53 protein-coding genes, 1 tRNA gene and 2 riboswitches (1 of these 56 cut by a window edge) are annotated in these 56,707 nt (G+C 64.8%); of the genes, 28 read left to right on the forward strand and 26 right to left on the reverse strand.

All coding sequences use genetic code 11. From position 1 onward, the window contains the following. The first annotated feature begins 754 nt into the window (after window positions 1-754). The 3 genes from L0B83_RS15210 to L0B83_RS15220 all read left to right on the forward strand — a co-directional run bounded on the left by L0B83_RS15210 (window position 755) and on the right by L0B83_RS15220 (window position 5,282). Window positions 755-1,039 (forward strand): HU family DNA-binding protein, encoded by a 285-nt coding sequence (locus L0B83_RS15210; RefSeq protein ID WP_184739845.1) that lies wholly within the window; start codon window positions 755-757, stop codon window positions 1,037-1,039. A gap of 104 nt (window positions 1,040-1,143) precedes the next feature. Further along, a complete protein-coding gene (locus tag L0B83_RS15215; RefSeq protein ID WP_234759333.1) occupies window positions 1,144-3,309 on the forward strand; it encodes a bifunctional copper resistance protein CopD/cytochrome c oxidase assembly protein in 2,166 nt (721 codons plus the stop codon). Next, window positions 3,309-5,282, forward strand: coding sequence for an NHL domain-containing thioredoxin family protein (locus L0B83_RS15220; RefSeq protein WP_234759335.1), 1,974 nt, complete (start codon window positions 3,309-3,311; stop codon window positions 5,280-5,282). Before L0B83_RS15215 ends, L0B83_RS15220 begins: the two co-directional genes overlap by 1 nt. 50 nt (window positions 5,283-5,332) lie before the next feature. Here L0B83_RS15220 and L0B83_RS15225 read toward each other — a convergent pair whose 3' ends face one another. After that, window positions 5,333-6,325: a hypothetical protein gene (locus L0B83_RS15225; RefSeq protein WP_234759449.1), complete on the reverse strand. Its 993-nt coding sequence runs from the start codon at window positions 6,323-6,325 to the stop codon at window positions 5,333-5,335. Between the two features lie 38 nt (window positions 6,326-6,363). Next, window positions 6,364-6,921 (reverse strand): dihydrofolate reductase family protein, encoded by a 558-nt coding sequence (locus L0B83_RS15230; RefSeq protein ID WP_234759337.1) that lies wholly within the window; start codon window positions 6,919-6,921, stop codon window positions 6,364-6,366. A 45-nt stretch (window positions 6,922-6,966) separates the two neighbouring features. Between L0B83_RS15230 and L0B83_RS15235 the strand changes: the two genes are divergently transcribed. After that, entirely contained in the window at window positions 6,967-7,545 is a 579-nt protein-coding gene (locus L0B83_RS15235; protein WP_234759339.1) for a DinB family protein, read from the forward strand. A 2-nt stretch (window positions 7,546-7,547) separates the two neighbouring features. Here L0B83_RS15235 and L0B83_RS15240 read toward each other — a convergent pair whose 3' ends face one another. Next, window positions 7,548-8,069: a GNAT family N-acetyltransferase gene (locus L0B83_RS15240; RefSeq protein WP_234759341.1), complete on the reverse strand. Its 522-nt coding sequence runs from the start codon at window positions 8,067-8,069 to the stop codon at window positions 7,548-7,550. 1 nt (window position 8,070) lies between these two features. Further along, on the reverse strand, window positions 8,071-10,020 hold the full coding sequence (locus L0B83_RS15245; RefSeq protein ID WP_234759342.1) for an FAD/NAD(P)-binding protein: 1,950 nt from the start codon (window positions 10,018-10,020) through the stop codon (window positions 8,071-8,073). A 287-nt stretch (window positions 10,021-10,307) separates the two neighbouring features. Here L0B83_RS15245 and L0B83_RS15250 point away from each other — a divergent pair, with 287 nt between their 5' ends. From L0B83_RS15250 to L0B83_RS15270, 5 genes are all read left to right on the forward strand, one after another. Further along, window positions 10,308-11,336, forward strand: coding sequence for an amino acid ABC transporter permease (locus L0B83_RS15250; RefSeq protein ID WP_234759345.1), 1,029 nt, complete (start codon window positions 10,308-10,310; stop codon window positions 11,334-11,336). Continuing rightward, a complete protein-coding gene (locus L0B83_RS15255) occupies window positions 11,333-12,190 on the forward strand; it encodes an amino acid ABC transporter ATP-binding protein (protein ID WP_234759346.1) in 858 nt (285 codons plus the stop codon). The genes L0B83_RS15250 and L0B83_RS15255 overlap by 4 nt, the downstream gene beginning before the upstream one ends. 14 nt (window positions 12,191-12,204) lie before the next feature. Next, a complete protein-coding gene (locus tag L0B83_RS15260) occupies window positions 12,205-13,191 on the forward strand; it encodes an ABC transporter substrate-binding protein (protein WP_234759348.1) in 987 nt (328 codons plus the stop codon). Between the two features lie 67 nt (window positions 13,192-13,258). Beyond that, a complete protein-coding gene (locus L0B83_RS15265) occupies window positions 13,259-14,386 on the forward strand; it encodes an LLM class flavin-dependent oxidoreductase (RefSeq protein ID WP_234759350.1) in 1,128 nt (375 codons plus the stop codon). After that, window positions 14,383-15,714 carry an NtaA/DmoA family FMN-dependent monooxygenase gene (locus tag L0B83_RS15270; protein WP_234759352.1) on the forward strand — a complete coding sequence of 444 codons (1,332 nt, stop codon included), beginning with the start codon at window positions 14,383-14,385 and terminating at the stop codon, window positions 15,712-15,714. The genes L0B83_RS15265 and L0B83_RS15270 overlap by 4 nt, the downstream gene beginning before the upstream one ends. A gap of 96 nt (window positions 15,715-15,810) precedes the next feature. Here L0B83_RS15270 and L0B83_RS15275 read toward each other — a convergent pair whose 3' ends face one another. From L0B83_RS15275 to L0B83_RS15285, 3 genes are all read right to left on the reverse strand, one after another. Next, window positions 15,811-17,412 carry an ABC-F family ATP-binding cassette domain-containing protein gene (locus L0B83_RS15275; RefSeq protein WP_234759354.1) on the reverse strand — a complete coding sequence of 534 codons (1,602 nt, stop codon included), beginning with the start codon at window positions 17,410-17,412 and terminating at the stop codon, window positions 15,811-15,813. 329 nt (window positions 17,413-17,741) lie between these two features. Further along, window positions 17,742-18,716 (reverse strand): D-2-hydroxyacid dehydrogenase family protein, encoded by a 975-nt coding sequence (locus L0B83_RS15280; protein WP_234759356.1) that lies wholly within the window; start codon window positions 18,714-18,716, stop codon window positions 17,742-17,744. Between the two features lie 62 nt (window positions 18,717-18,778). Continuing rightward, window positions 18,779-19,765: an ABC transporter substrate-binding protein gene (locus tag L0B83_RS15285; RefSeq protein ID WP_234759359.1), complete on the reverse strand. Its 987-nt coding sequence runs from the start codon at window positions 19,763-19,765 to the stop codon at window positions 18,779-18,781. Window positions 19,766-19,954: 189 nt separating this feature from the next. On the opposite strand from L0B83_RS15285, the gene L0B83_RS15290 reads away from it, so the two are divergent. The 3 genes from L0B83_RS15290 (at window position 19,955) to L0B83_RS15300 (ending at window position 24,227) form a co-directional block, all read left to right on the forward strand. Next, complete coding sequence (locus tag L0B83_RS15290; protein ID WP_234759360.1) at window positions 19,955-20,383, forward strand: YybH family protein; 429 nt, start codon at window positions 19,955-19,957, stop codon at window positions 20,381-20,383. A 112-nt stretch (window positions 20,384-20,495) separates the two neighbouring features. Continuing rightward, window positions 20,496-21,485: an LLM class flavin-dependent oxidoreductase gene (locus tag L0B83_RS15295; RefSeq protein ID WP_234759361.1), complete on the forward strand. Its 990-nt coding sequence runs from the start codon at window positions 20,496-20,498 to the stop codon at window positions 21,483-21,485. Window positions 21,486-21,587: 102 nt separating this feature from the next. Further along, entirely contained in the window at window positions 21,588-24,227 is a 2,640-nt protein-coding gene (locus L0B83_RS15300; protein ID WP_234759363.1) for a trehalase-like domain-containing protein, read from the forward strand. A gap of 4 nt (window positions 24,228-24,231) precedes the next feature. Here the strand turns inward: L0B83_RS15300 and L0B83_RS15305 are convergent, their stop codons facing one another. From L0B83_RS15305 to L0B83_RS15315, 3 genes are all read right to left on the reverse strand, one after another. Next, window positions 24,232-25,158, reverse strand: a complete 927-nt coding sequence (locus L0B83_RS15305; protein WP_234759370.1) for an AEC family transporter — start codon at window positions 25,156-25,158, stop codon at window positions 24,232-24,234. A 142-nt stretch (window positions 25,159-25,300) separates the two neighbouring features. After that, on the reverse strand, window positions 25,301-25,729 hold the full coding sequence (gene panD, locus L0B83_RS15310) for an aspartate 1-decarboxylase (RefSeq protein WP_234759373.1): 429 nt from the start codon (window positions 25,727-25,729) through the stop codon (window positions 25,301-25,303). A 58-nt stretch (window positions 25,730-25,787) separates the two neighbouring features. Next, complete coding sequence (locus L0B83_RS15315) at window positions 25,788-26,111, reverse strand: putative antibiotic biosynthesis monooxygenase (RefSeq protein ID WP_234759376.1); 324 nt, start codon at window positions 26,109-26,111, stop codon at window positions 25,788-25,790. A gap of 99 nt (window positions 26,112-26,210) precedes the next feature. Between L0B83_RS15315 and L0B83_RS15320 the strand changes: the two genes are divergently transcribed. Beyond that, window positions 26,211-26,804, forward strand: coding sequence for a TetR/AcrR family transcriptional regulator (locus tag L0B83_RS15320; RefSeq protein ID WP_234759378.1), 594 nt, complete (start codon window positions 26,211-26,213; stop codon window positions 26,802-26,804). Here L0B83_RS15320 and L0B83_RS15325 read toward each other — a convergent pair. After that, window positions 26,788-27,642, reverse strand: coding sequence for a LysR substrate-binding domain-containing protein (locus tag L0B83_RS15325; RefSeq protein ID WP_234759380.1), 855 nt, complete (start codon window positions 27,640-27,642; stop codon window positions 26,788-26,790). The genes L0B83_RS15320 and L0B83_RS15325 overlap by 17 nt on opposite strands. Window positions 27,643-27,792: 150 nt before the next feature. Between L0B83_RS15325 and L0B83_RS15330 the strand changes: the two genes are divergently transcribed. Beyond that, window positions 27,793-29,190: an MFS transporter gene (locus tag L0B83_RS15330; protein WP_234759382.1), complete on the forward strand. Its 1,398-nt coding sequence runs from the start codon at window positions 27,793-27,795 to the stop codon at window positions 29,188-29,190. A gap of 10 nt (window positions 29,191-29,200) precedes the next feature. On the opposite strand, the gene L0B83_RS15335 is transcribed toward L0B83_RS15330, so the two are convergent. After that, window positions 29,201-29,274, reverse strand: a tRNA-Gly gene (locus L0B83_RS15335). A gap of 237 nt (window positions 29,275-29,511) precedes the next feature. Here L0B83_RS15335 and L0B83_RS15340 point away from each other — a divergent pair. Both L0B83_RS15340 and dcd read left to right on the forward strand, forming a co-directional pair. Next, a complete protein-coding gene (locus L0B83_RS15340; protein WP_234759384.1) occupies window positions 29,512-29,958 on the forward strand; it encodes an SRPBCC family protein in 447 nt (148 codons plus the stop codon). Between the two features lie 76 nt (window positions 29,959-30,034). Next, the gene (gene dcd / locus L0B83_RS15345; protein WP_234759450.1) at window positions 30,035-30,610 is read left to right on the forward strand and encodes a dCTP deaminase; all 576 of its coding nucleotides are present in this window, start codon (window positions 30,035-30,037) and stop codon (window positions 30,608-30,610) included. A gap of 294 nt (window positions 30,611-30,904) precedes the next feature. Here the strand turns inward: dcd and L0B83_RS15350 are convergent, their stop codons facing one another. The 5 genes from L0B83_RS15350 to L0B83_RS15370 form a co-directional block, all read right to left on the reverse strand. After that, a complete protein-coding gene (locus L0B83_RS15350; protein WP_234759386.1) occupies window positions 30,905-32,110 on the reverse strand; it encodes a cation:proton antiporter in 1,206 nt (401 codons plus the stop codon). Window positions 32,111-32,115: 5 nt separating this feature from the next. Next, on the reverse strand, window positions 32,116-32,598 hold the full coding sequence (locus L0B83_RS15355) for a cation:proton antiporter regulatory subunit (RefSeq protein WP_234759388.1): 483 nt from the start codon (window positions 32,596-32,598) through the stop codon (window positions 32,116-32,118). Between the two features lie 35 nt (window positions 32,599-32,633). Beyond that, complete coding sequence (locus tag L0B83_RS15360) at window positions 32,634-34,142, reverse strand: glycoside hydrolase family 3 protein (protein WP_234759390.1); 1,509 nt, start codon at window positions 34,140-34,142, stop codon at window positions 32,634-32,636. A gap of 64 nt (window positions 34,143-34,206) precedes the next feature. Further along, window positions 34,207-35,358, reverse strand: a complete 1,152-nt coding sequence (locus L0B83_RS15365; RefSeq protein WP_234759392.1) for an ROK family transcriptional regulator — start codon at window positions 35,356-35,358, stop codon at window positions 34,207-34,209. Window positions 35,359-35,554: 196 nt separating this feature from the next. Next, the gene (locus L0B83_RS15370; RefSeq protein ID WP_234759394.1) at window positions 35,555-36,958 is read right to left on the reverse strand and encodes an MFS transporter; all 1,404 of its coding nucleotides are present in this window, start codon (window positions 36,956-36,958) and stop codon (window positions 35,555-35,557) included. Between the two features lie 86 nt (window positions 36,959-37,044). Between L0B83_RS15370 and L0B83_RS15375 the strand changes: the two genes are divergently transcribed. Genes L0B83_RS15375 through mnhG form a run of 6 tightly spaced genes read left to right on the forward strand, consistent with a single transcriptional unit; the run spans window position 37,045 to window position 43,398 of the window. Next, the gene (locus L0B83_RS15375; RefSeq protein WP_234759405.1) at window positions 37,045-40,107 is read left to right on the forward strand and encodes a Na+/H+ antiporter subunit A; all 3,063 of its coding nucleotides are present in this window, start codon (window positions 37,045-37,047) and stop codon (window positions 40,105-40,107) included. Further along, window positions 40,104-40,559, forward strand: a complete 456-nt coding sequence (locus L0B83_RS15380; protein WP_234759407.1) for a Na(+)/H(+) antiporter subunit C — start codon at window positions 40,104-40,106, stop codon at window positions 40,557-40,559. Before L0B83_RS15375 ends, L0B83_RS15380 begins: the two co-directional genes overlap by 4 nt. Next, on the forward strand, window positions 40,556-42,127 hold the full coding sequence (locus L0B83_RS15385; protein WP_234759416.1) for a Na+/H+ antiporter subunit D: 1,572 nt from the start codon (window positions 40,556-40,558) through the stop codon (window positions 42,125-42,127). Before L0B83_RS15380 ends, L0B83_RS15385 begins: the two co-directional genes overlap by 4 nt. Further along, entirely contained in the window at window positions 42,124-42,690 is a 567-nt protein-coding gene (locus tag L0B83_RS15390) for a Na+/H+ antiporter subunit E (protein WP_234759418.1), read from the forward strand. The genes L0B83_RS15385 and L0B83_RS15390 overlap by 4 nt, the downstream gene beginning before the upstream one ends. Beyond that, window positions 42,687-42,965 (forward strand): MrpF/PhaF family protein, encoded by a 279-nt coding sequence (locus tag L0B83_RS15395; protein ID WP_234759419.1) that lies wholly within the window; start codon window positions 42,687-42,689, stop codon window positions 42,963-42,965. Before L0B83_RS15390 ends, L0B83_RS15395 begins: the two co-directional genes overlap by 4 nt. Then, on the forward strand, window positions 42,955-43,398 hold the full coding sequence (gene mnhG / locus L0B83_RS15400) for a monovalent cation/H(+) antiporter subunit G (protein ID WP_234759421.1): 444 nt from the start codon (window positions 42,955-42,957) through the stop codon (window positions 43,396-43,398). Before L0B83_RS15395 ends, mnhG begins: the two co-directional genes overlap by 11 nt. 37 nt (window positions 43,399-43,435) lie before the next feature. Here mnhG and L0B83_RS15405 read toward each other — a convergent pair whose 3' ends face one another. Continuing rightward, window positions 43,436-43,696, reverse strand: a complete 261-nt coding sequence (locus tag L0B83_RS15405) for a DUF4235 domain-containing protein (protein ID WP_234759422.1) — start codon at window positions 43,694-43,696, stop codon at window positions 43,436-43,438. Window positions 43,697-43,747: 51 nt separating this feature from the next. Further along, window positions 43,748-44,518, reverse strand: a complete 771-nt coding sequence (locus L0B83_RS15410) for an NUDIX hydrolase (protein ID WP_234759423.1) — start codon at window positions 44,516-44,518, stop codon at window positions 43,748-43,750. Between the two features lie 148 nt (window positions 44,519-44,666). Further along, a riboswitch (TPP riboswitch) is annotated at window positions 44,667-44,803 on the forward strand. Window positions 44,804-44,877: 74 nt separating this feature from the next. On the opposite strand from L0B83_RS15410, the gene L0B83_RS15415 reads away from it, so the two are divergent. The 4 genes from L0B83_RS15415 to L0B83_RS15430 all read left to right on the forward strand — a co-directional run bounded on the left by L0B83_RS15415 (window position 44,878) and on the right by L0B83_RS15430 (window position 49,524). Then, entirely contained in the window at window positions 44,878-45,507 is a 630-nt protein-coding gene (locus L0B83_RS15415; RefSeq protein WP_234759425.1) for an ECF transporter S component, read from the forward strand. Beyond that, complete coding sequence (locus tag L0B83_RS15420; RefSeq protein WP_234759426.1) at window positions 45,507-47,102, forward strand: ABC transporter ATP-binding protein; 1,596 nt, start codon at window positions 45,507-45,509, stop codon at window positions 47,100-47,102. Before L0B83_RS15415 ends, L0B83_RS15420 begins: the two co-directional genes overlap by 1 nt. Beyond that, on the forward strand, window positions 47,099-47,905 hold the full coding sequence (locus L0B83_RS15425; protein ID WP_234759428.1) for an energy-coupling factor transporter transmembrane component T family protein: 807 nt from the start codon (window positions 47,099-47,101) through the stop codon (window positions 47,903-47,905). Before L0B83_RS15420 ends, L0B83_RS15425 begins: the two co-directional genes overlap by 4 nt. 95 nt (window positions 47,906-48,000) lie before the next feature. Then, entirely contained in the window at window positions 48,001-49,524 is a 1,524-nt protein-coding gene (locus L0B83_RS15430; protein ID WP_234759430.1) for a UDP-N-acetylglucosamine 1-carboxyvinyltransferase, read from the forward strand. A 147-nt stretch (window positions 49,525-49,671) separates the two neighbouring features. Here L0B83_RS15430 and L0B83_RS15435 read toward each other — a convergent pair whose 3' ends face one another. Beyond that, complete coding sequence (locus L0B83_RS15435) at window positions 49,672-50,499, reverse strand: DUF559 domain-containing protein (RefSeq protein ID WP_234759431.1); 828 nt, start codon at window positions 50,497-50,499, stop codon at window positions 49,672-49,674. Between the two features lie 249 nt (window positions 50,500-50,748). Here L0B83_RS15435 and L0B83_RS15440 point away from each other — a divergent pair, with 249 nt between their 5' ends. Next, complete coding sequence (locus tag L0B83_RS15440; protein ID WP_234759432.1) at window positions 50,749-51,990, forward strand: glutamate--cysteine ligase 2; 1,242 nt, start codon at window positions 50,749-50,751, stop codon at window positions 51,988-51,990. An 11-nt stretch (window positions 51,991-52,001) separates the two neighbouring features. Here the strand turns inward: L0B83_RS15440 and L0B83_RS15445 are convergent, their stop codons facing one another. The 6 genes from L0B83_RS15445 to L0B83_RS15470 form a co-directional block, all read right to left on the reverse strand. Then, a complete protein-coding gene (locus L0B83_RS15445) occupies window positions 52,002-53,210 on the reverse strand; it encodes an O-succinylhomoserine sulfhydrylase (RefSeq protein ID WP_234759433.1) in 1,209 nt (402 codons plus the stop codon). After that, window positions 53,211-53,621, reverse strand: coding sequence for a rhodanese-like domain-containing protein (locus tag L0B83_RS15450; RefSeq protein WP_234759434.1), 411 nt, complete (start codon window positions 53,619-53,621; stop codon window positions 53,211-53,213). Then, window positions 53,618-53,875, reverse strand: a complete 258-nt coding sequence (locus L0B83_RS15455; RefSeq protein WP_234759435.1) for a DUF1737 domain-containing protein — start codon at window positions 53,873-53,875, stop codon at window positions 53,618-53,620. The genes L0B83_RS15450 and L0B83_RS15455 overlap by 4 nt, the downstream gene beginning before the upstream one ends. A 10-nt stretch (window positions 53,876-53,885) precedes the next feature. Further along, window positions 53,886-53,998, reverse strand: a riboswitch (SAM riboswitch). Window positions 53,999-54,063: 65 nt separating this feature from the next. Continuing rightward, window positions 54,064-54,423, reverse strand: a complete 360-nt coding sequence (locus tag L0B83_RS15460; protein WP_234759436.1) for a hypothetical protein — start codon at window positions 54,421-54,423, stop codon at window positions 54,064-54,066. Window positions 54,424-54,603: 180 nt separating this feature from the next. Further along, a complete protein-coding gene (locus tag L0B83_RS15465; RefSeq protein ID WP_234759437.1) occupies window positions 54,604-55,104 on the reverse strand; it encodes a PRC-barrel domain-containing protein in 501 nt (166 codons plus the stop codon). 85 nt (window positions 55,105-55,189) lie between these two features. Further along, complete coding sequence (locus L0B83_RS15470; RefSeq protein WP_234759438.1) at window positions 55,190-56,386, reverse strand: SLC13 family permease; 1,197 nt, start codon at window positions 56,384-56,386, stop codon at window positions 55,190-55,192. Window positions 56,387-56,468: 82 nt separating this feature from the next. Between L0B83_RS15470 and L0B83_RS15475 the strand changes: the two genes are divergently transcribed. Then, on the forward strand, window positions 56,469-56,707 hold the 5' portion of the coding sequence (locus tag L0B83_RS15475; RefSeq protein WP_234759439.1) for a DinB family protein. It continues 268 nt past the right edge of the window; the window shows 239 of its 507 coding nt (coding positions 1-239); the start codon lies at window positions 56,469-56,471; its stop codon lies off the right edge, out of view.

Genomic DNA, 56,707 nt, shown 5'->3' on the forward strand with positions numbered 1-56,707 from the left:
CCCGGACACACCACGTGTCCGGGGCCTGACCCATTTAAAACTCCACCACAACCACACGTGACCGGGCACCCGCCCAGAACCCGCCACAGGTGACCGGGCGTCCGCCAGGGAACCGCCATACGTGACCGGGCGTCCGGCAGGGAGTGACCGGATCTGACCGGGGGTCGGCCAAAAACCCGCCATACGTGACCGGGGGTCCGTCAAGGACCCTCGGTCACATATGAGCCTGTTTCCCCGGACCGTCGGTCAGATAAAGGCTTGTTTTCCTGGACCGTCGGTCACATAAGGGCCTGTTCCCCCGGACCCCGGCTCACCTATTACCGGTCCCGGCCCAACCCCCGGTCACGACCCAACGCCGGCGCACCCATGTGCCCCCGGCTGCCGCCNCCCCCGGACCCCGGCTCACCTATTACCGGTCCCGGCCCAACCCCCGGTCACGACCCAACGCCGGCGCACCCATGTGCCCCCGGCTGCCGCCCCGGATGTGGACGGGTGTTGGGTTGGGGGCGGCTGTATGTGACCGGGCGTCGGGCTGGGAGGCGGGATAGGTGACCGGGCGTCGGTCAGGTCCGGGAGTTCGCCCGCGGCGGAATTGACCCCCAAAACCGGCCGAAAATCGGTGAATTTGGTCAAAAAAGCGCGGAAACACGCGGAATTTGCTGGCCGCGTCCTCCCAAGCTGGTAAGTTTTCGAACAGTGGCTCATACGCATGCCGTGTGTGAGCTCCAAAATCGTAAAGTCCAGGAGGACACAAATGGCTAAGAACCGTAGCGAACTGGTTTCCGAGGTTGCTGGCAAGGCTGGCACCAGCCAGGCTGCAGTCAACTCCGTGCTCGATGCCCTGTTCGAAGTTTTCGAGACTTCCGTCGCCGCTGGCGAGAAGATCACCATCCCGGGCTGGCTCGCCATCGAGCGCACCGACCGCGCTGCCCGCACGGGCCGCAACCCGCAGACCGGCGAGACCATCCAGATCGCCGCTGGCCACAGCGTCAAGCTGACCGCCGGCTCCAAGCTGAAGGCAGCTGTCGCCAAGAAGTAAGTCACTTCGGCGAACGCCCAGAAAGGCGGCAACCTGCGGGTTGCCGCCTTTCTGCCTTAACCTGCCGATTCGCCGCGCCGCCGACGTTAGCGGACAATGGATAGGTGCCATCAGCCAAAACTCCCGCCACTGCCCCTTCTCCCGCTTCCAAGCCGGGAACGAAGGCAGGCGTTGCCGCGGAGGGGATCCCCCTGCCGTGGCAGCTTGCGGGCCTCGCTGCGCTGTTCCTAGCCCTCGCGGGCGCCCTGATCTTCTCCGGCGCCTCGGCCGCCCGCCAAGTCTCTGATCCAGGGGCCTTGGTCCGCTGGGGGCTGCCCGTCGCGAAAGCCGTTCAGAATGTGTCGTTGGCGACGGTGATCGGCGGCCTCATCTTCGCCGTCGCTATCCTTCCCAAGCACGTGTCCCGATCCAAGGGCGATGACGCCCCGGAACACCCCGCATTCTCCCGTGCGTTGGCCGTAGCCGCAGCAGCAGGCGCCGCCTGGACCCTTTCCGCCGTCGCGGTTCTGGTGCTCACCTACGCGGATGTAGCCGGGCAGAGCCTCTCCGGGGATGCGCAGTTCACTTCGTCGCTGGTCTACTTCATGACCGACATCCAGACGGGGCAAGCCTGGCTCGCGGTGACGATCATCGCCGCGATTGCAACTACGGCGCTGTTCGGTGTCCGCTCGTTGACGGGCTTGGCGCTGACGCTCGTCCTAGCGCTGGGCGGACTCATCCCGAGCGCGCTGATCGGCCACTCCGCGAGCTCCAGCGACCACGAGGGAGCCATCAACTCCCTCGGCCTGCACCTGGTAGGTGTCTCCACTTGGGTGGGCGGCATCATCATGCTTGCTGTCCTCTCGGGCCTCCTGCGGGGTTCGAAGGCAGCAGGCACCCAGGACATTACAGAGCAGACCCTCCGCCGGTTCTCTTCGTTGGCCGGCTTTGCCTTCGTGCTGGTTTTCGCTTCGGGCGTCGTCAACGCGAGCATCCGGGTCACCAGCTTTTCGGCTTTGGTCGGCACCCCGTATGGGCAGATCATCCTGGCGAAGGCGCTGGCCACTGTTGTACTCGGCTGCATCGGGTTCATGCACCGCCAGTGGGTGATCCCGCAGCTGGGCCGCAAGTCGATGACCACCCGCCGGGTGCTGTGGCAGCTCGTATTGATTGAACTTCTGGTGATGGGCGCGACGTCGGGACTCGCCGTCGCGCTGGCCAGCTCGGCACCGCCGCAGCCCGCCACCTACGCTCCTGACGCCTCGCCGGCCTTCATCCTGTCCGGTTACGAGCTGCCGCCTGAACTGACGCCCGCGCGCTGGTTGAGCGAGTGGCGCTTTGACTGGCTTTGGGTGGCCGTGGCCCTCTTCGGCGCCGCAAGCTACATCCTTGGCATGGTCAAGGTCCGGCGCCGCGGTGACTCTTGGTCCTGGTTCCGTGCGGCGAACTGGATGATCGGCCTGCTGGTCCTGACGTACATCACGTCCGGCCCGCCGTCGGTCTACGGGCGGGTCCTTTTCTCGGCGCACATGGTGGACCACATGGCGCTGACCATGGTAGCTCCGTTGTTCCTCGTCCTGGGTTCGCCGGTGACGCTGGCATTGCGCGCCCTGCCCAGCCGTGGCGAGGGATCGCGCGGGGACGGCTCCCGTGGCCTTCGCGAATGGCTCCTGGTATTCGTGCACTCGAAGTTCTCCCAGTTGGTGACCCACCCACTCTTCGCCGCGGCAAACTTTGCCGGTTCGATCGTGCTGTTCTACTTCTCGGACGCCTTCGGCTATGCGATGCGTGAGCACGTGGGCCATGAGCTCATGAACCTGCACTTCTTGCTGACCGGCTACATCTTTGTCCTCACCATGATCGGAACAGACCCGCTGCCCCGGCGCGCGCCCTACCCGATGCGTTTGCTTCTCCTGCTGGCCACCATGGCCTTCCACGCATTCTTCGGTGTGTCCATCATGGGCGGCACCGGGCTGCTCGCCGCCGATTACTTCGGCAACCTGGGCCGGACCTGGGGGGCCTCGGCCCTCGTGGACCAGCAGACAGGCGGTGCTGTGGCCTGGGGAATCGGCGAAGTTCCCACCTTGATCGTGGCGATCGGCGTCGCGGTCATGTGGTCGCGTTCGGACGAGCGCGAGACCAAACGCACCGACCGGGCGGCGGACAGGAATAACGACGCCGACCTCAATGCTTACAACGATATGTTTGCGCGGCTTGCAGACCGCGATGCCAAACTGGCGAATCGGGCCTCCAAGCAGCCCGAAAGCAAGACCAACCTGGAAGGACGCTGATGAGCGAAACCGTACGCACCCAACTGCGTGTCCGCGCCTCTGAACTGGTGGGCCGGGGCTGGCTCAACACCGGTGGCAAGACCCTGGACCTGGAGGCGCTGCGCGGAAAGATCGTTCTGCTGGACTTCTGGACGTTCTGCTGCATCAACTGCCTGCATGTCCTCGATGAGCTGCGCCCGCTTGAGGAAAAGTACTCCGACGTCCTGGTGACGGTGGGCGTGCACTCTCCCAAGTTCGAACACGAAGCCGATCCCGTGGCCCTCGCGTCCGCCGTGGAACGCTACGAAATCCACCACCCCGTCCTGGACGACCCCGAACTCGCCACCTGGAAGGCCTACACGGCCCGCGCCTGGCCCACCCTCGTGGTGGTGGACCCCGAGGGATACATCGTCGCCCACCTTTCGGGCGAGGGCCACGCTGACGGCCTGGCGGTGCTCCTCGAGGAGCTCGTTGCCGAGCACGAAGCCAAAGGGACCCTCCACCGCGGTGACGGCCCGTACGTAGCTCCCGTCCCGACGTCGGGCACTTTGCGTTTCCCGGGCAAGGCGACCCAGCTCAGCAACGGCAACTATCTCGTGGTCGATTCCGGCCACCACCGCCTCGTGGAACTGCGCCCGGACCTTGAGACGGTGGAGCGGATCATCGGTTCCGGCACCAAGGGCTACCTGGACGGCGCGGCGGAAATCGCCCAATTCAACGAGCCACAGGGCGTGGCAGTCCTTCCCTCGGACCTCGCGTGGAAGCTCGGCTACGACGCGGTGGTCGCGGACACCGTCAACCACCGGCTCCGCGGCGTCACGCTCAGCTCGGGGTACGTGCAGACCGTTGCCGGCAACGGAGTGCAGCGACTGCTCGACGCCGGCCCGGCCCGTGTGACGGAAAGCGGTGCCGGCGTTTGGGCTGAGCATCCCGACGGCGGTCCGGCCGACTTCGCGGCCGACGCAGTGGACGTCGGGGTACTGGGTGTCGGGACCGGGGTTTCCCTGTCCTCGCCATGGGACGTGGTGTGGAGCGAAAAGCTGCAGCGCGTCGTCATCGCCATGGCCGGCACGCACCAGATCTTTGCGTTCGAGCCCCTCAGCGGCGAGGTGTCCATCCTGGCCGGCTCTGGCCTTGAAGGCTTGCTTGACGGTGCCGCCGAGGAAGCCTGGTTCGCCCAGCCTTCGGGCCTCGCGGTGGACGCTGACCAGAACATCTGGGTGGCCGACTCCGAAACCTCGGCACTGCGCCGCTTGGTCCTCGGCGAAACGGGTGTGACAGTCGAGTCGGCCGTTGGCAAGGGCCTGTTCGATTTCGGATTCCGGGACGGCGAGGCGACCGAAGCCCGCCTGCAGCACCCCCTCGGGGTCACCGTGCTCCCCGATGGCTCCGTCGCTGTGGCGGACACCTACAACGGCGCCGTGCGGCGCTACGATCCCGCGGCCAAGGCAGTGTCCACCCTGGCGAGGGGCCTCGCCGAACCGAGCGACGTCGTCGTGGTCTACCCGGAAAGCGGGGAGCCGCTGCTGGTGGTGGTGGAGTCCAACAAGCACCAATTGGTCCTGGTTCCCATCCCCAAGGAAGCGCAGCAGGTGGACGAGGGAGCATCCCAGACCCAGCGGCCCAAGAGCCCTGTGGCGCCGGGAATGCTCGAACTCACCGTCCGCTTCAAGGCACCGACCGGACAGAAGCTCGACGACCGCTGGGGAGACCCCACGCAGTTGAAGATCTCATCCACTCCGCCCGAGCTGCTGCTTTCGGGCGGGGGAACCTCCGTGGGGCTGTTGCGGACCCTCGAGCTGTCCGCGGACGTGCCCGAGGGGGTCCTTCACATTACGGCACGCGCCGCTGCATGTGATGGCCCGGAAACCGAAGACGGCGAGATCCCGGACCACGCCGCGTGCCACCTCTACCAGCAAGACTGGGGCATCCCTGTGGTCCTGCAGGCCGACGGCGACACCGACTTGGTGCTCGACCTGCGCGGGATGGACTAAGCAGGTTGGACTAAGCAGTTTGTTCTAGGCCGGGCCTACGGAGGCCCGGCCTAGAAACTCACCAGGGGCGTGACTGTAATGGTGTCCGCGCCCACGTCCAACCGTGTGGTGAAGCTGAAGTCATGAACGGCGCTCAGGTCGCCGACCTGCCCGCTGAAAAGGTCGATTTCCCGGGCGGTCACCTTGGCCTTGCCGTTGAGGGGCGCCACGACCCACTGCCCGTTGAAAGGGTCGATACTGACCTTGGGGTACTCCGTGATCTGCCATTTGATGGTCCCGTCCACCACCCGGCTGTTGGTGACATGGTAGAACGGGCAGTCCGGCTGGAGCTTTTGCTGCTTGGTGGCGTCGGCTGCGCAGGTGTCCAGGAACTCCTTGACCTTGTCGCTCACCACCTTGACCATTGCGTCGGTCGGCTTGGTCAGGAGGTTGAGGGGCGCCTGGGGCAGGGCCCCGGTGGTCACGGACGTGCTGGCGGTCGGTGCCGAGAAGTATTTGCCGGTGAGGCTGGCTTCGTATTGGCCGGGGTAAAACACGGCAAAGCTGTTGCGGCCATTGGGCAAGCTCACCGGGACCCCGTTCAGGGTGGCCTCGTTGGCGTTCACCACGGTGACCTCGATGGTCGGCAAGGAGGACGGCACGAAGGACCACTTGCCGAAGAACAGCCACTCGGTGCCCGTCCGCTCCAGCAGGAAATCCGAATGCAGGGCCTTGCCGTCGATCTTGTAGTCCATGGGGACCGATACCCGGTTGCCGCCGCGGGACTCTGCGTTGCCGATCTTGATATCGGTCATCTTCGACGCCGCCGTCTGCAGGGCGGTACCGTCCAGCATCGCTGCATTGGCGTTGGGCACCGAGGCGTGCAGGAGCCCCAAGGCTTCGCCGCCGTGCCCCTGCTGAAGGGCTGCGAGGTAATCGCGCACTTGCTGCTGCGGGCTTGCTACGGAGCCGCTCACCAGGTTGACGGAAACGATCGCTGCGGCCACGGCAAGCATCAGACCGAGCAGCCACCCGGCCGCGGTCTTCACCAACGCTTGACTCAACTGCACGCCCTTTACGTTACCCGCCGCGCTGAGGTTCCTTATGCTCGGTTGGCGTACCGGAGGTAGACGACGCCGTTGCCAAAGCGGCGCTCGTCCAACAGCTCAAGGGTCAGGCCGACGCCGTCGGGCAGGAATTGTTTGCCGCCTCCCACCACCACCGGCGTGAGGAAAAGGCAGAACTCGTCCACTAGCCCGGCCCTGATGGCCTGGGCGGCGAGCACCGTGCCACCAATGGACATGTCCAGCTCTGCGGCCTCTTTCAGCCCGCGGATGGCGCCGGCGTCGAACTCCCGCTCAATGCGTGTCCTGGCGGTGGACGGACTGTCCAAGCTGGTGGAGTACACAATTTTGTCCGCGGTGCGCCAGATGTCTGCGTAGTCGCGCATGACCTGGGGCTCTCCTGAGAGGGGCATGTCCTCCCACGCGGCCATGACCTCGTACATCCGCCTGCCGTAGAGGTAGGTGCCAATGGGCCGCTCAAGGTCGTTGACGAAGGCGTGCACTTCTTCGTCCGGCATGCTCCAGTCAAACTTTCCGTCGGCGTCGGCGGTGTAGCCGTCAAGGGACATGATCCCCGCGTAGATCAGTTTCGCCATGCACAGACGGTACACACCTGCAGGGGCGACGGTATAGTGCCCGGCATGGATGACAAAGCGATTCTGCTCAAATACCTGCGCGCCCGTCGCGGCGACCTCCTCGCCAAGCTTGACGGACTCGACGAGTACGACGTCCGCCGGCCCATGACCCCCACAGGCACCAATCTCTTGGGACTGGTCAAGCACGTGGCGAGCGTGGAACTCGGCTATTTCGGGGAGGTGTTCGGCCGGCCAAGCGGCCGGGATTTGCCGTGGTTTGCCGATGATGCCGAGCCTGACGCGGACCTGTGGGTTCCGGCCGAGGAAAGCCGCGAAAGCATCATCGAACTCCACCGTTTTTCTGCGCAACACAGCGACGCAACCATCGAGTCGCTCCCGCTCGACGCTCCCGGAGAAGTGCCGTGGTGGCCGGAGGAACGCCGGCACGTGACTCTCCATCAGATCCTGGTGCACATGTGCGTCGAGACAGCCCAGCACTTGGGACACGCCGACATCCTTCGTGAACTCATCGACGGCTCGGCAGGGAAAGGCCCGGGGGACCCGAACTTGTCACAGCGAACCACCGAAGAATGGGCCGATCACCGTGCCCGGATCGAAGCCGCGGCGCGCCAGATTGCGGGCTAGGTTCAGTCCTGGGCGGCCGCCAGGTCCTTCGTGAACGCCAGGTGCTTGATGGCCTCGGGATCGGCGTCGAGGTCGAAGAGTGCCGTGTACCCGGTTGCAAGGTACAGGTTCTTCGCTTCGGGCTGCCGCGGACCGGTGGTCAGGTAGATCTTGAGATAGCCGCGGCGGGCCGCCTCGGCCTCGAGTTCGGCGAGGACCACCTTGGCCAGCCCACGACGCCGGTGCGCGGAATGCGTCCAGATCCGCTTGAGTTCCGCCGTGGTTGCGTCATAGCGCCGGAATGCGCCACCGGCCACGGTTTCGCCGTTCTCCTGCAAGATGAGCAGGGTCCCGTGGGGTGCGGCGAACTCCTCCGCGGGGTACCGTCGGAGCTCCTCCGCCGCGCCCCCGCTGCCAAAGAAGTCTCCATAGCGGGTGGTGTATTCGACGGCGAGTTCATCCAGGAGTGGTTTGACGCGCGGATCGTGCATGGCCAGGGTCAGGACGGAAAGGCCCAACGACGTCAGGGTCGGTGTTGTTGTCATGTCATGCCTTTCGTTGAAGGGGTACGCTTCGGTGGGTGTCGGACAATTCGGCCAGGATCCGGCGGGCCAAGGCGTCGTTCTCCCGGAACGGTGCCGCGTTGGTGCCGGGGCGGGCGAATGCCCCCGCACCCCACCCCGAGGTCCACGGTCCGATGGCGTACAGCCCCACGTGCGGTCCGCCGTCGGGAGCCAGGACTTCGTGCGAACCCGAGACCAACAACTTACCTGTAGAGTGCAGGCCGTCCGAGGTGAGGAGCAACTGCTCGGTCCCCCGGCCGGCGTCGTGCAGGTCCGCCAACGCGGGGTTCGCAGACCGCGCCACTGACGGCGAAGGCAGCCGGGCCTCAATGTACGCGGCAGCGTCGATGAGCACGGGCGACTGGAAGGACCCGGCCACGAACCGGCCACTCGCTTCATCCGGCCGCACCCACATTCCCGGGCCGAGGAAGTGCAGGTATCCGGCCCGGTGCAGGGCGAGCATCTCGCGAAGGCGGTGCGGCGGCGGGCCGGAGTCCACGAAGCTGAAGAAGCCGTGCCACCAACCGTGCACCGCCTGCAGTGAGCGCGAATTGAGCCGGTCCTGGGGAACCAACCGGCCGAGTTCCATGTAGACCTTGAGCAGGGCCGTGAACAGGGCCAACGTCTCCGAATGGTCCGGACTCGTGCGGAGGTGAAGGTCACGCTCGATGTAGCGCACCACGGACCGTTCCACGTCGGCATGGTCCGCGAACGCGCAGCCGCTGAATGGTTGGTCCAAAGCCTCGAGATCCAGGCGGAGGGTTGCGTCCGGAATGGCCGCGGCAACGAGGTCTTCACGTTCACGGCTGTACCAATCCAGGGCGTCGAAGTGAGCGGAAAACTCGTCCCAGCCACCGTTGACGCGGCCGGGATAGCCGGTGAAGAGCTCGCGATAATAGGCGTATCCGGCGTCCTTGGCGATGAGCGGCCACAGTTGGGTCCGGAAATCCAACTCCCCGTGGGCTGTGAGCAGCGCTTCCACGGCATCCGCCGTGAAGTACCGCGGGGCGCCGACCGGCCCACCCCGCAGGGTGGAAGAAATTTTGGAGTGGTAGGGCACTCCGCGGCGCGAGCCGGCCCAGAGCCGCGGTTCGGCTCCCGACGGCACATAGTCCAGACGGCCGTCGGGCCCCTCTTCGAAGCGGCCGCCGCGGCCTTCGAACAGCAACACCAGCAGGTCCACGAAGGCCAGCCCCATGCCTGAAACGAGCACGTCCTGGCCGGGACCGATGGCCGAATAGTCGACATCGGTGGTGTACGACGGCGCCGCGTGGAATCCGCCGTGACGTGCCGCGAATTCGCCGAGCCGTGCCGACTCGGGCTCGGCGCGGGAGTCGGTGTGGCCCAGCGAGTAGACCACGAGGTCGGTTTCGAGCACCCCTCCGGAGGCGAGCCGCACGAGGTGCCGCGTGGTGACGTCGGGCAGGGCCGGATCTTCGGGAGAGCAGCGTTCGACGGCGGTTGCCGTGTCCCGGTGGACCGTCACCGCGACGTCCGGGCCGAGTGCCGCAACCGCCCGGCGGAAGAACCACTCGAGGTACTTCCCTTGGAGCTGGCGGCTGGGAAAGGACGCTGGTGTGAGCGTCCGCAGCTGGTCGAGGAGGTGGCCTTCCAACGGCGGGACGTCGCGGATGGAGCCATCCAACACGCCGGAAGCCCAGGTAGTGAGGCCGGGCCCGTCAATAGCGGGACCGTCGCACGCCACCGAATCGTCGGTGAACATCGTGATGTCCGTGGACATGGAGTTGAGGAGGAGTCCCGGGCTCTGGTCATAGCGCCAGATCCTCCCGGAACCCGGTGCGTGCGGCTCCACCACGTGGATGGAGAGGGGGCCCTCGAAGAGGCCGGGCCTGTTGGCCGCGAGTCTTTCGAGGATGCCGGCTGCGCGCGGACCACCGCCGATGAACACGATGGTTGGTGCATAAGGCAGCATGGCAACTCCTGTTGGCGGTGGTTGGTGGTAACCGAGCCTAGGGACGTCACGGGCCTTCGGTCGAGGCGCTGGTAACGGCCGTTCACCCCGCGACATGGCACGTCAAAAGACGCAACGAGCCGACCAATATGGCGCGATGTGAAGCCCGAATGAAGCAACGGGTAGCCCGGTGAACCCCTGTGAAGACCCGTGAAGAAGTGCAAATATCCGCCTTGCAGCCGTTTCGAAACCGCCCCTAGATTGGCAGCCATCCGAAAGCCAACAACCGATAAGAAGCGAGGTGGCGCATGAGTTCAGCAGCAACCACAGTGGCGCAGTCCGCACAGCGATCTGCACCGGGACCGGCCACCCGCGCGGAAGCGGAAAACCTGGCCGATACCGGGTCCGCGGCCGCCCTCCCGGCGGACTACTCCGATTACAAGCTGGTCCCGGCCCGGCATCCATGGCGCTGGGTGGGCACAGTAGTGGTGGCGCTCGGCATCGCGGCTGTGGCCTGGTCCCTGGCAACGAATCCGCGCTGGGAATGGGGCGTCGTCGCGCAATGGTTCACGGCGCAATCCGTGGTGACCGGCCTTGTGGAGACCCTCAAGCTGACGGCCATCTCCGGAGCGCTTGGCTTCATCCTCGGCTTCATCCTTGCGCTGATGAGGCTCTCCGCCTCTCCGCTGTTGGTCTCGGTGTCCTGGACGTTCTCCTGGATCTTCCGCTCCACGCCGCTGTTGGTGCAGGTGCTGCTTTGGTACAACCTTGGCTACCTGTACGAGAAGGTCAGCCTGGGAATCCCGTTCACGGATGTCCGATTCTTCGAAGCCCAGACCACCACGCTCATCAGCCAGTTCGCCGCGGCGGTCCTGGGCCTGACCCTCAACCAGGCAGCGTACTCGGCGGAGATCATCCGCGGCGGGATCCTCTCCGTGGACCAAGGCCAGCTCGAGGCAGCGGCAGCCCTGGGAATTCCGGCCTGGCGACGTTCCACCCGGATCATCCTGCCACAGGCTATGCGGGCCATCCTGCCCACTGCCTTCAACGAGATCATCGGCCTGGTCAAGGGCACCTCGATTGTCTACGTCCTGGCCTACTCGGAGCTCTTCTACACAGTGCAGGTCATCTACAACCGCACGCAGCAGGTCCTCCCGCTGCTCCTTGTGGCGACGCTCTGGTACGTGGTCATCACCTCGGTGCTGAGCGTCCTGCAGTACTACATCGAGCGGCATTTTTCGAAGGGCGCCGTCCGCAACCTGCCGCTGACTCCGCTGCAGAAAGTCCGGCGCTTCCTCTCCACCCACGCCGCCACGAACGTCAGGAGCCCTCGATGAGCACCACTGTTGTCACCACTGAGGCTCCGACGACGGCGGCACCGGCCGCCGCTGCAACCCGCGGCCAAGTGGAAATCACCAACGTCCGCAAGTCTTTTGGCGGCACGGAAGTCCTCAAGGGCGTTTCCCTCACGGTTCCGTCAGGTGGCGTAGCGGTGATCGTGGGACCCTCGGGCTCCGGGAAATCCACACTGCTGCGCACCATCAACCACCTGGAAAAGGTTGACGGCGGGTACATCACCATCGACGGCCAGTTGGTGGGCTACCAGGTCCGCGGGAACAAGCTGCATGAACTGCGCGAGAAGGACATCCTCAAGCAGCGCACGGACATCGGCATGGTGTTCCAGAACTTCAACCTGTTCCCCCACCTGACCGCACTGGAGAACGTGGCCGAGGCGCCCGTCGTCGCGCTCCGTTCCGACAACAGCCAGCGACGGAACAAAGGTGAAGCCCGCCAACGTGCCCTGGAGCTCCTGGACCGCGTAGGCCTCAAGGACCGGGCCGACGCCTACCCGAGGCAATTGTCCGGCGGCCAGCAGCAGCGCGTCGCCATCGCCCGCGCCCTCGCCCTGGACCCCAAGATCCTGCTCTTCGACGAACCCACCTCGGCCTTGGACCCGGAACTCGTCAACGAAGTCCTGGACGTCATCCGCGAGCTTGCCACTTCCGGCACCACCCTGATCATCGTGACGCACGAAATGGGTTTCGCCCGGGACGTGGCGGACACCGTGGTCTTCATGGACCAGGGCCAGATCGTGGAACAAGGCAATCCCCTCGAGATCTTCGCGAACCCACAGGAACCCCGGACCCGCAGCTTCTTCTCCAAAGTCATCGAACCAGCTTTCAACATCTGAGAAAGTCCCTAAAAATGCCACGCATCACAACCAAGCTCCTGGCGCTCGCGGTACTGCCCGCCGTCGTCCTTCCCGCGCTCGCCGGGTGCTCCGATCCGGGGGCGGCGGCGGCCGGAGCGAGCCCGTCCGCCAGCGCGGCCCGAAACGGCGTCGTCTACAACACCTCGCCTGAGCAGAACCGCATCCGTGCCCAGAAGGATCCAGCCGCGGCAGCTGCGGTTCCTGCCGGGATCGGTAAGGACGGCAAGCTGACCGTGGCCACCACGGCGGGCTCCATCCCCTTGTCGTTCCACGCCACGGATGACAAGACGCCCGTCGGCGTGGAGGTGGACATCGCCCAGCTCGTGGCGGACAAGCTGGGGCTGGCGTTGGACCTTCAGGTCACTTCCTGGGAGAACTGGCCGCTCAAGACCCAGTCCGGCGATTTCGAGGCCGTGTTCTCGAACGTGGGCATCAACAAGGACCGGGTGAAGCTTTTCGATTTCTCCACCTACCGGGCCGCGTACATGGGCTTTGAAGCCAAAAAGTCGTCCAACTACAACATCAAGGGCGCGGATGACATCTCCGGCCTGAAGGTTTCCGTCGGCTCGGGCACCAACCAGGAGAAGATCCTCCTCGCGTGGAACAAGGACCTGGAAGCGCGCGGCAAGGCTCCTGCAACCCTGCAGTACTACTCTTCCGACGCTGACACCATCCTGGCCCTCTCCTCCGGCCGGACGGACTTGAACATTGCGCCGTACCCGTCCGTCTCCTACCGGGAGAACACCCGGGACGATCTGAAAGTGGTCGGCAAGGTCAACGCCGGCTGGCCTTCCGAGACCCTTGTCGCGGCCACCACGCTGAAAGGCAACGGATTGGCGCCGGCCATCACGGACGCCCTGAACTCAGCCATCAAGGACGGATCGTACGGCAAGGTCCTGGAGCGCTGGGGCCTGTCCGAGGAAGCCTTGCCGGAGTCGAAAACCGTCACTGAGGCGAACTTCGGGGTCGGTGCCAAATGAGGGAAAACACTGTGAAACAGCATGTCTATGCCGGTGAAGAAATCCCCTACGAACGTCTGGAGCAGCAGTGACCCACCTCAGCAAGGCCGGATTCCTCGCGATCGAACTCGACAGCGCAGGCTGGGACGGCGCCGGCTTCGGACCAGGATCCGACGCCGGCTTCTCGAGCCTCGCCGAAGCGGTCCTCGCCGCCGAATCCGCAGGCTTCCATGTGGCAACTTTCGCCGATTCGCCGGCTCCGGGCCGCGCCAACGCGTTGCAGCGTGCCGCGTTCGCGGGCCCGGTGACGCGGAACATCGCGCTGGTCCCGGAAGTGGACACCGTGTACACCGAGCCGTTCCACATTTCGACGCAGCTCGCGAGCCTGGACTACGTCTCCGGCGGACGTGCCGGGTGGATCGCCACCGCAGCGGGCACGCCCGAGGCCGCTGCCGCCGTCGGACGTACCCTCGTGGAGGGCGGCGCACTGGCACAGGAAGCCGCTGCGTCCATTGAGGTGGGCCGCCGGCTGTGGGACTCATGGGAGGACGACGCCGTGATCCGCGACGTCGCGACCGGCCGGTACCTCGACGTCGACAAGCTCCACTACGCGGACTTCGAAACTCCCGCGGACTTCCCTGGTCCCGGGTATTCCGTGAAGGGTCCGTCCATCATTCCGAGGCCGCTGCAGGGGCAGGTGCCGGTGCTCGCCGCGGCCTCGTTGGTGGGCGACGGGCAAGTCCCGCGCGATGCCGTGGATGCCGTACTGGTGAGCGCGCCGACGCCCGAATTGCTGCCTGACGAGATCCGCGACGTGCGTACCCGCCTCGGGGGTTCTGCGGCGATCGTGGCAGAGCTCGACGTCGTGCTGGACTCCCGCGGTCAGGCCGCGGGTTCGCGCGCCGGCGCCGAAAGCGGGCGTGCGCGGTTCGCCGGTTCGGCGGCCGGCCTCACCAACTACCTCGAACTGCTTCTTGCAGAAGCCGACGGCGTCCGCCTCCACCCGGCGTCTCTCGCCGTCGAACTGGACGAACTTTCGCGCCTGGTGCTGCCGGAGCTGCGGCGCCGCGGTGCTTTGCGGGCGCCGCTCCAGGACGGCACCTTCCGCGAAGTGTTGGGGCTCGAACGCCCGGAAAGCCGCTATGCCCGCCCATCAACTCATGCAGCGGCGGATGCCGTTGGCGCTCGTAGCGCCGGAAACCAGGGGAGACCATGACAAAGCACAACCGTGCTAAATTCCAGCCGAGTGGGAAGATCCAGTTCGGGGTCTTCTTCCAAGGCGTTAATTCCGGCACCATTTGGAAGGCGCCCGAGTCCGGTTCGCAGACCGATTTCGAGTCGTTCCGGAGGGTCGTCCAGACAGCGGAGCGCGGGCTCTTCGCCGCGTTCTTCCTTGGCGAGGGGCTGCGTCTTCGGGAACACCTCGGGCGCCCGCACGCCTTGGATGTCGCGGGGCGGCCGGATGCGCAGACCATGCTGGCCGCGCTGGCTTCCGTGACCAAGAACATCGGACTGGTGGCCACGCAGAACACCACGTATAACGATCCCGCCGATTTGGCCCACCGCTTGTCCTCGTTGGACCTGATCTCCGGCGGCCGGGCCGCCTGGAACGTGGTCACCACGGACAACGCCTGGACCGGCGCAAACTTCCGTCGGGGCGGCTACCTCGACCACGCCGACCGGTACAAGCACGCCGAAGCGTTCGTCGAAACAGCGAAGCGCATCTGGGACTCCTGGGAGACGCCGGCCGGACCTGCTCGGCGGGTGATCCACTCCGGGCAGCACTACACGGTGGACGTCACGCCCCGGCTGCCGCGCAGCGCCCAGTACCGTCCCGTGCTCTTCCAAGCCGGCGATTCCCCGGAAGGCCGCGATTTCGCTGCCCGGCAGGCCGACGTCATCTTCTCGGCACATCCGAAGTTCGACGATGCCGTGGAATTCCGCGCCGACATCGTGAAACGCTCCTTGGCAGCCGGACGGGCCGCGAACGACGTCAAGATCATGCCTGCCAGCGAGTTCATCCTGGCCGCAACCGACGTTGAAGCGCGGGAGAAGAAGGAATGGGTGCGCAGCCTGCAGATCGGGCCGCAGCAAGCCATTGCCTACCTGGAGCAATTCTGGGGCCGCGAACTCTCCGAGTACGATCCCGACGGTCCGCTCCCGGACATCGATCCCGTCGTGGAGGAGACCTCCGAGACGCGCGGCAGCGGTTTCCATGGTGCCAAGGCCCGGCAACTCGCGGACCAGTGGAGGGCCGAGGCCAAGGACAAGGGCCTGTCCATCCGCCAGTTCGTCACCTCCCGCACGGCCAGGGTGGATGCGACGTTCACGGGATCGTACTCTGCCGTGGCTGACCATCTCGCCGAATACGCGCGTGTCGGTGCCGTGGACGGGTTCAACATCTCGCCATGGCTCATCCCCACCGGCCTCGACGACATCGTGAACCACCTCGTTCCTGAGCTGCAGGAACGCGGCGTCTACCCCACGAAGTACGCCGGGTCCACCCTCCGCGGGAACCTTGATCTTCCATCGATTGCTGAGTAGACGTCGTTTTGGGGGTCCAAAACGACGTTTACTCAGCAGTGGATCCAACGGTGACGGGCTCGTGCGGTTGTACCTCACCGTATGGGAGCAGTGGATCTAGGGGAGGCTAAACCGTGAGCACCCGGCGCCGTCGAGTTCGGCCACTGTGTCGATTTTGAGGCGGCTGAGGAACCCGACGTCGTGGCTCACGATGAGCAGGGCGCCACGGTATGCGTCCAGGGCTTCGGCGAGTTGTTCAACGCTGGCAATGTCGAGGTTGTTTGTCGGTTCGTCGAGGACCAGCAGCTGGGCGGGCGGCTCCGCCAAGAGCAGCTTCGCGAGGCTGACCCGGAAGCGTTCGCCTCCCGACAGGCTGGAGACCGGGCGATCAACGGCCGATCCCCGGAGGAGGAGGCGTGCGAGTTGATTGCGGATGTCGCCCGGCGCCGAGGCGGGTGCCGCGTCCCGCACGTTTTCCAAGGCCGAGCGGGAATCGTCCAGGCCGTCGAGCCGTTGCGGGAGATATCCCACTCGATCGGTCCACAGCCTCCCCGTGATCCGGCCCGAGGATTTGGCGGCGTCCCCCTCGACGAGATCCCTGAGCAGGGTCGACTTGCCGGAGCCGTTGGGTCCCACCAGGGCCACGCGCTCGGGGCCCTGGATGAGAATCGTCCGGGAGCCGTCGCTCAGTTCGGCAATGCGGCGGCTCCGCGGCACGTCGGGATCGGGAAGGGTGAGGTGGATGTGCTCAACCTCCCGGACCCTCGCGTCGGCGGCGTCGACGGCGGACTGGGCTGACAGCACTTTGTCGTCGAGAGTCGAGCGCATAGAGCCAGCAGACGCCTGCGCCTTGCTCGCACGGTTGCCGGCCAGGATCTTCGGGATGCCGCCGCCGGCTTGGGATTTCTTTGCTGTGCGCTCGCGGCGGGCAAGCTTGGTTTCGGCTTCGACACGTTGCTTCTTCTCCACCTTCAGCGCTTGCTGGGCGCTTCGTGCCGCCTGGACGGCAGCGGCTTGTTCCTGCTCGCGATGTTCGGTGAAAAGACTGTACGGGCCACCAAACACCTCGAGCTTTCCGGCGTGAAGCTCAGCAGTGGAGTCCATGTGCTCAAGCAACTCGAGATCGTGGGTGACCACCACGAGGGTGCCCGGCCAACTGTCGACGAAACCGGCGAGTTTGGCGCGGGTGGTTCGATCAAGGTTGTTGGTGGGTTCGTCGAGAAGCGTGACGGGCGTGCCCCGGAGACGCAGCCCGGTCAGTGCAATGAGCATCGCTTCGCCACCTGAGAGGTCCCCGACCTGTCGGTTGAGATCGCCCGCGGAGAAACCGACTTCGTGCAGTGCCTCGTCCGCCCGCGACTCAATGTCCCAGTCATTGCCGACTATATCGAAATGCCGCTCGTCGATGTCGCCGGCCTCAATGGCACGGAGCGCCGTGAGTATGCCGTCGATTCCCAGGAGTTCGGCGACCGTCGTGAGCTTCCCGAGGGTCAAATTCTGGGCGAGGTAGCCGACGTCGCCAACGGTTTCGACCCGGCCCGTGGTCGGCTTTAGTTTGCCGGCGATCAAACGGAGCAGGGTCGATTTTCCTGCACCATTCCGGCCGACTAGTCCAGTCCGGCCAGCGGTCATGGTGCCATTGAGCCGGTGAAGAGCGGTAGTGCCGTCCGGCCACTCGAATGACAGGTCGTGCAGGGTGATGGCTGATCGTGCTGACATGGGAGACAGTCCTTTGGTTCTTGCCCACCAGGGGCGCAGTCAGGGGGTCGGCGTGGCTCTCTTCGGGGCGCAAAAAAGCGCGCAACAACGAAGGGCATTGAACCTGACGTACCGGCCGATCAGAGAAGCTGGGCCGCCGTTTAACAGCGACTACAGGTAGCTGAAAGGAGATTCCTCACCGTGTGCGCATGAGCGCAATACAACCGGGTGGCCACCGAACGTCAGGTGGCTAGCCTCTGTCGACCTCTATCTCCATAAGCCAAACGATATCGGCAATCGTCTTGCGCGGCCAATTGGCCCATGGCTTTCAATGCTTAGGGCGACGGAGGCTAGACCGTGAGCACCCGGACCGGGGTTCCCCGCAGCCACGCGCGGACGTCCTCGAAGGCCTCGCCGTAGAAGCGGGCGTAGCTTTGCGAGGTGACGTAGCCCAGATGCGGAGTCAGGACGGTTCGCGGTGCCGTGAGCAGGGGGTGGCCGGCTGGCAGGGGTTCGACGTCGTACACGTCCAATGCCGCCCCGCCGAGCCACCCCTCGTTGAGGCCGCGGACGAGGGCATCCTCGTCGACGATTGGGCCTCGGGAAGTGTTCACCAGGACGCCGTCGGGGCCGAGCAGCCGCAGTTCGTCCTCCCCGACGAGTCCCCGGGACCGTTCGGATAACCGCACGTGCAGGCTTACGACGTCGGCCTCCCGGAATAGGGCGTCCTTGTCCACCTTCAGGGCGCCGGCGGCGGCCGCGGTTTCTTCGGTGAGATTCGGACTCCACGCGATGACGTCCATGCCAAACGCCTTGGCGTAACCGGCGATCTTGCTCCCGATATTGCCGAGTCCCAGCACACCCAATGTCTTCCCGGACAACTCGAAGCCGACGGTTGATTGCCAGTGGCCGGCACGCAGCTGCCTGTCCTCGAACGGCACCTTGCGGGCGAACGCGAGCAGCAAGGCCCAAGTCAGCTCCGGCGCGGCGGCAGGCGAACCTCCGGTTCCGCAGACGGTGATGCCCTGCTCCTCTGCCGCGCGCAGGTCGATGGCCGCGTTGGCCATCCCGGTGGTAACCAGGAGCTTGAGCTTAGGCAGCTGCTGGAGGCGTTCGGCGTCGAAGGCGGTGCGTTCCCGCATGGCAACAATGATGTCGAAGTCCGCGAGGGTTGCCTCGATGTTCTGCCCGCGCGGCACCTGGCCGCTGGCAAAAGGTTCGGTGAAGACGGTGACTTCGACGCCGTCGGCCGAGAGCTCGTTCCACGGGGCGTAGTCCTGGGCAACTCGCTGGTAATCGTCAAGGATGGCTAGGCGTTGGGCCATGGGAGGTCCTTTGCTTGGCGGTGCAGGCTATTACGAAACCTACACCGCCTGGGCACGGACATTTAGCTCTTGGGCAGGCCCGGCGGGTTCAGCTCGGACTTGGCGATCGCCTCGGAGGAGAGGCCCCAACGGTCCAGGATCTTCCCGTAGGTTCCGTTTTGGATGAGTTTGTTGAGGGCTGCTTGGGCCGCGACGGCCAATCCGTTGCCCTTCTTGGTCGTAAAGGCGATCTCGGCCTTGAGCGGCCACCCGCCGTCGAGTGTTCCCACCTGCTTGGTCTTGCCGTCCTTGGCGGCCTTATATGCCGCTCCCGCGTTCGGCCCGAACGTCAGGTCGGCGCGGCCGGATTGCAGGGCGAGCGAGGAAGCCGAGTCGTCGTCGTAGTACTGGAACTCGACGGGCTTCAGTCCGTTCTTCTTGTTCTCGGCGTCCCAGCGCAAGAGGATGGCTTCCTGGTTGGTGCCCGAGCCTACGATGATGCGCTTGCCCGCCACATCCTTGGCTTCCTTGATCGCACCGATCGTGGAATCGCTCTTGGCATAGAAGCCCAGGAGGTCCGTTCGATACGTCGCGAAGTCGAACTTTTCCTTGCGCGCCTCCGTGACCGTGACGTTGGAGAGGACGGCCTCGTACTTGCCCGATTCGATGCCCAAGGGCCAATCGGCCCACGCCACGGGAAGGACTTCAACCTTCAGGCCCAGTGTCTCTCCGACTGCGTAGGCGAGGTCGACTTCGTTGCCGATGAGGGTCTTGTTGTCCGTCGCGAAGAGGCTCAGCGGAGCAGTGCCGCCCGTGGTCACCACGGTGAGCTTGCCGTCCGCTTTGATGGCCTCCGGAACGAGCGCCGCCGCGGCGTCGTCCTTGGTGACGGGGAAGCGGTTCTGCTCGGGGCTGAGGTTGAAGGTTTTGCCGCCAACGCTGGCGGTGGGAGCGGCCGACGACGGCGCTGACGCGGCTGAGGCGCCCGGGTCCGAGCACGCTGCCAGGCCGAGAGTCGTGGTCACCGCGAGCGCGATCGCGGTGCCGGCTTTGAGGCGTGAAATAGCCATGGAGTCCCCTTCGAAAGTGGTGGATGGTGTGCGTTGCTGCAACTATCCGGCAGGACCAAGAGCCGGTCAAAATGCCCTGAAACGCGGGGATACAGGGGTTAACCGGGGTTCATTCGAGGTCCCGAAGGGTCATAAAAGGGCCACGGTGTAGGCTTCCCACACACCCGCCGACACATGAGGAGACTTTCCGTGAGCACCAAGCAAACCCCGGTCCATCAGGCGCTGGAAAACTACGCGGCCGCTGTCCATGCGAAAGACGTCGACGCGTTCATTGCGCTCTACGACGACGACGTCCATATCTACGATTCCTGGGGACAGTGGCAATACGCGGGAATCGAGGCGTGGCGGTCAATGGCCGGGGAGTGGTTCTCTTCACTCGGCGACGCGCGCGTACGCGTCGAGTTCAACGATGTGCGGTCGGTCTCGGGCGAGGACGTGGCTTTCGGGCATGCGGCCGTGACCTTCGCCGGAATCTCGGCGGAAGGCGAACGGCTCCGGGCGATGACCAACCGCTTCACCATCTGCCTTGAGAAGAAGGGAGACGGCTGGAAGATCTCCCATGAACACTCTTCCTTGCCCATCGACATGGAAACCGGCGAGGGCATCTTCACGAGCTGAGACGGAACCCACGCAAGCAAGAGAAATAACCCGGGCACCGCCGTCGTTGTGGGAAGAGTGGCCGGGAAACCGGTCCTTCGAACGAAACCACCTTTGAAAGGCCGGCACCCACGTGACTGTTCCCCTCTCCATCCTCGATTTGGCAATCATCGGCAAGGGCCAGACGGCGGCGGAGAGTTTCGCCGGGAGCGTCGCCATGGCGCAAGCGGCTGAACGGCTCGGCTACCGCCGGATTTGGTACGCCGAGCACCACAACATGGGCTCGATCGCTTCCTCGGCCACGAGTGTGCTGATCGCCCATATCGCGGCAAACACCAGCACCATCCGGCTTGGTGCCGGCGGAGTCATGCTCCCCAACCACTCGCCCCTCACCATCGCCGAGCAGTTCGGCACCCTTGAGACGCTCCACCCCGGCCGCATTGACCTTGGCTTGGGACGGGCGCCAGGCAGTGACCAGAACACGATGCGGGCACTCCGCCGCGATCCCATGGCCGCGGATACCTTCCCGCAGGACGTATTGGAGTTGCAGGGCTACCTCACCGGACCCACGCGGATCCAAGGGGTCGAAGCGACGCCGGGCAAGGGCACCAACGTGCCGCTCTACATCCTGGGTTCCTCCCTGTTCGGGGCACGTCTGGCCGCGCAACTCGGTCTGCCCTACGCCTTCGCCTCGCACTTCGCCCCCAACGCGCTGCAGGACGCCGTCGCCATCTATCGACGTGAGTTCCAGCCGTCCGATCAGCTGCAGGAACCGTACGTGATCGCGGGAGTGAACGTTGTGGCAGCGGATTCAGCCGCCGAAGCCCAACGGCTCTTCCTCGAGGTCAAGCGGGATCGGGTCTCCCGCTTCCTGGGCGGTGGGCGCGAATTCACCGACGCCGAGGCGGACCTCATCCTCGATTCGCCGCAGGGACAGCACATCGCGCAAATGGTCAAGTACTCGGCAGTGGGCACACCGGAAGCGGTGCGCGACTACTTGGACGAGTTTGCCCGCCACGCCGATGCCGATGAGTTGATCGTCGCCCACCAGAGCACCGGCACTGAACAGCGCCTGCGGTCTGTGGAACTGGTGGCTGAAGCAATGGGGCTGACCCGGGTGTAGCGCCCTCGCGGCAAACTCGTTACACCCCGGCAATACGCGGGTCATGGAGGCGAAACCCGCCCGGCGGAAACTGGACGAATCCACCCCGGAAGGATCGTCCCCATGGCAACTCCGCTCAACTTGTCCGTGGCCGATACTGCGCTGCTGACCAAGTCGCTTCCTCTGGGCCTCCTGCGGACCGCGGTCCAATCGGAGGCCGCCCACGATGGAATCACTCCGGAGCTGCTCGCGGAACTGAGGATGCTTGCCCGCACTCCGGGACTCTTGGTGGCCTGCAACTACGGCGGGACCCTCTGCGCCGCCGAAGGCGTATCCACGGAGACGCTCCCTTTGGGGAGTGCCGCCGTCGCGCTCCGGGCACTTGCGGCGCTGCCGAACACCCACGCGGCCGTCATCTCCGGCAGGTCTCTGCGGGACCTTGCGGCGGTGTCGCGGTTGCCCGCGGAGGTCCACCTGGTTGGTTCGCACGGTGCCGAGTTCGACATGACCTACGCGTACAGCATCTCGATGGCCATGGAAGCCGTCCTTCAGCAGGCGGCCACGGCCCTCAACGAATCCATCGGCTTCGAAAAGGGCGTCAGCATTGAGCGCAAGCCGGTGGCCGTAGCCATCCACACCAGGCCGGCCACTCCGTCCGTCGTTGCCCGGGTGACGCGCGAGGCCCACCAGATCGCCCGCGAATTGGGCTTGTTCTTCATTGTGGACGGATCCGTTCTGGACCTGTCCATCGTTGAGCCGTCCAAGGACGAGGCGCTGGAGCATCTGCGTGCACAATTGGGGGCCAGCGCGGCCCTGTTTGCCGGCGACGCGGATAGCGATGAGCTCGCGATCGCCACCTTGCGGGGCCCGGATCTTGGCCTGCACGTCGGCGACGGGGAAACGAAGGCGCGCCACCGCTTGCCGGGTCCGGAATCCTTTGCCAAAGTGCTCGCCATCCTGTTTGAACTGCGCAGGGCCTGGCTGTTCGGCGAGGATGCCGTGGGGTTGGAGCGCCATTCGATGATCGGCAACGGGACCTCGACGGCGCTGCTCACCCCGGAAGCCAAAATCTGCTGGATGAGCCATCCACTCCCGGATTCAGGCTCCTTGTTCGCCCACATCCTCGGTGGCGACCCGGCCGGCCACTTCAGCGTGGAACCAGTCAAGGCGTCGAAGGTGCTGGGCCAGCGCTATGTGGACAACACCATGATCGTGGAGACCCGCTGGGCGGACGTCACGGTCACCGACTACCTCGAGCCGGCACCGGACGGCGTCACCAGCCTCGTGCGTGTCCTCTCCGGAAGCGGCAGCGCGCGGATTGTTTTCGCACCGCGGCCGGACTACGCCAACGCACCGTTCAACATGGAAGTCCGCGGCGAGGAAGTGCACGTCGTAGGTACCTCGGATCCGATCGTCCTTGTGGCCCCAGGGGTGTCCTTCACTGTCACGAGCGACGGAAAACACGGAACCGCCACCGCCGAAGTGAGCCTCGCGTACGGTCCTGTCGTGATGAACCTGAGGTGTGGAGACACCGAGCCAAGCGCACCGGACCCCGCCGGAGAGCTCGCCCGCCGCGCCGCCGTCGCGCACCAATCCCGGCAGTGGGTCCGTGGGCTGGAGCTGCCGGACATGAAACCGTCGTTGGTGCGGCGCTCGGCACTGGTCCTGAAAGCACTGGTGCATGAACCGACAGGGGCTGTCCTCGCGGCGCCAACCACATCACTGCCGGAAGGGATCGGCGGCACCCGCAACTGGGACTACCGCTACTGCTGGCTCCGCGACGGATCCATGACGGTCAACGCGCTGGTGGACCTGGGTTCCACCGAGGAGGCCGACGGCTTTCTTCGCTGGCTGGGCCGCATCCTCGAGAACGCTCCCGGCCCGGAATGGCTGCACCCGCTGTATTCCGTGACCGGCTCCCCGCTGTCCACCGAGGCAACCATCGAGAGCCTGCCGGGTTACGCCGGCTCCCGCCCCGTGCGGATCGGGAACGCCGCCGACCATCAGGTCCAGCTGGACGTCTTCGGCCCGATCGCCGGACTCATCCAGGCCCTCGGTGGCCGCCGGGGCACCCTCCCGGACGAGCACTGGAACCTCATGGAACAAATGGCGTCAGCCGTGTTGGCCCGCTGGCGCGAACCGGACCACGGCATCTGGGAAGCGCGGCGTGCGCCGAGGCACCACGTCTACACCAAGGTGATGTGCTGGGTGACGCTTGACCGGGCCATACGTACTGCGGTGCGGTTCGGGCGCCCCATCGGCGCCGAGTGGGAAGAGACTGCCAACCTCATCCGCGCCGAGGTCCTCCGCGAAGGCTGGGACAATTCCGCCAATTCCTACACTGTTGCCTACGACAGCCCGGACCTGGATGCAGCGGTGCTGCACATCGGGCTCTCCGGCCTGCTGGATGTCCGGGACCAGCGTTTCCTGGACACGGTCACCGCTGTCGAGCGGGAACTTCGGGTGGGTCCCACAGTGTTCCGTTACAGGTACGACGACGGACTGCCGGGTTTGGAGGGCGGGTTCCACATTTGCACCACCTGGCTCATTGAGGCATACCTCGCGGTGGGCCGGCTGGACGATGCCCTGGAGTTGTTCAACCAGCTCGTGGCGCTCTTCGGGCCGACCGGGCTGCTTCCTGAGGAGTTCGATCCCGGCACGGAGACCCACCTTGGCAACCACCCGCAGGCCTACTCGCACCTTGGCTTCATCCGCTGCGCGCAGCTCCTGGACAGGTACCTCGACTCGCTGGACGAAGAGTAGGCGCTTAGGTGAGCAGAAGCGCGACGCCGATCATGGCCGGGACAGCGACCACCGTGGTGATCAGGACCGTGTCCTTGGCCACGGTGATTCCGGTGTTGTAGCGGCTCGCAGCTACGAACACGTTCTGCGCCGTGGGCAGGGCCGAGGTAACCACCACGGCGAACAAAGCGTGTCCGTCCAGGCCGAGCACGAAGCGGGCGAAAAGGTAGGCCATGAGGGGGTGGACAAACAGCTTGAAGCCGCTGGCCAATAGGGAGTCCAGGCGCCGCCCGCCGTCTTTTTGCAACGGTCGCGAGCCGTTCAAGCTCATGCCGAACGCCATCAACATCGCAGGAATGGCCGCGCCGCCGATCAAATGGATCGGCTCCATGATGAGTGAGGGCACCTGCCAGCCCGTGCCGGCGACTAGCAATCCGAGCGCGGTTCCGACGATCATGGGGTTCCGCACGATCATCAGCAGGAACCGCAGGGGAGTGGTGCGGTGGCTGCTCGTGCTGGCGTCGAGCGCCATGAGGTACGACGGCGTGAAGAAGGACAACTGGAAGATCAACAGAGGAGCCACATAGCTTGCGTCGCCCAGGACGAACACGGAGATGGGGATGCCGAGATTGGCGGCGTTGGCCAAGGACGCACTCATGGAGGACATCAGCGATTCGGGCAGTGAACGTTTGAGCCCGAACTTCACGATGACGAAGAACAGGGCGCCCGTGGCGATCGAGCCGACGGCGGTGACCAGGAGCGGGGCGGCGAACACATCGTGAAGGTGCGCCTTGCCCAGGGTTTCAAAGAGAAGAGCGGGGCTTGCGACGAAGAACGTCAGTCCACTCAAGACCGAGCGAGCATTCTCGCCAAGGATTCCGCGCCTCCCGACGAACATGCCCACCAAAATGATGGCCCAGACGACGAAGAACCCCGAGAGGACGCCCAGCATTTACGGTGTCCGGAAGGGGGCGGGCGCGGGGCAGGGTGGGTTCACAGTCCCAGCCTAAATCAGCTTTATTCGCCTATGAGGCACGACGGCGGGAAGTTCCGCCATGTGGACCACGTTGGGGAGTACTCCCAGGACAGGGAGGCTAGTTCAGCCGGGCGTTGTTGAGGGCGTGCGGCGGGCGCATGATGCCGGGTGTGATTCCTTCGGCGGGATCGCTGCCGAGCTGGACGATTTTGTTGGCTTTGTCCACGTGGACAACCTTGGGCTGGTAGGCCTTCGCCTCTTCGGTGGTCATCTCCGCATAGGTGATGAGGATGACGACGTCGCCCACGTGCACGAGGTGCGCCGCGGCACCGTTGATGCCAATGACGCCGGATCCGCGCTCGCCCGCAATGGTGTAGGTTTCCAGGCGCGCGCCGTTGGTCACGTCGACAATGGAGACGAGCTCGCCGGGGAGAATGTCCGCGGCGTCCAGCAGATCCAGGTCGACCGTCACTGAACCTACATAGTGCAGATCGGCATGGGTCACCGTGGCACGGTGGATCTTGGACTTAAACATTGTGCGGTTCATAACGTGACAAGTTTAGCGCGTGGGCACGTCATCGCCGGGTGATGCCTGACACAGGCCCTCAGGGCCTGGCTGCCTTCCCCGTTTGGCGCCGCTTCAGGGAGCCGTAGGCCGCAAGCAGCTTGGGAACGACTACGTACACCGCGGTCGGCACTACCAGGAGGGTCAGGACGAGTGACCGCATCACGGGGTGCCAGGTTTCCGTCAGTGGAGTGAGGGCCGTCATGCCGATCGCGACGAGCGGGAAAATGGCAACCCAGGTGATGACTGCGCGAATGTGCACGGAGGGTACGTGAACGGGCGGCGCCGGAACGGAAGTAGGCGCGGAACCAGACGCAGGCGCGGTGCTGTCCGCAGGTGTTGTAACGGGGATTTCGGTGCTCATGGAATTCTCCAACTAATTGGTTGCTAATTGGCTGAGTCCAGACTAGGTGCGCCCGCTCAAAACTGCAACTACTTAGTTGGAATCTGTTAAGATAGTGACATGGCATGGGATACTGAGCGGACCAAGCGCCTCCTCCTTGAGGCGGCCACGGCAGAGTTCTGCGAGTTCGGACTCGCGGGCGCCAGGGTGGACCGCATCGCTGCCGCAGCCGGAGTCAACAAGGAACGCATCTATCAATACTTCGGCAAGAAGGATCTCCTGTTCGACGCCGTGATCGAGTCCCAGCTCAGCAAGGTGGTGGACGACGTTCGCGTTGAAGGCAGCGGCCCCGAAGCGTTGGCCGACTACGCCGGACGCCTGTTCGACCACCATCACCAAGACCCCACCCTGCCCAGGCTGCTGTTCTGGGAGGGGCTCGAGCGGGGCGACTACGTCGTTAACCGCCCGGACCGTGCCGCGAACTGCAGGAACAAAGTTGACGCGGTGATCCAGGCGGTGCCGGGTACTTCGAGGGAAGACGCCGCGGACTTGATGCTCACCATCATTGCGCTTTGTGACGCGTGGCCGGTACTGCCCGAGTTGGATGGCCTGATGGCCGGCAGCAAGGGTCCAGGAAGGGCCGAGCGGCGCCGGAAGGCGATCGTCCAGACCGTGCTGGTGTCCGCGCAGGCCCTCGCTACGCCTGCTTGTTGAGCGTCCTGCCGATGATTGCCTGGGTCAGCGCATCAACTACCTCGGCGTTGGCCAGGGGGTTGCGGATCAGGGTGAAGTCGACGTCGCCCACGGGCGGCAGGTCGAAGCGCTTGGTGATGACCGTGAGGTCTTCCGGCACCAGAGACGACGGCATCACGGCGACGCCGATGCCCGCGCGCACCGCTGCCAGGACACCGGCGATCTGCTTGGTCGAGCAGGTGACCCGCCACGTCCGGCCCATGGCCTCCAGCGCGTCGATGGCCAGTTTCCGGCTGACGCTCGGGGCCGGGTAGCAAATCAAGGGCACAGGACTGGCCGGGTCCAGCACCGTTTGCTCCACTCCGACCCAGGCAAACTTGTCGTGCCGGACCACCGTGCCGTCCTTCGCCTCGCCCACCCACTTCACGAAGACCAGGTCCAACTGCCCGGCGTTGACGCGTTTGTAGAGCTGGTCGCTCTGGCTGACAGTCAGTTCAAGGTTTATCTGGGGGTAGAGCTGCCGGAACTCGCGCAGGATCCGGGGCAGGCCCGTAATGGCAAGATCATCGGCGGTTCCAAACCGCAAGCGTCCGCGCATCGCGGAGCCGGAGAAGTACCTCGCCGCGGAATCGTGCGCGGAGAGGATGTTGCGGGCAAAGCCTGCCATGGCATCGCCATTGTCCGTGAGCCGGACCTCCCGGGTGTCGCGGGCCACGAGCGCTCTTTTGGCCGCCGTCTCCAGCTTTCTCACATGCTGGCTGACCGTGGGCTGGGCCAATCCGAGGCGCTCGGCTGCCTTCGTGAAACTCAAAGTCTCTGCCACGGCCAGGAATGACCGCAACTGTACGGGTTCGAACACCGGGCTCCTTGGATAGCTACGTTCACCGCCGCTCAAGGGGTGTATTGCGCTTCGCAATGTTAGTTATACAGCCAATTCACTTCCATGATCGTTGCGGCCAACCCTAGCGTTAAAGGCATCCCAGCGAAACGCCTATCCTAAGGACTACTTTTGGCACCGCCACCGCCCTCAGCGGCAAACGTCAGCCAACCCACCATCGATTCATCCGCGGCAAGCAGCCGGATCCCGCACGCTGCCGAGCCCGACACAGTCACCCAGCCGATCGCCGTCGTCAGCGAACGCCTGCCTTGGCGGCATACGTTTATTTCCCTCAAAGTACCCAACTTCCGGATTTTCGCCATGGGCCACTTCGTGGCGGTCGTCGCGCTCTGGATGCAGAGGATTGCCCAGGACTGGTTGGTGCTCCAGCTCTCAGGATCCGTCACCGCCGTCGGGATAACCGTGGCGCTGCAGTTCACGCCGTCGCTGTTCCTGGGCCCGTGGGGCGGCATGATGGCCGACCGGTTCGCCAAGCGACGGATCCTCATCCTCTGCCAAAGCGTCGCCGGCGCCTTGGCTGCCATCCTTGCCGTGCTGGCATTGAGCCACCACATCGAGGTGTGGCACGTTTACGTGATCGCCTTCGTCCTCGGCCTTGTGACGGTCCTCGACCAGCCCGCGCGGCAGGTCTTCGTCAACGAACTCGTGGGGCCGAAGTACCTGCGCAACGCGATCAGCGTCAACTCCACCACGTTCCAGCTGGGCGGCCTGATAGGTCCCGCTTTGGCCGGCGTGCTGCTGACCGCCGTCGGCGCGGGCTGGGCCTTCGCGGCCAACGCGCTCGCCTGCTGCTCCACCGTGACCATGCTCCTGATGCTGCGCAAGAACGAACTCTACGTCAGCGCTCCGGTACCCAAACGCAAGGGAATGCTGCGGGAAGGCCTGCGGTATGCCCTCAGTAAGCCCACCATCTACTGGCCGTGGCTCATGGCAGGCTTCGTGGCGGTCTTCGCGATGAGCCTGCCGGTGCTTCTCGCCGCCTTCGCTGACCACATCTACCACGCGGGCGCCGGCGGCTACGGCTTGCTCAACGCCATGGTTGCCCTTGGTGCGCTCACCGGGGCAATCACGTCGGCCCGCCGCCGCCAGTTGCGCCTGCGCTCGGTGGTGCTGTGCGCCGGAATGTACGGCTTGATGCTTTGCCTGGCTGCGTTGGCGCCATCCATTGTGTGGCTCTCGGCTGCGATGGTTCTCTCCGGATTCTGGTGCCTCATGTTCCTGACCGCCGCCAACCAGCTGGTCCAGGTCAGCGCGAACATGAGCATCCGGGGCCGCGTCATGAGCCTCTACATCATGGTGCTCATCGGTGGCCAAGCAGTGGGGGGACCCATGACGGGCTGGCTTGCCGAGCATCTGAACCCGCAGGCAGGGCTTTTAGTGTCCGGAGGGGTGCCCGCGCTCGCAGCGGCGACGGTCGCCGTCGTGCTGGCCCGGAAGTCTGAATTGCGGCTCAAGGTAAACATCCGGGACCGGCGCCGGATGGTGCGGATCGTCGCGCAGTCGGCGTAGCAAGGAAAGCTGGAGCGGGCGACGGGAATCGAACCCGCGTATCGAGCTTGGGAAGCTAGCGCTCTACCATTGAGCTACGCCCGCATTGCTCCGCAAACCAGCCGGAGCAGATCCCAGCTTAGCGCAGATGCCGCACTGATCCAGACACAGACTCACCGGTATCACGGCCCCATCAAATTTGCCTGTGTGCTCGTAAAGATTCGGTTAAGGCTCGACGCGGGTGTGTTGCGCCGCCGCACGCCTGACTATTCTGTAGCAGTTAGCTGCTGTGTCATGGGGAACCCGGCTATGTCTCCGAGCCGTACGCCGAAAGAGGATTCCGTGGCATTTGCAGAGCATGAAGTACTCATCGGTCGCGATGCCATGACCGTTTACCAATTCGTGGTGGACGGGCTCAACAATCCCCGGTGGCGCAGTGGAATCCGCAGCATTTCCCTCCGTTCCGGGCATCCCGGAGAAAAAGGCGCCGTGTACCAGCAGACCCTGGCGGGGCCCGGGGGACGGCCGGTCGCGGCTGACTTCCAAATCACCGAAGCCAGGCCAGGGGCCGAGGTGCGCTTCGCCGTCGTCGCTGGTCCTGCACGGCCCACGGGTGGCTACTACCTCAGTACCGAAGGGCCCAATACCCGCCTGCGGTTCGCCTTGGAGTACCGCCCCAAGGGCCTGCAGAAACTCATGAACAGCATGATCCAGAAGACCATGGAAGAGGAAGTGGCCCAGCTGGAGCAGCTGAAGTCGGTCATCGAGGAGCAGGCCCCGGAGGCGTAGCTACTGAGTCTCAATGTTTCCCCTATTGGCCACCAGGCACCACGGAGTGCGGGATGCATACGGTATTTTTGATCCTGTGCTGATCTCTGACCGCGACATACGTGCCGAAATCGACTCCCGACGTATTGTCCTGGAGCCCTACGACCCCGCCATGGTTCAGCCGTCTTCAGTGGACGTGAGGATCGACCGTTTCTTCCGCCTGTTCGACAACCACAAATACGCGCACATCGACCCCTCCGAGGAGCAGCCTGAGCTGACCCGCCTGGTTGAGGTCGAGGGCGACGAGCCGTTCATTCTGCACCCGGGCGAGTTCGTGCTCGGTTCAACGTTCGAGACCGTGAGCCTGCCGGACGACGTCGCCGCACGCCTTGAAGGAAAGTCCTCGCTGGGGCGCCTCGGCCTGCTGACGCATTCCACGGCCGGCTTCATCGACCCAGGATTCTCGGGCCATGTGACCTTGGAGCTGTCCAATGTGGCCACGTTGCCCATCAAGTTGTGGCCTGGCATGAAGATCGGCCAGTTGTGCTTCTTCCGGCTCTCCTCGGCGGCCGAGTACCCCTATGGCTCCGGCGGATACGGCAACCGTTACCAAGGCCAGCGCGGCCCCACCGCGAGCCGCAGCCACTTGAATTTCCACCGGACGTCCGTTTAGCCCGTTGACGGTGGGGTGGCCCACGATGCCCGGTCAGATCCGGGGGTAATTGTGATGACGCCCGGTCAGATCCGGGGGTAATTGTGATGACGCCCGTTCAGATCCCGGGTTAGCAGTGATGACGCCCGGTCAGATGATCTGACCGAGCGTCCGAGGGAGAGTCCCCAAAGGTGACCGGGCGTCGGGGGGAGAGCCGCGAAAGGTGACCGGGGGTCGGGGGGAGAGTCCCCAAAGGTGACCGGGCGTCCGAGAGAGAGCCCCCAAAGGTGACCGGGCGTCGGAGGAGGCCCATGCTTAGGCTTCAAGGGACGAAATAGGCTCGGATGCCTTCGGTTTGCGCGGGGACTTGCGGAAGGCTTTGACCACCGGCTCCACGAAGCGCGCTGCGAGCGGTCCAAGGATGGCCATGAGCAGCACGTACGCGGTAGCGAGGGCGGCGATTTCCCGCGGAACGGTTCCGGAGGTGACCGCCAGCCCGGCAATGACAATGGAGAACTCGCCGCGGGCAATCAACTCAGCCCCCGCGCGGAAACGGCCGGGTACTGCGATGCCTCCCCGTTTCGCCGCCCAGAAACCGGTCAAGATCTTTGTGAGTGCCGTCAAGAGGGCCAGGAGGATCGCCCAGCCCAGGACCGGCGGAATGTTGGACGGATCGGTATTGAGGCCGAACGCCACGAAGAAGATCGCCGCAAAGAGATCCCGTAGCGGTTCGAGTATCCGCGTCGCGCTGTGGGCCGTTGCCCCCGAAATGGCAATGCCCAGCATGAACGCCCCCACGGCCGCGGAGACCTGGAGGGCCGACGCTACCCCGGCCACGAGAAGGGCGGCCCCGAGGAGATTGAGCAGGAAGACTTCGGAGTTTTCGCTGTGCACCGCCTGGGATACCCGATGGCCGTGTTTGAGGGCCACCATCAGCACGAAGGTGACCACGGCCAATGCGATACCCACTGTCTGTAGCCCGCCGAGGAAGCCCACGCCTGCGAGGATCGCCGTCAGTATCGGAAGGTAGATGGCCATGGTGAGGTCTTCGAAAACCAAAATGGCCAGCACGACTGGCGTTTCCCGGTTACCGATCCGGCCGAGGTCCGTAATCACTTTCGCGGCGATGCCCGAGGAAGAAATATAGGTGACACCGCCCATGACGATCGCCCCCACGAGTCCCCAGCCGAGCCACACGGCCAGGCCCGCACCCGGGAGGAAGTTCAACACCAGGTCCAGGACACCTGCTTGCCACGAGCGCCTCAGCCCGGTGACGAGTTCCGCGGCCGTATATTCCAACCCGAGCATCAACAGGAGCAGGATGACGCCGATTTCCCCGGAAAGATGGGCGAACTCGTGCATGCCGTCGAGCTTGATCAAACCACCGGCCCCGAATGCCAGTCCCCCCACCAGATAGAGCGGGATGGGGGACATTCCGATCCTGCCTGCCAAGCGCGCCAAGAGGCCCAGGCAGAAGACGACTGCGCCTAGCTCGATGAGGGTCAGGGCCAGGGGGTCCATGAACGTCAGCCGTTGCGCAGAATGGCAGCCGCAGAGTCAAGACCTTCCTGCGTACCGACAGCCACCAGCAAATCACCTGTGTGAAGGACGACGTCGGGAGCCGGCGAGGGAACCACTTCGCCTTCGCGCATGATCGCCACGATCGAGACGCCGCTGCGGGTGCGGATCTGGGCTTTGCCCATGGGCTGGTTGTTGAAAGGGGAGTCAGCGGTGATGGAAAACTGCCGCGTGGCAATGCCGGGGATTTCCTTGTGGGCTTCGGCCAGCCGCATGGCGATGTGCTGCCCGCCAAGGAGGTTGCCAAGGGCGGCGGCTTCGTCCGCGGTCAGGGGGATGGACGCTTGGCAGGTGTCGGGATCGTCCCACGTGGAGACGAAGAGCTCGGTCTCACCCTCCCGCATCTCGACAACACCGATCCTGCGTCCCGAGGCCGTGATGAAATCCTTGCGGACCCCGAGGCCTGGGAGTTCTGTCTCGTCCACGTTCATGACTACACCCTAGCCCTCTTGGAGGAGCGGCGGAATCAGGCTTTGACAGTGCCGTTCAGCAACGCCACCAGGGCCTCGGAGACGGTCAGCGATGCGCCAAAGGTCACGATGTCAGCCCCGCCACGCGGCCACCCGCACTCGACGGCGATCACTGCGTGCCCTTCCGCCCTCAAGCGGGCGAACACGGTCCACAGCGGGTGCTCCGCGTCCAGGCCGCGCCCGACGACGGCGACCCGGGCGCCGTCGGGCACCTCGCCTTCGCCGACCAGTGCCGACCTTGTCGCGGCCGGGCCCCAGGGCACGCGGCCGACGGCGAAGTTGGTCCCGGTCTCCACCTGCACGATGGCCACCGGTTCCTCCCGGGCGAGCCATCTTTCCGCAGCTTCGGATACCTCGAAGGCTTCGGCGATCCGTTCGCCGTCCAGCGACTTCGGCTCGCTAGGCTCACGTTGCTGCCGGCCCTGCGAGCCGAGTTGTCCCCTCATGGCGGCCTCCTGGATCTCCGCGGCGCCCGCGGCGGGGAAACGGGAGGACAGTGCGGCCGTGCGCGCAGCAGCGTCCGCGATGCGTTCCACGGGCAAGCGTCCCTCGTCCACGGCGTCCACAATTGCGGTGAGCGTTTGCTCGAAGAGGGCCGGGCTCGTTTCTGAACCGAGGCACAGCAGGTCCGCGCCGGCCATGAGCGCGCGGACGGCCGCTTCCGGAACGCCGGTCTGCGCGGATGCGCCAGCCATGTCCAAGGCATCCGTGATGATGACTCCGTTGAATCCCATGTCGCGGCGCAGCAGGTCCTGCAGGATGTGCGAGGAGAAGGTGGCGGGGTGGTGCGGGTCCAGGGCCTCGACCAGGATGTGGCTGGTCATGACGGTGGCACCGCCGGCCGCGACGAGTGCGCGGAACGGGACCAGCTCGCGGGCGTCCAGGGTGGCGGTGCCGGCCGTAACCCGGGGGAGCGCCAAGTGGGAGTCGACGGTGGTGTCGCCGTGGCCCGGGAAGTGCTTGGCACAGGATGCCACCCCGGCGTCTTCGAGCCCACGGATCCAGGCGGCGGTATGCCGGGCCACCAAATCCGGTTCGGCGCCGAAGCTGCGCACACCGATGACCGGATTGTCCGGAGCGGAATTGACGTCGGCATCGGGGGCAAGGTTGAGGTTGATGCCCAGGCCCGCGAGTTCGTTGCCGATGGCGCTGGCGCTCGCCGCGGTCAGCTCGATGTCGTCCAAGCGCCCCAGCACCGCGTTCCCGGGCTGCGGTGATCCCGTGAGGTAGTGCAGCCTCGTGACGTCGCCGCCCTCCTCGTCGACGGCGATGAGCGTGTTCGGCGAATGCGCGCGGAGCCCGGCGCAGAGTTCGCGCAATTGGACGGGGGACGCCACGTTGGTGCCGTAAAGGCACACGGCCGCCAACCCGGCGTCGTACGCTTCCAAGATCCAGACGGGGACTGCGATGCCGGTAAATCCGGGCATGAGGGTGTCTGCCGCGAGACGGCGGAGATGGGTCCCGGTGGCGAGAGCTTGGGTGGCGGAGGACTGAATCGTGTCCATGTCCGGCTCCTTCAAAGGGTGCTTGGCTGTTTGGTCAGGGCTGGAATCGGCGGGGGTGAGGCATTCAGGCCACCCCAAGCTGGTTCCACAGGACCATCACGGCGGCTCCGCGCAGCACAATGTCCTGTGCGTCGGCCGCTAGACGGACGGACACCGGTGACGGGTCCTGGCGCAAGAGCCGCTCAAGCAGTGTCTGCTGAACGGCGTTGAGAAGGGGGCCTTCCAAAAGCTCCCGGGGTCCGCTGAGGACCACTTCGCCCAGATCGAGGGCGCCCACAACCGGAGCGAGGGCGATGGCGAGCCGCTCGCCTGCTTCCCGGAGCACGACGTCGGCTGCGGCCTGGGGTTCGGAGGTCGCCGCCGCTTCGGCCAGGGACCGTTCGAGGCTGGGAACGGACATCCATGTTTCGAGGCAGCCTGCCTTGCCGCACTTGCAGAGGGTTCCGCCGTCGGTGCCGACCGTGACGTGGCCGATTTCGCCAGCCGCCGAGTGGGCGCCGCGGGCACGCCGGCCGCCCACGATGAGACCCGAACCGACACCGCGGCCAATTTTCACGAGGACCATGTCGTCACTGCCGGCGCCGAAGGTGTGTTCCGCGTGGACGGCGGCGTCGGCGTCGTTCGAGACGAGGGTCGGCAAGCCGGTGCGCTCCTGGAGAAGATCGCGCAGTGCGACGTCCTTCCAGTCGAAGTTGGGGGCGGTGGTGACCACGCCGCGCGCATTCACGATGCCGGGGGTCCCGACGCCGATCCCGAGCAGTGGGGCAGTGGCCCGCGCTGTTGCCTCGGACGCAAGTGCGAGGACCTGGTTGACCACGTGTTCCCCGGTTCCTTCAGTGAGGGTTTGTTCCACACGCTCAAGGATGTTGCCGTCAAGGTCGAGGACGGCCGCCCGCAGTACGGAATTTTCCGCCAAATCCATGCCGATCACTTGGAGGCCCCGGCGGTTGATGTCGACGAGGATGGCCGGCTTGCCGGGGCGGACTTCGTCGGACTGTCCCAATTCCACGACGTGGCCGCGATCGAGGAGGTCCGAGACGAGGTCGGACACCGTGACACGGGTCAGGCCCAGTGTCCGGGAAAGTTCCGCCCGGCTCATCGCCCCTGCGGAGTGGAGGGTTTGGCGCACCAAGGAGAGGTTGTGGGCGCGGCCGTCGGACGGCAGGGTTGCCGCGCCGGTTCGATCAGTGCGCCGGAGGTCACGAAGGGCTTCCATGTGAGTTAGTAAACTCTACTAACAATTAAAGATCAAGGGTTTTTCGCGGATTGTTGGGTAGGAACGCACCCGCTGATGACGCATGCACCCGCTTAGGACACAGGCACCCGATAGACCGGGTGCGCCCGTCCTTTTCGGGTGCGAAACGGGATCTGCGGCGCGGATGGAGAGGTGCGCACCAGGCCTGCATACGGGCTCAGCTCAGCGGAACGGTGGCGATTTCCGTCTTATTGGGCGACTTGACGGGCAGGATCACCAGCAAACCGGCCAGGAGCACCACCATGATGCCCAGGATTCCCCAGCGTTGGGCCGCGCCCGGGGCCACCAAGGGGGTAGCCAAAGTGATGCAGAGGGTGAAAAGTGCCGGCGCCAGGAAGCTCACGGCCCGCCCGGTGGTGGCATAGAGACCGAACAGTTCGCCGGATTCGCCGTCCGGGGCCAGCCTTGCAAGGTATGCGCGGGAGGAAGCTTGCGCCGGTCCCACGAAGAGGCAAAGGAACAGCCCGAACACCCAGAACGTGGTGCTCCCTGCCCAATGGGTCCCGAAGAACATGTAGTCGCCGTTGCCAAGCACCAGGATCACGGTGCCGGCGAGCAGGAGTCCCGTAAGGGAAATGACGATGACGGACTTGGGGCCGATCCTGTCGTCCAGGAATCCGCCGATCATGGCTCCAACGGCTGCCACCACGTTGCCGAAAATCGCAAAGAAGATGACTTGCTTGAGCTCGAATCCAAAGGTCCCGGCGGCGATGACCCCGCCGAAGGTGAAGACGGCCGCCAAGCCGTCGCGGAAGATGGCGCTCGCGAGCAGGAAGTAGATGGTGTGCGGGCTGGTTCGATAGATGGCCTTGATCCGGCGGATCAGCAAACCATAGGAAGCCAGGAACCCGGGCCGGGACTCTGCCCTTTTCACGGAAACCTCCGGCACTGCGAAGAGGACCGGTAGCGCGAAGACGAAGAACCAGAGCGCGGAGTAGACAGCCACGAGCCTGATATTCAGGCTGTCCTGGGTGGAGGCCCCGAACCACTCAAAAGACGGCTGGACGAAAAGCTGCAGCACCGTAAGGAGCGCGATAATCCCGCCCAGATACCCCATTCCCCAGCCGAAGCCGCTCACTTTGCCGATATTGGCCGGGGTGGAGATCTGGGCCAGCATGGCGTTGTAATTGACGCCGGCGAACTCGAAAAACACATTGCCGAGCGCAACCAAGGTGACGCCCAGAAGCAGGAACTCGGGCTTGGGGAACACGAAGAAGCACGAGCCCGTGAGCACAGCCACGACGGCCGAGTTGACTCCCAGCCACAGTTTCCTGCGGCCACCGGCGTCCGAGCGTTGACCGGTGACCGGTGCCAGGAGCGCAATTGCGACGCCGGCAATCGCCAGCGCGGCGCCCAACGTCGCCGACGTCGAGTCTTCTCCGCCGAACGCCTTGGACGTCAGATAGACGGTAAAAACAAAAGTGGTCATGACGGCGTTGAAGGCCGCGGAACCCCAGTCCCAGGACGCCCACGCAAGGATCTGGCCCTTGTTCGACAGGGCAGGCCCTGAAGCAAGTTCGGATGCCGGATGCGGGGCCTCGGGCGCGGTTGCCATGTTCATGGTTGATAAACTACCTGCACCGAACCCAACGTTTGACCGCCTGCTCCAACTTTTGACAATTCATCCCTGACTTTGCGGAGATTCCAGTGATCACAGTTCTGGCCGTGACCTTTGCAGCGGCAACTGTGGCGCCCTGGATCTTCCGGAAACTTCAGCGGAATGCCTTTTATGTCCTCGCAGCGGTTCCTTCCGCCGCCTTTGTTTGGTTGCTCCTGCAGTACGGCCGGATCTATCCCGGAAAAGGCGGAAACCCCACGGGCGGCTTCATCGAAGAAACGCTCCCGTGGATCCCGAACCTCAAGATTGAATTCGCCTTCCGCATGGACGTTCTGGCGTGGGTGATGTCCTTGCTGGTCCTGGGGATCGGCGCGTTGGTCCTGGTCTATTGCGCACGGTACTTCAAGAACAAGGATGCCGACCTCGGCGGATTCGGGGCCCAGCTGCTTGCCTTCGCCGGCGCGATGTTCGGCCTGGTGACCGCGGACGACCTCCTGATGATGTTCATCTTCTGGGAACTCACCACTGTCCTGTCCTATCTGCTGATTGGCTACGCGCGCACGCGCCTCTCAGCGCGCCGCTCGGCTTTGCAGGCGCTCATGGTGACCACCGCCGGTGGCCTGGCCATGCTCGTCGGCCTCATCATTCTGGGCCACGCCGCCGGAACGTACCGGATTTCAGCGATCATGACCCAAGCGGCCACCCTCGTCGGGGGACCCGCGCAAGATGCGGTTGCGGCCGCCGTCGTACTCATCCTGGTGGGTGCGATCACCAAATCGGCGCTGGTCCCGTTCCACTTCTGGCTCCCCGGCGCGATGGCCGCACCCACCCCGGTGAGCGCCTACCTGCATGCAGCGGCCATGGTGAAGGCCGGCATCTACATCGTGGCCCGCATGGCGCCGGGGTTCAGCGAGACCCCCTACTGGTTGCCGCTCGTGCTCGGGCTCGGCCTCGCAACCATGCTGGTGGGCGGGTACCGGGCACTCCGGCAGAACGACATCAAGCTCGTCCTCGCCTATGGAACCGTCAGCCAGCTCGGCTTCCTGACCATGGTGGTGGGTCTCGGACGGCCCGACGCCGCACTGGCCGGACTCGCGCTCCTGCTGGCGCACGGACTCTTCAAAGCGTCCTTGTTCCTGGTGGTGGGCATCATTGACCACCAATCCGGAACGCGCGACATCCGCAAACTCTCGGGACTGTACAAGTCCTCAAGGGCGCTCGCCATTGTGGCGGGCGTGGCCGCGGCATCCATGGCTGGAATACCTCCGCTGGCCGGATTCGTCGCCAAGGAATCGGTGTTCGAAGCGTTCGTCCACTACGTACCGGCTTCCCAACCGTGGGGGCTGGTCCTGCTGGTCGGCTTGGTGCTGGGTTCCATCCTCACCTTCGCGTACAGCGCGCGCTTCATGTGGGGCGCGTTCGCCACCAAGCCGGGAGTGGAACGGACTCCGTTCAAAGCCATCAAGCCCTCGTTCCTTGCGGCGCCTGCCATCTTGAGCTTCCTCAGCATCGTGTACGGTCTGTGGCCGGATCCCGTTGACGGGTGGATCCAGCCATATGCCGCACTCTTTGTGGCGCCCGACGCCGGAACGAACCCAGCGAGCGCCAGCCACCTCGCGCTGTGGCACGGGCTGACACCCGCCTTGGGACTGACCGCCGTGACGGTGGCGGCCGGCGTCGTGATGTTCTATGCCCGCAACCTCGTGTCCCGGGCGCAAAGCCGGGTACCCGACTGGGTGGACGGGGATCGCGCCTACCAACGCACCATCGGGGTCCTGGACGATGTGGCGGTGTGGGTCACCGGGCGCACCCAGCGCGGCTCCCTCTATTTCTACCTGACGGTCATTCTCACGGTTGCTTTCGCTGTCCCGCTGACGGCACTCATCGTGGCCAACAAGCCGCTCCCGGGCGCCCTCTATTTGATCGATCCGGGCTCTCCCCTCCAGCTGATCGCCGGGGCAGGAATTATTGTTGGCGCGTTCGCGGCTGTTCGTGCCAACAAGCGCTTCCTCGCTGTTCTGATGGTGTCGGTCACAGGTTATGGAATCGCGCTGATCTTCGCGCTGCAAGGGGCCCCGGACCTCGCGTTGACGCAAATGCTGGTTGAGACCATCATCCTTGTGGCCTTCGTGCTGGCGATGCGCAGCCTGCCTCCGGAGCTCCGGGACCGTACCGGCGGAAAATACCGGGTGGTTCGCGTCATTATTGGTGTGGCTTTCGCGGTCACCATGATCTTCGTGGCGATCTACGCGATGGGCGCCCGCATCGCCGAGCCCGTGTCGCTCTCTTTCCCCCGGCTGGCCTACGAGGGCGGTGGCGGACTCAACGTGGTCAACGTGACGCTGGTGGACATCCGGGTGTGGGACACCTTCGGTGAGATCTCGGTGCTGGCCGTCGCCGCTACCGGTGTCGCGAGCCTGATCTTCGTCCGCAGCCGGGGTGAGCGCCTCAACAAAGCAGCCACAGTTCCCGAGGGCACTGTGGGTAGGCACGCCGGCGGGAGCAGCCCGCGCGAGGACGCCTCGCTGGAACTCGTCCGCAAGTTCGCCGGCTCTCCCACGGACCCCTGGTTGGTGGCCGGCCGAACCCTTGCACCCGAACGGCGTTCCATCATTTTCGAAGTGGTCACCAGGCTGATTTTCCACTCGATGATCGTCTTCTCCGTGTACCTGCTCCTGGCGGGACACAATCTTCCGGGAGGCGGCTTCTCCGGCGGACTCACAGCCGGGCTTGCGCTGACCATCCGTTACTTGGCCGGCGGGCGGTTCGAGTTGCGTGAAGCCGCGCCGATCAGCGCCGGTATGCTGCTCGGAGCCGGTCTTGCCACGGCAGCCGCGGCGGGATTCGTGCCGTTGCTCCTGGGCGGCCAAGTCTTCCAAAGTGCCATCATCCCGTTCTGGCTGCCGCTGTTCGGTGACATCAAGTTCGTGACCTCCACGTTCTTCGATATCGGCGTGTACCTCGTGGTGGTCGGGCTGGCCCTGGACGTGCTGCGCAGTCTGGGAGCCGAGATCGACGAACATTTCGAAGAAGGGACCGCCAGGCGAGGCGCCCGGGACTCAAGGGACGCCCGGCCGGACGTCTCTACCGCCAAGCCAACGGGCGTAACCGCGGCGCCATCGCCAAGCGCACCCGGGGAGGGGACCCCATGAGTGTCAATTTGACCTTGTTGATCGTCATGGGAGTGCTCTATGCCTGTGGGATCTATTTGATCCTTGAGCGCAGCCTGACCCGTGTTCTCCTCGGACTCATGCTCCTGGCCAACGCCACCAACCTGCTGATCCTCGCGACGGGCGGCTATGCCGGACTTGCCCCGCTGTTCACCAAATCGACAGATCCGCGCGACTTCAACGATCCTTTGCCGCAGGCCTTGATCCTGACGTCGATCGTGATTTCCTTCGCGGTGACGGCATTCATGCTCGGCATCATCTACCGGACCTGGGCATTGGCACGGCAGGACGACATCCAGGACGACGTCGAAGACCGCCGCGTCGCGAAGACACCCAGCTTTGACGCCGAAGACGACTCGGTGGTTCCCGAAGAAACATCGGAATTCCCGGTCACTGCACTCACCGAAGCAGCCAAGGAAGGAGGCCCCTTGTGAACATCGCCAGCCTGGCGCCGCTCGCCGTCGTCCTTCCTATCCTCGGTGCCGCACTGACATTCGCCCTGAACAGGAACCCGCTGGCCCAGCGCGCGGTCAGCATCGCTTTGTTGTCCCTCACGTTGCTCCTGGAATGCTGGCTCCTGGCTTCGGTTTGGACCACAGGAACAGCTTCCGTCACGTTGGGTGGCTGGCAGCCGCCGTTCGGCGTTGTGATGGTGGTAGACCAGTTCTCCTCGCTCATGCTGGTGGTCTCCTCCGTCATCAGCCTCGCGGTGCTGATCTACGCCACCGGCCAGGGCATGGCCGACGGCGACCGCGAGGCCCCGGTGTCGATCTTCCACCCGACGTACCTGATCCTGGTGGCCGGCGTCTCGAACGCCTTCCTCACGGGTGATCTATTCAACCTGTATGTCGGCTTCGAAATCCTGCTGACGGCGAGCTACGTGCTCATGACCCTGGGCGGCACTGGTCCGCGAATCCGCGCCGGGGTCACCTACGTGGTGGTTTCGGTCGTGTCCTCGGTGTTGTTCCTCATAGCAATCGCGATGATCTATGGCGCCACCGGAACCATCTCGATGGCCGATCTCGCCATGAAGCTGGCCGAAGTGGATCCGGGCACCGCGAACCTGCTGCACGCCATGCTGCTCGTAGCTTTCGGCATCAAAGCTGCAGTGTTTCCGTTGTCCTTTTGGCTGCCCGACTCGTACCCGACGGCACCGGCACCAGTCACTGCAGTGTTCGCCGGTTTGCTTACCAAGGTGGGCGTCTACGCCATGGTCCGGACGGAGACCCTGCTCTTCCCGGGCGATAGCTTGAACACCCCGTTGATGGTGGTTGCGCTCCTCACCATGCTGGTAGGCATACTCGGCGCCATTGCCCAGAGCGACATCAAGCGACTGCTCTCCTTCACCCTGGTCAGCCACATCGGCTATATGGTGTTCGGGCTCGCCATGTCTTCCGTTGCCGGGCTTGCTGCCGCCGTCTTCTATGTGGCCCACCACATCACGGTCCAAACGAGCCTGTTCCTGGTGACTGGCTTGATTGAGCGCCGTGGCGGCAGTTCGTCCATGGACAGGCTCGGTGGGCTTGCCAAGCTGTCCCCGTTCCTCGCGCTCTTGTTCTTCATTCCAGCGATGAACCTCGCCGGAATCCCGCCCTTCTCCGGGTTCCTCGGGAAGCTCGGACTCCTGCAGGCAGGCATCGCCCTCGGGACGCCACTGGCCATCACCTTGGTGGTGGGCGGAGTGGTCACGAGCCTGTTGACCTTGCTCGCTATTGCCAGGGTCTGGAACCGCGCATTCTGGCGGAAACCCGAGGACGCTGACTACCCGGCCGCCGCCCTCAAGGACACGGCCGCCGTCGGCCTGCTTCCGCGGACCATGGTGGGGCCGACAGCAGCGCTGGTGGTCTTTGGCGTCGCACTGACGGTCTTCGCCGGTCCGCTGTTCCAATTGGCCGGCAACTCCGCGGAACAGATGCTGGACCGTGCGGCCTACATCCATTCGGTGCTCGGCGGCAACGCCAAAGTTCCGGGAGTCGCCGCACCGCAGGGAGGTGGAAAGTGAGCCGCAAGCGGACTTCGTTCCGTACCGAGTTGCCCCTGTTGGTCTGGCTGGTGGTTGTCTGGGGTGCGCTTTGGAGGGACTTCAGCCCGGGCAACCTTGTGTTCGGTGCGCTGATCGCCTTGGTGGTCGCCAGGGTTTTCTACTTGCCTCCGGTAGAGCTCAGCGGACGATTCAACGTGCTGCGGGCCATTCCGTTCGTCGTGGTGTTCCTCGGCAAAGTGGTGGCCGCGAGCTTCCAGGTCCTGTACCTGGCGGTCTTCCGGGGTCCTTCGGTCACGAACGCCGTCGTCGCTGTTCCCTTGCGTAGCCGTTCCGACCTCATGGTGACCGCAACCGGGCACGTGATTTCGCTGATTCCAGGTTCCTTGGTGGTGGAGGTCGATCGCTCGACGTCCACGCTCTATATCCACGGGATCAACGTCCGCAGCGATGCGGACATCGCCAAACTGCGCAAGGAGGTCCAGGACACCGAGGCCTCGCTGATCCGGATCATGGGTACCAGGGCGGAAATGGACGCAATCCAGGCCGAAGGCTGGCCTGCAACGAGGGGAGCACGCGCATGAAAGACATCGTGCTGATCGTCACTGCGGTGGTTCTTAGCCTCGCAGCCGCCGGCGCGATCTACAGGATCGCCGTCGGGCCGTCACTGCTGGACCGCGTCCTCGCCGCCGACGTCCTACTCGCCATACTGGGTGCCGCGCTGGCCATCGACATGGCTGTGAACAGGCACCTCAACAACCTCGTGCTGCTCGTCGCCCTGTCGCTGATCGGGTTCATCGGATCGGTGACGGTGGCGCGCTTCGTGGCTGACCGGAGAGGACAGGTCAATGACTCCTAACGCCACTGGAGTCGACGCTGCCATCGATGCCGTCACCGCGGTATTGCTCATTGTCGGTGCAATCATGTCATTGGGCGCGGCGATCGGCTTGTTGCGGTTTCCGGACCTGATGAGCCGCATGCACGCGGCTACCAAGCCGCAAGTGCTCGGACTGTTCCTCGTCTTGGCGGCCATCGGGCTGCAGATGCGCGAATGGTGGGTTTGGCCGGTCCTGGCCGTCGCTTGGATCTTCCAGTTGCTGACGGTGCCGGTTTCCGCACACATGGTGGGCCGTGCAGGCTACCGGACCAGGCACCTCCACCCCGAGTTGCTGAGCGTGGACGAACTCGAGGCCGTGGTGCTGCGTGCCGCCGGTCAGCGGGCAGAGGAGAAAGCCGAAGGCGAACCGGGAATGCCCCGCATGCGGGACGGTGCGACCCCAGGTCCTGACTGAGCGAAGGTTCTGACTGAGCCTCGGGTGGGCCGTCGGCCTAGACGATGTCCTGAGTCTTGGAGAAGCGCGAGATCGCGCGCTGGGTACTGCGGCTTGCGAGGACCTGGATGACGGCGCTGACGGTTGCCGAAACTAGGGCGAAGGTCAGTGCCGAGCGCAGGCTCGCCTCCATGTCGTCATGGCCCTTCGGAGGCTTCTTGCCGGTGGACTTTTCCCACAGCGCATTGACGAGCTTCGTGGCGACGAAGCCTGCGCCGATGCTCACGCCGGTGCCGAACAGTTTGATGAGCAGGTTCATTCCGGGACTCCTTGCGGGTGGAAACAGGACCGTCCCCAGCCTAACCCCACTTCACGGCAGTTCCGGAGCAAGCGATCGGGCTTGGCGCCTGAGCCGGAAGAACTCCTCCAAGGCCCCGGGCTCAGGACGGACCGGCACCACGTCACGGTCCTGGGCCAGTATCGCGTCCACTGTGCCGAGCGCGAGGAGCTCATCCAGCAGCGCCAGGGTGGGCGGCATGAGCTTGAGGGTTCCGGCGGCCTCGGCGTCCAGGATTCCGCGGACCGGCATCCACAAGGACGACGACGCTTCGGTGGTCTGATGCCTCGGCTCGGCCCCGGAAACCGGGCAGGCAAGGTAGAAGTACGTGTCGAAACGCTTGGGCTGGTCCGGCGGAGTGACCCAGTTGGCCCACGGGCGGAGGGTGGCGGCGTCGAGCTTTAATCCGGCCTCTTCGAACACCTCACGCTGCGCGGCCGCCAGCACCCGGCCGGCGTTCAACACTGCGGAGGAAGGCTCGACGGCGATGCTGGTCCGGTGCCACGCGGCGGCGTGCCGCTCGGCGACGTCGTCCGCGAAGTCCCACCCGGAGCTGTCCACCTGGTCCACCCGGCCGCCGGGGAAGACGACCATGCCTGCAGCGAAATCCATGGTGGACACCCGGTGCTGGACGAACACCTCCAGGGCGTACGCCCCTTCAAGGCCATCGGGAATCGCGGCATCCCGGACCAGGATCACGCTCGCGGCGAGCCGCGGCTCGGCCGCCATAGTGCTGTTCGCTTCGCCGTTGCCTGCCAAAACCGCTCCTTTGCCGCCCTGCTGCGTCACATTCTGCTGGATCATTCTCCCAGTTTCCGCCGCCGCCCGCGCCGTTCCAGGCCCGGCCGCGCTGACTAATCGAATGATCCAGCAGAATCGGTCTCCAGGCGTCTTGTCACAGCGCGGGCAACCCCGTCAAGGTGTAAACTGAACCAGGCCCAAAAGGGTGAATTGATAACGACAGGGGAGCGCCGCCGTCGGGCTCGCAGCAATGCGGCACGGAGGACGGGCGCTGAGAGTGCGGACAGCCGCAGACCCTCGAACCTGATCCGGCTAGTACCGGCGCAAGGGAGTCGAGTTCTCATAGTGTCCGGACCGGCGCGGTGGAAGCCGCTTGCAGGCAACCGGGAACACTTTCCCCTCCTGTTCCTCAGGAGGACAAAATGACTGGTATTTCTGCAAGGCCGGGCCTGACCAAGCCTGGTTACAACTGGCGCGTCGTGGACATCGTCGTGGCTGCGCTGATTTCCATCGCCGGCGGCGTGATCTTCTGGGCCTGGGACCAGATGGCCCTCGTTGTCACGCCCGCGACCGCCGGCTACCCACCGCTGGGCGGCCTGATTGCCGGCGGATGGATGATCCCCGCGATCCTCGGCATGCTGATTGTCCGCAAGCCCGGTGCGGCAATCTTCTGCGAGACCGTCGCCGCCACCGCTGAGCTCATCATGGGTAACCAGTACGGCACCACCGTGCTGATCTCGGGCCTGCTCCAGGGCCTTGGCGCGGAACTCATCTTCCTCGCCTTCATGTACAAGAAGTTCAACCTGCCGGTTTCGCTGCTGGCCGGGGCCGGTGCGGGCCTGTTCTGCGGACTGAACGATTCCTTCCTCCCGTGGGGCTGGAACATCGCCTACGAGCCCGTCGACAAGCTCGTGTACATCGCGCTCTGCACGGTTTCCGGTGCCGTCATCGCCGGTGCCCTGGCCTGGCTCGCGACCCGCGGCCTGGCCAAGACCGGCGTCTTGAGCGCGTTCGCGTCGCGCAAAGCCGCTTCGGAGCCTGTCTTTTCCTGATGCCTGGTCCCGAAGCCGGCGCCACTGAGGTGCGGCCTGCCGCCATTTCCGCCCAAGGCTGGGGGTGGCGGCACTCGGGCCGCGCCTCGCAGGCCATCCACGCGCTGGACCTCAACATCCGGCCAGGCGAACGGGTCCTGCTGCTCGGCCCTTCGGGGGCGGGCAAGTCCACGCTGTTGCATGCCTTGGCGGGCGTGCTGGGCGAGGAAGGGGACGACGCCGACGAAACCGGCTCCCTGCTCGTGGACGGCATTTCCCCGCGGGCTCAGCGGGGGCGTGCCGGACTCATGCAGCAGGACCCCGAAACCCAGGTGGTGCTTTCCCGGCTGGGCGACGACGTCGCGTTTGGTGCCGAAAACCTTTGCGTGCCGCGTGACGAGATCTGGAAACGCGTTCATGAAGCGCTCGACGACGTCGGGCTGAGGAGCACTGCGGGCGGCGGTCTTGCGCTGGACCACCCGACGTCGGCCCTCTCGGGCGGGCAAAAACAACGCCTTGCGCTCGCTGGAATCCTGGCGATGCGGCCCGGATTGATCCTCCTGGACGAACCGACCGCCAATCTGGACCCGGCTGGCGTGCTCGAGGTCCGTGACGCCGTGGGCCGATGCCTGGACAAGACCGGCGCCACTCTGGTTGTGGTGGAACACAGGGTCTCCGTCTGGAAAGACCTGGTGGACCGGATCGTGGTGCTCCAGCCGGGCAGTTCCTCCTCCACAGGTGGTTCAACGCCGGCGGTTCTCCTGGATGGTGATCCGGACACCGTCCTGGCCCAAGCGAGGGACATGCTCATTCGTGCCGGCGTCTGGGTGCCCGGGTACGTACCGGCCACCCGCCCACGCTCAGGGCCGGCGGGCGGCTCGGGGCCGGCAAGGCGGCGTGAGCTGCTGCTGGCCACCCACGACCTTGCGGTGTCACGCGACCGGCCACGGCGCCGGGGGTTCAAAACCATTCCGCCCGTTCCAGTGCAGGCCGGGCTCGACGCCGAAGTGTTCGCAGGGCAGGCATTGACCATCACTGGGCCCAACGGCGCCGGCAAGTCGACTTTCGCTTTGACCCTTGCCGGCCTCCTGGCGCCCGTGTCCGGCACGGTGACTGCCGCCGTCGGGCTCAGCGACGGCGCCGGGGACGATCCTTTCAAGTGGAAAGCGCAGCAGCTGATCTCCCGGATCGGGACGGTGTTCCAAGAGCCCGAGCACCAGTTCGTCACCGGGCGGGTGCTCGACGAGCTCATGTTCGGCCCCAAGCACCTTGGCCATGGCGAGGACCGGGTGGACGAGTTGCTGGAACGGCTGCGCTTGGGGCACCTCGTCGAAGCCAATCCGTACACCCTCTCCGGGGGCGAAAAGCGGCGGCTATCCGTTGCCACGGTACTCGCCGCGCACCCCCGCGTCTTGGTGCTGGACGAGCCAACCTTTGGCCAGGACGCGAACACGTGGGCTGAGCTTGCGTCGTTCTTGTCCGAACTGCTCGACGCCGGCACTTCGGTGGTTTCTGTCACCCACGACCGGGAATTCAGCTCTGTGCTGGGCGGCACTGAGATGCGCCTCGAGCCCGCGTTGCAAGGCCGCGACCGGCTGGAAGCAGGTGCGGCATGAGGGAAGCGCTGACGCTTCGGGCCAACAACGCCCTCCTGACACGCGCCAATCCGCTGGCCAAGTTTGTGTCGGTCTTCCTGATCACCCTGGTGTTGGCGTTGTCCATTGACCTGGTGTCGGCTTCGACTGCGCTCCTCGGCGAACTGGCGTTGTTCCCCCTCGCGGGGCTGACCGTCCGTTTGCTCTGGCAGCGTGGCTGGCCCCTGATCATCGCGGCCGCTCTGGGCGGCTGGAGCACGACGATCCTGTCGGCCAGCAGCGGCAGGGTACTGCTCGACGTCGGGATCTGGTCTATCAGTGAAGGCTCGCTTCAGTTGGGAGTCGGCTTCATGCTGCGCGGCCTGGCGATCGCCTTACCGGCCCTCCTACTGATGAGTTGCACCGATCCCACCGATCTTGCTGACGCTCTGGCGCAAAAGGCGAAGCTGCCGCACCGTTTTGTCCTGGGCACCCTGGCGGCTTTGCGTCTCGTGGGGCTCATGGCGGAAGAGTGGCAGACAATCGGCATGGCGCGCCGTGCGCGGGGTGTCGGCTCGCAGGGGACCCCGCGGCAACGTTCCAAGGCCATGCTCGGCCAAAGCTTCGGGCTGCTGGTGCAGGCGATCCGTCGGGCGTCCCGCCTGGCCGTGACCATGGAGGCGCGCGGCTTCGGCGGCGGACGCCGGACGTGGGCCCGCGAGTCCACCTACAGCCGCCTCGACGTGTGGGTTCTGGCCGGCGGGCTGCTCATCGCAGCCGCGGCCGTGCTCGCGGCGCAATGGGCAGGCACCTGGCACTTTGTCTGGCTCAAGCAGGGCAACTGACGCTCGTATCGCACGAAATGACTATTGCTCGGCGAAATTGGCGTGCTGCATCACAAAACCATTGCTTGCTAGAACATTTGTGATATTTTTTGGCTATGACGCAACCAACTGCCGAACATGTAGGTCTCCTCCTTCGCGACGCCCGCGGCGAAAAGGGCTGGACCCAGGGACAGCTCGCCTCGGAACTGGGCACCAGCCAAAGCGCCATTGCCAGGATGGAGCAGGGCAAGCAGAACCTCAGCCTCCGCATGATCGAGCGCCTCGAGTCGATCTTCGGACGAACCATCGTCAAGGTCGGCAAACAGCAGATGACCCACTTGCGCGTGGAGGGCGGACGTACGCTCTCCGGCTCGGTGGACGTCAACAGCAGCAAGAACGCCGGCGTCGCACTGCTTTGCGCCAGCCTCATCAACCGCGGCACCACCACCTTGCGACGGCTCGCCCGGATCGAAGAGGTCAATCGGATCGTTGAGGTTCTGACCTCCATCGGCGTCGAATGCACCTGGCTGAACGGCAACGATCTGCGCATCCGTCGGCCCGAGAACCTGGACCTCGCCTCCATGGATGTCGAGGCTGCACGCCGCACCCGCAGCGTCATCATGCTTCTGGGCCCGCTCCTCGATGAGGCGGCCACGTATCAACTGCCCTACGCCGGCGGCTGCGATCTCGGGACGCGAACCGTGGAACCGCACATGCAGGCGTTGCGGCAGTTCGGACTCTCCGTGGAAGCCAAGTCCGGCTTCTATTCCGTGCAGGCCCCGCCGGCCGACGACGAGCACCGCACCTTCGTGCTCACCGAGCGCGGTGACACCGTGACCGAGAACGCCATCATGGCCGCCGCACACCGCAGCGGTACAACCGTGATTCGCAATGCCAGCCCCAATTACATGGTGCAGGACCTCTGCTTCTACCTCGAGGGGCTCGGCGTGGCGATCGACGGCGTCGGCACAACCACCCTGAAGATCACCGGGCGCCCGGCGATCGACGTCGATATCGAGTACTTCCCGTCCGAAGACCCCATCGAGGCAATGAGCCTCATCACCGCGGGCATCGTGACCAACTCCGAGGTCACCATCTGCCGGGTCCCCATCGAGTTCATGGAGATCGAACTCGCAACGCTTGAGCAGATGGGCCAACAGCTCGAGATTTCCGGAGAGTACTTCGCGCGCAACGGGCGGACACGTCTGGTAGACGTCACCACCAAGCCATCACGGCTGCGTGCGCCGGAGGACAAGATCCATCCGATGCCGTTCCCTGGGCTGAACATCGATAACCTGCCGTTCTTCGCGGTCATCGCCGGCAACGCCGAAGGCCAGACCATGATCCACGACTGGGTCTACGAGAACCGGGCCATCTACCTGACCGAGCTCAACAAGCTTGGCGCCCAGGTGCAATTGCTCGATCCGCACCGCATCTATGTCAACGGCCCCACCAAATGGCGTGGTGCGGAAGTCGGATGCCCCCCGGCACTCCGACCCGCGGCCTGCTTGCTGCTGGCCATGCTGGCGGCCCGTGGCACTTCCGAGTTACGCAACATCTATGTGATCGAGCGCGGATACGAGGACCTGGCGGAACGTCTCAACACGATCGGCGCCAAGATCGAGTACTTCCAGGACTGACGCGTCAACCGTGAGGGCTGCCAGTGGACATTCTGCTGGATCATCCGGGCCACTCCTGCGCCGGTGCGCGAAAACGGTGGGTGTGCCTTCGGCAAGCCGGCGATGATCCAGCAGAATCCATCGCTGCCAGTCAACGCCGTCCACTATTTAGGGCAAGGATGGCTTGTCGAGGGCCAGGATGGCGCGGATTTCCTCCATCACCTGCCCTGGGTTGTTCCAGATCGTCTCGGGAGCGAAGCTCAAGAGGTAAAAACCGCGGGCCTGCGCAGCGTTCAGGCGTGCCATGTCCTTTCTCCACGCCTCCCGGGAACTATGGAAGGCATACCCGTTGACTTCGACGATGAGCCGCCGGCCAATCAGAAAATCGACGCGTCCCACACCTTGGATCTGAACCTGGCGGCGAAAGGCCAAGCCTTCCGATTCGAACAGTAGCCGGGCGCTGATCTCGGGTACCGATTCGGACAGGCCATCCGCCTTGGCCAGTAGCCTTCTCGCGTTTCCGTACCAGTTGGCGGAGATCTCGCTTTCGAGCATTTCACGCGGGATACCAAACTCCTGGATGGCCGATTGCGCAATTGAAATGGCGTCTACGTCCCGCAAGCAGGTCAGTGCATGAATGACCGTGTCTTCCACGGAGGCCACCGGGACGGCGGTCCCCGAAGACAGGCGAAGACCACCATGCCGGACGAAGCCTCTGCCACGGCAGTGCCGTGTGGAAAGATGCACACGTTCGGGCTTGTCTTTGATCCACAGGCCGTAGCGTATTGCGGCACTGGCGCAGGTGAGCTGCCCGTTATTGAGAAGCGCCGTGAGGTATTCCGTATCCGCTGAAGGAAGGGCCCATATTCCTTTTCGTGGTTGGTGTGCGCCGGCGATGGCAAGCTTGCGGATGGCTGAGGGCGTATAGCCATTGGCGCGCAGCAGGCCTACCCGGGCGACACCACCCACTGAGACAAGGTATTCCAAGGCATCCATGGATCCAGCTAGCCACGATGCCGGGGCTGACGAGCCAAGGAATGTGGCCTATGTGGATGAGTTGGCCGACATTTTGCTGGATCATCCGCGGGTTGCCTTTCGCCGTTGCCCGGAAACGGGCTGCATACGACGCGTATGGCAGCGATGATCCAGCAGAATCCGTCGGACGTCCGCACCCCGGTGCGCCGCCGCGTGGGCCGTACCAGCCAAAACTGTGTCCGCAAGGCCCCCATGGCGCACAATTGTTGCGTGCGCACTTTTGGGGTGGAAGAGGAACTGCTGATCGTCGATCCAGTGACCGGCGAGCCGCTCGCCCTTGCCGACGCGCTCCTTTCGGGCTCGGCAGGCGACGGCTCGGCCGACGACGGCACAGCACACAACGGCTCGGCCGACGACGATGGCACCGACACCAGTCTCAGCCACGAACTCAAGCTGGAGCAGATCGAAACCCAGACCCGGCCGTGCCACAGCTACGCCGAGCTCCTGCACCAGATCCGCAAAGCACGGGGGCTTGCCAGCCACGCTGCCCGGCGCCACGGTGCGCGGATCGCGGCGTTGGCCACCTCGCCCGTGGACGCGGCCCTGCACACCACGCCGGATCCGCGGTACGCCGCCATGCTTGAACGGTTCGGCATCACCGCGCATGAGCAACTCACCTGCGGATTCCACGTGCACACCGCCGTTGAGTCACCGGAAGAAGGCGTCATGGTCCTGGACCATATCCGGGACAAGCTTGCTGTCTTCACAGCGATGAGCGCCAATTCCCCCTACTGGCGCGGGCTGGCCACAGGTTTCGAAAGCTACAGGACGCAGGCCTGGAACCGATGGCCGTCGTCTGGACCATCGCCGATCTACGGCTCCTTGGCTTCGTACCGGCGGGTCGTCGGGAGGCTGATCGAGACCGGCGTGCTGCTGGACGAAGGCATGATCTATTTTGACGCGAGGCTGTCCCGCCACGTCCCCACGGTCGAGGTCCGGGTGGCCGATGTCTGCCTCCGCGCCGAAGACGCGGCTTTGATCGCCGTGCTGGTCAGGGCTTTGGTGGAAACAGCGGTCCGGGAGCACCATGCCGGGATTGAACCAGCGGCGGTGCCCACCGCCCTCTTGCGGATGGCGTCGTGGCAGGCGAGCAACTTCGGGCTCCGCACCGAACTCCTCGATTTCGGCACTTTCCGTCCGGAGCCCGCTGCCGACGTCGTCTGGTCACTGGTGAACTACCTGGCACCGGTCCTGGTTGAACAGGGGGAGCTCGATCTGGTGCGGGCGGGTGTGACAACCCTTTTGGGGCGCGGCAACGGGGCGATCGAACAGCGTGCGGTCGCCGAGCGCTGGAGCCGGACCAACAGTGGCACGCCCGACGACGCCGGGCTGGCCGCCGTCGTCGAGCACGCCGTCGAGATCACGATGCGTTCCGAAAACGACGAGAGCGACACCAAACCGCAACCCGTCCTCACTTGGGTGCGCCAGGACTGGCGCGAGGCACCGGCCTAGCCCGTCGGCGGCTACACCTGCTTGAGCGCTTGCTCCAGGTCGCGGATGAGGTCGTCCACGTCCTCCAGTCCCACCGAAAGCCGGACGACTCCGTCGGCCAGGCCGATCGCCGCGCGGCCTTCTGGACCCATGGCCCGGTGCGTTGTGGTGGCGGGGTGGGTGATCAGGGACTTGGAGTCGCCGAGGTTGTTCGAGATGTCAATGACGCTGAGCCCGTCGAGGAGCGCGAAGGCAGCCTCTTTCGCCGAGCGCCCGGCGGAGGGCAGCAGCTCGAACGTCAGCACGGTTCCGCCCGCCTTCATTTGCTTCGCCGCGAGCTCGTACTGCGGGTGCGATTTCAGGAGCGGGTATTTGACCCAGCTGATGGCCGGCTGGTCCTCGAGCCACTCGGCGATCCGCAAAGCAGAGGCCGAGGAGTGGTTGACGCGAAGCCCGATGGTCTCCAGGCCCTTGGTCAGCACCCAGGCATTGAACGCGGAAAGCGAGGGCCCGGTGTGCCGCATGAGCTGCTTGACGGGACCGTCGATGAACTCCTTGGTGCCCAGGATCGCTCCGCCGAGCACCCGGCCCTGGCCATCGATGTGCTTGGTCCCCGAGTAGACAATCACGTCCGCGCCGAGCTCGCCGCAACGCTGAAGCAGGGGAGTTGCGAAGACATTGTCGACGACGACGGTCGCGCCGGCCGCGTGGGCCAACTCGCTCACGGCGGCGATGTCCACGATTTCCTGCATGGGATTCGACGGCGACTCGAAGAACACTGCCGTGGTGGGCTCGGACAATGCAGCACGCCACTGGTCCAAGTCAGGCCCGTCGACGAAGACGGTCTCGACGCCCCAGCGCGGAAGGATCTCGTTGAGGATGACGAAGCAGGAACCGAAAAGTGAGCGGGCGGCTACGACCCGGTCACCGGCGGCCAGCAGCGCGCCGAGTGCGGTGAAAACGGCGGACATGCCCGACGCCGTCGCGAAGCACGCTTCGGTGCCTTCGAGCAGCCGGAGGCGCTCTTGGAAGGTAGCTACGGAGGGGTTGCCGTAACGGGAGTAGACGAAACGCTCGTCCTCGCCGGTGAATGCGCGCTCGGCGGCTGCGGCGGATTCATAGACGAAGCCGGAGTTCAGGAAGACCGCCTCGGAGGTCTCCTGGAAATTGCTGCGGTCAAGGCCGCCGCGGACTGCCTGGGTGTCAGGGCTCCAGCTGGCGGCGTCAGGGTTGAAGGTCACTTAGATTTTCCCCAGGTTCGTTGGAAGACCACGGTTTTTCCAGCCGTTCACGGTTCGCTCGCCGTAGCGGTCCGGCTCGCCCTCAAAGCCTTCGAGGACGTTGTAGGAGGTGTAGCCGGCCTGCGTGGCGGCAATTGCGGCGGCGATGGACCGCTGTCCGGAGCGGCACAGGAAAACCAGTTCGGTGCCGTCCGCCTCCGGGGCCTGCTGGGTCAGCTCTTCGATGAAACGGGTGTTGGGGATGCCGCCGGCCAGGTTCCATTGGATGAACAGGGGATCGTTCTCGGTGGCTTTGGTGTCCGGAATGCCGATGTGTGCCCACTCCCCTTCGGTGCGGACGTCCACCAGGATGGCGCCTTGCTGAAGCTTGGCCCAGGCGTCGTGCGGGGTGAGGTCGCCTGCGTAGCTCATGCGTGGCCCTCGCCGTCGAACTCTTCATCAAGCTGATCCACCGCATTGGCTACGGCAGCATCCGCGCTCGCTATTGCCGCGGGCAGGACGATTGCCTGCGCCACGATCACGTCCATGCCGTTGAAGGTGGCGGCGGGGCTGCCGTGCAGCACGTATCCCTCCGCGAGGGCGGCGGAGATCCGCTCGCAGAATTCCTTCGTGTCCGGGCCCGTGATGAGACGATACGAGAGTTTTTCTTCAGTGGGTTCAGGCATTGGTGCTCCTCAGTCACGCTTGCAGTTCGAAAGTGTCGATACGCCGAGTAGTCACCTGAGGCACCCCGCCGGAGAGAGGGTTGCCGACCAGCAAGTCAGGGCTTCGCGCTGGTGCTCATTACTCAAGAAGAAAAATAACATCCACGACGGCGCCCCGCCGGCTGCCGTCATGTTCCGTAACCGGAAGACTAGGCCTCGGTTTCATTCGGCAACGGTTCCAGGCTTGCCTGGATCCGGGGTGAAAGGGCGTCGAAACGCGATGCCACTCCCGAGGGGGAGTGATGAAAACTGGAACCTTGGTGCTTCCGGATTTCCAGTAGCTCGTGGACGGATATCCCGGTGGCCGTGGCGAGCGCATGCAGCGAGAGGCTGTGGTGATGAGCCAAGGCAAATACCACGCCCGACAAGGCTTCGAAACCTTCTGTCTCGTAGATTTCCTTCACCAAGTTGGACATGCCATGTGCATCGTCGATTGATCCCGCTGAAGCAGCAGTCGCCATGGCCGTCAGGGACCAGGCAGCAGAGTCAGGGCTGATGTAGATGCTCATGTCGATACCCTACGGACTCAAACGCTCTTGGGGAATGGGCGTAGCGAATCCCGACGACCCCAAGGACCTCTTCGGCCTGGTGCGGGAACTGTCACCGATCGGACCTGGAAGCCTGGTGCGCCGGCCCCAGAACCGGCGCACCAGACGCTTTGATCCAGCTTGCCCGGCGCAACTAGTTAACTACTGCAGCCCTGGCGGCACAATAGGGTTCGCCGGGTGTGGGAGGCCGCCGTCGGGCTGCGGAGTCTGCGGAGGCGTCCGCTGCAGGCCCGGTTCCGGTGCGGTCTCCCCGGCCGGGGCCTCGGGCGCCATCCCGGCTTCCGCGGTATCGGTTTCCGTCCCGGCATCGTTGGACGCCTCGGTGTCGAGCCCGTAATAGCTGTAGAGCTCCTGCTCCTGCGACTCTGTGATCACGCCGCGGTCGCTCTCGATGCGCGGGCCGTTCGTCACTTTGTCCTTGGAGAAGGCCACCGTGATCACTGAATTCTCCAGGCTTGCTCCGGAAAGCGGGGCGAAAGATTGGGACATGCCGAACAGGCCCGTCCGCACGGTGACAAAGACGGGATGCCCGGAATCGCCGCTGGTGAAAACCTGTTCCACCGAGCCGATTTTCTCGCCGGCGGCGTCCACCACAATCCCCCCGTTGAGGACGATGTTATCGATGTCCTGCAGACTGAGCATGATGCACGTCCTTCTCGTGTAAGTCCCGGGCGGGCTGTTCTATATTCTGTCGTGATTCTTTGCGTTCGAAGACAGCCGGAAGCACTCACTGTCCCGTGGCTGCGAGCGCCCCCACGGCCGCAAGAACGGTCAGGGGCGCCACAATCAATCCGAAGAGCGCGTAGCCCTTCCACGAAATCAAGACATTCATGCGCTTGAGGCGATCGTGCCACAACAGGGTGGCCAGGGAAGCCCACGGTGTGATGATCGGGCCCGCGTTGACTCCGATCAGCAACGCGGCCATTCGCACGGGAGACCTGGCCAGCGGTTCTGCCAGCAGGTACGCAGGCAAATTATTGAGGACATTGGAACCCGCGGCGCCCGCCGCGGCAAGCCGAACCAGATCCATGAATCCCTGGCCCTGTCCGGCCAACTGTCCCAGCAACTCGGGAGCCCCCAGATGCCTGGCCGCTTCCATGACCAGGAAGAGGCCGGAAGCGAACAGCACTAGGGACCAAGGAATCAGCGACACCTTGAGAACCCGCGGCCGCAGAAACGCGAACACCGCACCGAGCGCAACCGCCCCGCCCGAGGCCGGGATCCATACCGGGAGCCCGGACACCAGCGCGGGCAGCAGCAGGGCCAGCACGACGGCGCTGCATACGAGCAGGACCCGGTCCGCCGCGGGCCTGGATTCCGTGCCCGCCGACTGGTCCGGCCGGATCCGCACCACCGGGATCCGTGAATAGCGGTTGCGCAGATCGCGCCGGAAGACGATGCCGATGAAGAGCAACGGTACGACGACGGCGGCCAGCGAGGGTGCCCACATCAGGCCGGCAAAGCCGCCCGGAGTAATGCCGCCAAGGCTGTGCTGGGCCAGAAGGTTGGTGAGATTGGAAATGGGCAGCAGCAGGCTCGCCGTGTTGGCCAACCAGACGGTCGCCAACGCGAAAGGCAGGACCGGCAGTCCGGCTTGCCGCGTCACACTGACCACCACCGGGGTCAATAGCACCGCCGTGGTGTCCAAAGAAAGAAAAACGGTGCTCAGCGTTGCGAAGACCGCCAGTAAGAGCCACAAGAGAAGGCTGGATCCGCGGCCCCAGTAGCGGAGCCGCCGCGCCGTCCAAAGGAAGACTCCGGCTTCGCTGCACAGCTCCGTCACAACCGTCATCGCGACGACAAACAGCAGGATCGGAGCTACCCGGTCCACGAGCGCCGTCAGTTCGGTGAAAGACAGGGTCCCTGTGGCGATTGCCTCGGCACCCACCCCAAGGAGAACCGTTCCAATGATCGCCAGACGCATGAACGGATTCTATTTCACGCCATTCGATCCCCTGGCCATGGACGCTAAGCTCGGATCACGACAACGCTGGCTAAATCCCTGCTTGACGAAAGACGGAGGTGCAACCGTGATCCTTGCCGAGGACATCTTCAACCGGCCAATCCGGATCCAATTCGAAGCGTTCATCGATGAGCACCGGCGTGCGCTCAACGGGTGCTTGGACGGGTTGACGGAGGAACAGGCCCGCCGCTCGTTGGTCCCGTCCCGGACCACCCTGCTGGGCCTCGTGAAGCACGCGACCTTTGTAGAAAAAGTCTGGTTCGACGAAGCCATCACCTGCCG

It is taken from the genome of Arthrobacter alkaliphilus, assembly GCF_021483235.1.
Lineage (GTDB): Bacteria > Actinomycetota > Actinomycetes > Actinomycetales > Micrococcaceae > Arthrobacter > Arthrobacter alkaliphilus.

Coding starts and splice junctions, on each gene's coding strand:
- L0B83_RS15320 (WP_234759378.1), top strand. CDS start 26,211: ATGGCATGGGATACTGAGCGGACCAAGCGCCTCCTCCTTGAGGCGGCC.
- L0B83_RS15270 (WP_234759352.1), top strand. CDS start 14,383: ATGACAAAGCACAACCGTGCTAAATTCCAGCCGAGTGGGAAGATCCAG.
- L0B83_RS15250 (WP_234759345.1), top strand. CDS start 10,308: ATGAGTTCAGCAGCAACCACAGTGGCGCAGTCCGCACAGCGATCTGCA.
- L0B83_RS15210 (WP_184739845.1), top strand. CDS start 755: ATGGCTAAGAACCGTAGCGAACTGGTTTCCGAGGTTGCTGGCAAGGCT.
- L0B83_RS15405 (WP_234759422.1), bottom strand. CDS start 43,696: ATGAACCTGCTCATCAAACTGTTCGGCACCGGCGTGAGCATCGGCGCA.
- L0B83_RS15415 (WP_234759425.1), top strand. CDS start 44,878: ATGACTGGTATTTCTGCAAGGCCGGGCCTGACCAAGCCTGGTTACAAC.
- L0B83_RS15220 (WP_234759335.1), top strand. CDS start 3,309: ATGAGCGAAACCGTACGCACCCAACTGCGTGTCCGCGCCTCTGAACTG.
- L0B83_RS15355 (WP_234759388.1), bottom strand. CDS start 32,598: ATGAACGTGGACGAGACAGAACTCCCAGGCCTCGGGGTCCGCAAGGAT.
- L0B83_RS15455 (WP_234759435.1), bottom strand. CDS start 53,875: ATGCCTGAACCCACTGAAGAAAAACTCTCGTATCGTCTCATCACGGGC.
- L0B83_RS15245 (WP_234759342.1), bottom strand. CDS start 10,020: ATGCTGCCTTATGCACCAACCATCGTGTTCATCGGCGGTGGTCCGCGC.
- L0B83_RS15370 (WP_234759394.1), bottom strand. CDS start 36,958: ATGAACATGGCAACCGCGCCCGAGGCCCCGCATCCGGCATCCGAACTT.
- L0B83_RS15420 (WP_234759426.1), top strand. CDS start 45,507: ATGCCTGGTCCCGAAGCCGGCGCCACTGAGGTGCGGCCTGCCGCCATT.
- L0B83_RS15425 (WP_234759428.1), top strand. CDS start 47,099: ATGAGGGAAGCGCTGACGCTTCGGGCCAACAACGCCCTCCTGACACGC.
- panD (WP_234759373.1), bottom strand. CDS start 25,729: ATGAACCGCACAATGTTTAAGTCCAAGATCCACCGTGCCACGGTGACC.
- L0B83_RS15235 (WP_234759339.1), top strand. CDS start 6,967: ATGGATGACAAAGCGATTCTGCTCAAATACCTGCGCGCCCGTCGCGGC.
- L0B83_RS15460 (WP_234759436.1), bottom strand. CDS start 54,423: ATGAGCATCTACATCAGCCCTGACTCTGCTGCCTGGTCCCTGACGGCC.
- L0B83_RS15470 (WP_234759438.1), bottom strand. CDS start 56,386: ATGCGTCTGGCGATCATTGGAACGGTTCTCCTTGGGGTGGGTGCCGAG.
- L0B83_RS15365 (WP_234759392.1), bottom strand. CDS start 35,358: ATGGAAGCCCTTCGTGACCTCCGGCGCACTGATCGAACCGGCGCGGCA.
- L0B83_RS15410 (WP_234759423.1), bottom strand. CDS start 44,518: ATGATCCAGCAGAATGTGACGCAGCAGGGCGGCAAAGGAGCGGTTTTG.
- L0B83_RS15350 (WP_234759386.1), bottom strand. CDS start 32,110: ATGGACCCCCTGGCCCTGACCCTCATCGAGCTAGGCGCAGTCGTCTTC.
- L0B83_RS15285 (WP_234759359.1), bottom strand. CDS start 19,765: ATGGCTATTTCACGCCTCAAAGCCGGCACCGCGATCGCGCTCGCGGTG.
- L0B83_RS15305 (WP_234759370.1), bottom strand. CDS start 25,158: ATGCTGGGCGTCCTCTCGGGGTTCTTCGTCGTCTGGGCCATCATTTTG.
- L0B83_RS15280 (WP_234759356.1), bottom strand. CDS start 18,716: ATGGCCCAACGCCTAGCCATCCTTGACGATTACCAGCGAGTTGCCCAG.
- L0B83_RS15465 (WP_234759437.1), bottom strand. CDS start 55,104: ATGCTCAGTCTGCAGGACATCGATAACATCGTCCTCAACGGGGGGATT.
- L0B83_RS15450 (WP_234759434.1), bottom strand. CDS start 53,621: ATGAGCTACGCAGGCGACCTCACCCCGCACGACGCCTGGGCCAAGCTT.
- L0B83_RS15275 (WP_234759354.1), bottom strand. CDS start 17,412: ATGTCAGCACGATCAGCCATCACCCTGCACGACCTGTCATTCGAGTGG.
- L0B83_RS15230 (WP_234759337.1), bottom strand. CDS start 6,921: ATGGCGAAACTGATCTACGCGGGGATCATGTCCCTTGACGGCTACACC.
- L0B83_RS15395 (WP_234759419.1), top strand. CDS start 42,687: ATGAAAGACATCGTGCTGATCGTCACTGCGGTGGTTCTTAGCCTCGCA.
- L0B83_RS15255 (WP_234759346.1), top strand. CDS start 11,333: ATGAGCACCACTGTTGTCACCACTGAGGCTCCGACGACGGCGGCACCG.
- mnhG (WP_234759421.1), top strand. CDS start 42,955: ATGACTCCTAACGCCACTGGAGTCGACGCTGCCATCGATGCCGTCACC.
- L0B83_RS15240 (WP_234759341.1), bottom strand. CDS start 8,069: ATGACAACAACACCGACCCTGACGTCGTTGGGCCTTTCCGTCCTGACC.
- L0B83_RS15380 (WP_234759407.1), top strand. CDS start 40,104: ATGAGTGTCAATTTGACCTTGTTGATCGTCATGGGAGTGCTCTATGCC.
- L0B83_RS15300 (WP_234759363.1), top strand. CDS start 21,588: ATGGCAACTCCGCTCAACTTGTCCGTGGCCGATACTGCGCTGCTGACC.
- L0B83_RS15360 (WP_234759390.1), bottom strand. CDS start 34,142: ATGGACACGATTCAGTCCTCCGCCACCCAAGCTCTCGCCACCGGGACC.
- L0B83_RS15435 (WP_234759431.1), bottom strand. CDS start 50,499: ATGGATGCCTTGGAATACCTTGTCTCAGTGGGTGGTGTCGCCCGGGTA.
- L0B83_RS15315 (WP_234759376.1), bottom strand. CDS start 26,111: ATGAGCACCGAAATCCCCGTTACAACACCTGCGGACAGCACCGCGCCT.
- L0B83_RS15260 (WP_234759348.1), top strand. CDS start 12,205: ATGCCACGCATCACAACCAAGCTCCTGGCGCTCGCGGTACTGCCCGCC.
- L0B83_RS15430 (WP_234759430.1), top strand. CDS start 48,001: ATGACGCAACCAACTGCCGAACATGTAGGTCTCCTCCTTCGCGACGCC.